Source organism: Streptomyces sp. NPDC007025, assembly GCF_042869455.1.
In the GTDB taxonomy this organism is placed as follows: Bacteria; Actinomycetota; Actinomycetes; order Streptomycetales; family Streptomycetaceae; genus Streptomyces.
The window spans coordinates 89,230-146,900 of record NZ_JBIAFT010000008.1 but is presented as its reverse complement, the minus strand read 5'-3'; the positions used below and the strand labels follow the sequence as shown (position 1 = coordinate 146,900).

Annotated in this window: 49 protein-coding genes and 1 pseudogene (1 of these 50 running past the window's edge); 19 read left to right on the top strand and 31 right to left on the bottom strand. The window is 70.8% G+C overall.

Annotated features, from left to right (window positions below; all coding sequences use genetic code 11):
- A protein-coding gene (gene topA / locus ACFYMO_RS17355; protein ID WP_388547207.1) for a type I DNA topoisomerase crosses the window boundary here: on the bottom strand, positions 1-1,583 show its 5' portion. The gene continues 1,363 nt to the left of window position 1, outside the view; 1,583 of the gene's 2,946 nt are visible here — the first part of the coding sequence; it begins with the start codon at positions 1,581-1,583; the stop codon falls past the left edge of the window.
- A gap of 209 nt (positions 1,584-1,792) precedes the next feature.
- Here topA and ACFYMO_RS17350 point away from each other — a divergent pair, with 209 nt between their 5' ends.
- On the top strand, positions 1,793-2,182 hold the full coding sequence (locus ACFYMO_RS17350; protein WP_366773374.1) for an NINE protein: 390 nt from the start codon (positions 1,793-1,795) through the stop codon (positions 2,180-2,182).
- A 50-nt stretch (positions 2,183-2,232) separates the two neighbouring features.
- Entirely contained in the window at positions 2,233-2,658 is a 426-nt protein-coding gene (locus ACFYMO_RS17345) for a DUF2752 domain-containing protein (protein WP_388547204.1), read from the top strand.
- A 121-nt stretch (positions 2,659-2,779) separates the two neighbouring features.
- Here ACFYMO_RS17345 and ACFYMO_RS17340 read toward each other — a convergent pair whose 3' ends face one another.
- The 5 genes from ACFYMO_RS17340 to bldG form a co-directional block, all read right to left on the bottom strand.
- Positions 2,780-4,375, bottom strand: coding sequence for a class I SAM-dependent methyltransferase (locus ACFYMO_RS17340; protein WP_366773372.1), 1,596 nt, complete (start codon positions 4,373-4,375; stop codon positions 2,780-2,782).
- A 52-nt stretch (positions 4,376-4,427) separates the two neighbouring features.
- Entirely contained in the window at positions 4,428-5,000 is a 573-nt protein-coding gene (locus tag ACFYMO_RS17335) for a small secreted protein (RefSeq protein WP_366773371.1), read from the bottom strand.
- Positions 5,001-5,392: 392 nt separating this feature from the next.
- On the bottom strand, positions 5,393-7,828 hold the full coding sequence (locus ACFYMO_RS17330; protein ID WP_366773370.1) for a sodium-translocating pyrophosphatase: 2,436 nt from the start codon (positions 7,826-7,828) through the stop codon (positions 5,393-5,395).
- Positions 7,829-8,651: 823 nt separating this feature from the next.
- Entirely contained in the window at positions 8,652-9,221 is a 570-nt protein-coding gene (locus ACFYMO_RS17325) for an ATP-binding protein (RefSeq protein WP_366773369.1), read from the bottom strand.
- Positions 9,222-9,358: 137 nt separating this feature from the next.
- Positions 9,359-9,700, bottom strand: coding sequence for an anti-sigma factor antagonist BldG (gene bldG / locus ACFYMO_RS17320; RefSeq protein ID WP_016473000.1), 342 nt, complete (start codon positions 9,698-9,700; stop codon positions 9,359-9,361).
- 390 nt (positions 9,701-10,090) lie between these two features.
- Here bldG and ACFYMO_RS17315 point away from each other — a divergent pair, with 390 nt between their 5' ends.
- Positions 10,091-12,391 carry a DEAD/DEAH box helicase gene (locus ACFYMO_RS17315; RefSeq protein ID WP_366773368.1) on the top strand — a complete coding sequence of 767 codons (2,301 nt, stop codon included), beginning with the start codon at positions 10,091-10,093 and terminating at the stop codon, positions 12,389-12,391.
- 176 nt (positions 12,392-12,567) lie between these two features.
- Here ACFYMO_RS17315 and ACFYMO_RS17310 read toward each other — a convergent pair.
- The 7 genes and pseudogenes from ACFYMO_RS17310 to ssd all read right to left on the bottom strand — a co-directional run.
- A pseudogene (locus tag ACFYMO_RS17310) lies at positions 12,568-12,777 on the bottom strand (Rv3654c family TadE-like protein); the annotation flags it as partial.
- 43 nt (positions 12,778-12,820) lie between these two features.
- Positions 12,821-13,156, bottom strand: coding sequence for a TadE family type IV pilus minor pilin (locus ACFYMO_RS17305; protein WP_366773367.1), 336 nt, complete (start codon positions 13,154-13,156; stop codon positions 12,821-12,823).
- A 121-nt stretch (positions 13,157-13,277) separates the two neighbouring features.
- Positions 13,278-13,487: a DUF4244 domain-containing protein gene (locus tag ACFYMO_RS17300; RefSeq protein WP_366773366.1), complete on the bottom strand. Its 210-nt coding sequence runs from the start codon at positions 13,485-13,487 to the stop codon at positions 13,278-13,280.
- 95 nt (positions 13,488-13,582) lie between these two features.
- On the bottom strand, positions 13,583-14,302 hold the full coding sequence (locus ACFYMO_RS17295) for a type II secretion system F family protein (protein WP_388547196.1): 720 nt from the start codon (positions 14,300-14,302) through the stop codon (positions 13,583-13,585).
- A gap of 119 nt (positions 14,303-14,421) precedes the next feature.
- Complete coding sequence (locus ACFYMO_RS17290) at positions 14,422-15,420, bottom strand: type II secretion system F family protein (RefSeq protein WP_388547193.1); 999 nt, start codon at positions 15,418-15,420, stop codon at positions 14,422-14,424.
- On the bottom strand, positions 15,417-16,835 hold the full coding sequence (locus ACFYMO_RS17285; RefSeq protein ID WP_366773363.1) for a TadA family conjugal transfer-associated ATPase: 1,419 nt from the start codon (positions 16,833-16,835) through the stop codon (positions 15,417-15,419). The genes ACFYMO_RS17290 and ACFYMO_RS17285 overlap by 4 nt, the downstream gene beginning before the upstream one ends.
- Positions 16,832-17,983 (bottom strand): septum site-determining protein Ssd, encoded by a 1,152-nt coding sequence (ssd, locus tag ACFYMO_RS17280; RefSeq protein ID WP_388547188.1) that lies wholly within the window; start codon positions 17,981-17,983, stop codon positions 16,832-16,834. Before ssd ends, ACFYMO_RS17285 begins: the two co-directional genes overlap by 4 nt.
- Before the next feature lie 453 nt (positions 17,984-18,436).
- Between ssd and ACFYMO_RS17275 the strand changes: the two genes are divergently transcribed.
- Positions 18,437-19,282 (top strand): HAD family hydrolase, encoded by an 846-nt coding sequence (locus tag ACFYMO_RS17275; RefSeq protein WP_366773361.1) that lies wholly within the window; start codon positions 18,437-18,439, stop codon positions 19,280-19,282.
- Between the two features lie 583 nt (positions 19,283-19,865).
- Here ACFYMO_RS17275 and ACFYMO_RS17270 read toward each other — a convergent pair.
- On the bottom strand, positions 19,866-20,750 hold the full coding sequence (locus tag ACFYMO_RS17270; protein WP_366773360.1) for an oxidoreductase: 885 nt from the start codon (positions 20,748-20,750) through the stop codon (positions 19,866-19,868).
- Positions 20,751-20,856: 106 nt separating this feature from the next.
- On the opposite strand from ACFYMO_RS17270, the gene ACFYMO_RS17265 reads away from it, so the two are divergent.
- Positions 20,857-21,852 (top strand): ATP-binding protein, encoded by a 996-nt coding sequence (locus ACFYMO_RS17265; protein WP_366773359.1) that lies wholly within the window; start codon positions 20,857-20,859, stop codon positions 21,850-21,852.
- Between the two features lie 80 nt (positions 21,853-21,932).
- On the opposite strand, the gene ACFYMO_RS17260 is transcribed toward ACFYMO_RS17265, so the two are convergent.
- Positions 21,933-23,174 (bottom strand): hypothetical protein, encoded by a 1,242-nt coding sequence (locus ACFYMO_RS17260; RefSeq protein WP_366773358.1) that lies wholly within the window; start codon positions 23,172-23,174, stop codon positions 21,933-21,935.
- A gap of 261 nt (positions 23,175-23,435) precedes the next feature.
- Between ACFYMO_RS17260 and ACFYMO_RS17255 the strand changes: the two genes are divergently transcribed.
- The 6 genes from ACFYMO_RS17255 to ACFYMO_RS17230 all read left to right on the top strand — a co-directional run bounded on the left by ACFYMO_RS17255 (position 23,436) and on the right by ACFYMO_RS17230 (position 31,949).
- Complete coding sequence (locus tag ACFYMO_RS17255; protein WP_388547183.1) at positions 23,436-26,000, top strand: SulP family inorganic anion transporter; 2,565 nt, start codon at positions 23,436-23,438, stop codon at positions 25,998-26,000.
- Positions 26,001-26,410: 410 nt separating this feature from the next.
- Positions 26,411-28,378: an acetate--CoA ligase gene (acs, locus tag ACFYMO_RS17250; RefSeq protein ID WP_366773356.1), complete on the top strand. Its 1,968-nt coding sequence runs from the start codon at positions 26,411-26,413 to the stop codon at positions 28,376-28,378.
- A 209-nt stretch (positions 28,379-28,587) separates the two neighbouring features.
- Entirely contained in the window at positions 28,588-30,123 is a 1,536-nt protein-coding gene (gene nhaA / locus ACFYMO_RS17245) for a Na+/H+ antiporter NhaA (RefSeq protein WP_366773355.1), read from the top strand.
- A 99-nt stretch (positions 30,124-30,222) separates the two neighbouring features.
- The gene (locus ACFYMO_RS17240; RefSeq protein WP_019355556.1) at positions 30,223-30,693 is read left to right on the top strand and encodes a phage holin family protein; all 471 of its coding nucleotides are present in this window, start codon (positions 30,223-30,225) and stop codon (positions 30,691-30,693) included.
- On the top strand, positions 30,690-31,634 hold the full coding sequence (locus ACFYMO_RS17235) for an alpha/beta hydrolase (protein ID WP_366773354.1): 945 nt from the start codon (positions 30,690-30,692) through the stop codon (positions 31,632-31,634). Before ACFYMO_RS17240 ends, ACFYMO_RS17235 begins: the two co-directional genes overlap by 4 nt.
- Before the next feature lie 129 nt (positions 31,635-31,763).
- A complete protein-coding gene (locus ACFYMO_RS17230; protein WP_366773353.1) occupies positions 31,764-31,949 on the top strand; it encodes a hypothetical protein in 186 nt (61 codons plus the stop codon).
- A 141-nt stretch (positions 31,950-32,090) separates the two neighbouring features.
- Here ACFYMO_RS17230 and ACFYMO_RS17225 read toward each other — a convergent pair whose 3' ends face one another.
- The 3 genes from ACFYMO_RS17225 to nth form a co-directional block, all read right to left on the bottom strand.
- Entirely contained in the window at positions 32,091-33,290 is a 1,200-nt protein-coding gene (locus ACFYMO_RS17225; RefSeq protein WP_366773352.1) for a MarP family serine protease, read from the bottom strand.
- Positions 33,291-33,501: 211 nt separating this feature from the next.
- Positions 33,502-34,194 (bottom strand): CoA pyrophosphatase, encoded by a 693-nt coding sequence (locus ACFYMO_RS17220; RefSeq protein WP_366773351.1) that lies wholly within the window; start codon positions 34,192-34,194, stop codon positions 33,502-33,504.
- Positions 34,195-34,235: 41 nt separating this feature from the next.
- The gene (gene nth, locus ACFYMO_RS17215) at positions 34,236-35,378 is read right to left on the bottom strand and encodes an endonuclease III (protein ID WP_388547176.1); all 1,143 of its coding nucleotides are present in this window, start codon (positions 35,376-35,378) and stop codon (positions 34,236-34,238) included.
- 265 nt (positions 35,379-35,643) lie between these two features.
- Here nth and ACFYMO_RS17210 point away from each other — a divergent pair, with 265 nt between their 5' ends.
- Positions 35,644-36,318 (top strand): Crp/Fnr family transcriptional regulator, encoded by a 675-nt coding sequence (locus ACFYMO_RS17210; RefSeq protein ID WP_019355551.1) that lies wholly within the window; start codon positions 35,644-35,646, stop codon positions 36,316-36,318.
- A 256-nt stretch (positions 36,319-36,574) separates the two neighbouring features.
- Here ACFYMO_RS17210 and ACFYMO_RS17205 read toward each other — a convergent pair whose 3' ends face one another.
- The 4 genes from ACFYMO_RS17205 to ACFYMO_RS17190 form a co-directional block, all read right to left on the bottom strand.
- The gene (locus ACFYMO_RS17205; protein WP_388547173.1) at positions 36,575-37,405 is read right to left on the bottom strand and encodes an MBL fold metallo-hydrolase; all 831 of its coding nucleotides are present in this window, start codon (positions 37,403-37,405) and stop codon (positions 36,575-36,577) included.
- Positions 37,402-38,286: an NUDIX hydrolase gene (locus ACFYMO_RS17200; RefSeq protein ID WP_366773348.1), complete on the bottom strand. Its 885-nt coding sequence runs from the start codon at positions 38,284-38,286 to the stop codon at positions 37,402-37,404. Before ACFYMO_RS17200 ends, ACFYMO_RS17205 begins: the two co-directional genes overlap by 4 nt.
- A 337-nt stretch (positions 38,287-38,623) precedes the next feature.
- Positions 38,624-39,088: a RidA family protein gene (locus ACFYMO_RS17195; protein ID WP_019355548.1), complete on the bottom strand. Its 465-nt coding sequence runs from the start codon at positions 39,086-39,088 to the stop codon at positions 38,624-38,626.
- Positions 39,085-39,252, bottom strand: coding sequence for a DUF4177 domain-containing protein (locus tag ACFYMO_RS17190; RefSeq protein ID WP_388547408.1), 168 nt, complete (start codon positions 39,250-39,252; stop codon positions 39,085-39,087). Before ACFYMO_RS17190 ends, ACFYMO_RS17195 begins: the two co-directional genes overlap by 4 nt.
- A 10-nt stretch (positions 39,253-39,262) precedes the next feature.
- Here ACFYMO_RS17190 and ACFYMO_RS17185 point away from each other — a divergent pair, with 10 nt between their 5' ends.
- Positions 39,263-41,005 carry a recombinase family protein gene (locus tag ACFYMO_RS17185; RefSeq protein ID WP_388547170.1) on the top strand — a complete coding sequence of 581 codons (1,743 nt, stop codon included), beginning with the start codon at positions 39,263-39,265 and terminating at the stop codon, positions 41,003-41,005.
- Between the two features lie 71 nt (positions 41,006-41,076).
- On the opposite strand, the gene ACFYMO_RS17180 is transcribed toward ACFYMO_RS17185, so the two are convergent.
- The 6 genes from ACFYMO_RS17180 to ACFYMO_RS17155 form a co-directional block, all read right to left on the bottom strand.
- Positions 41,077-41,694 (bottom strand): hypothetical protein, encoded by a 618-nt coding sequence (locus ACFYMO_RS17180; protein WP_388547167.1) that lies wholly within the window; start codon positions 41,692-41,694, stop codon positions 41,077-41,079.
- Positions 41,684-43,114: a replication initiator gene (locus ACFYMO_RS17175; protein ID WP_388547164.1), complete on the bottom strand. Its 1,431-nt coding sequence runs from the start codon at positions 43,112-43,114 to the stop codon at positions 41,684-41,686. Before ACFYMO_RS17175 ends, ACFYMO_RS17180 begins: the two co-directional genes overlap by 11 nt.
- Before the next feature lie 130 nt (positions 43,115-43,244).
- Positions 43,245-43,424, bottom strand: a complete 180-nt coding sequence (locus tag ACFYMO_RS17170; RefSeq protein WP_388547161.1) for a hypothetical protein — start codon at positions 43,422-43,424, stop codon at positions 43,245-43,247.
- Complete coding sequence (locus tag ACFYMO_RS17165; protein WP_388547158.1) at positions 43,421-44,782, bottom strand: FtsK/SpoIIIE domain-containing protein; 1,362 nt, start codon at positions 44,780-44,782, stop codon at positions 43,421-43,423. Before ACFYMO_RS17165 ends, ACFYMO_RS17170 begins: the two co-directional genes overlap by 4 nt.
- Positions 44,779-45,246, bottom strand: coding sequence for a hypothetical protein (locus tag ACFYMO_RS17160; protein ID WP_388547155.1), 468 nt, complete (start codon positions 45,244-45,246; stop codon positions 44,779-44,781). The genes ACFYMO_RS17165 and ACFYMO_RS17160 overlap by 4 nt, the downstream gene beginning before the upstream one ends.
- A complete protein-coding gene (locus ACFYMO_RS17155) occupies positions 45,246-45,683 on the bottom strand; it encodes a hypothetical protein (RefSeq protein ID WP_388547152.1) in 438 nt (145 codons plus the stop codon). The genes ACFYMO_RS17160 and ACFYMO_RS17155 overlap by 1 nt, the downstream gene beginning before the upstream one ends.
- Positions 45,684-45,847: 164 nt before the next feature.
- Here ACFYMO_RS17155 and ACFYMO_RS17150 point away from each other — a divergent pair, with 164 nt between their 5' ends.
- On the top strand, positions 45,848-46,645 hold the full coding sequence (locus ACFYMO_RS17150) for a GntR family transcriptional regulator (protein ID WP_019355285.1): 798 nt from the start codon (positions 45,848-45,850) through the stop codon (positions 46,643-46,645).
- Between the two features lie 1,155 nt (positions 46,646-47,800).
- Here the strand turns inward: ACFYMO_RS17150 and ACFYMO_RS17145 are convergent.
- Complete coding sequence (locus ACFYMO_RS17145) at positions 47,801-48,187, bottom strand: hypothetical protein (RefSeq protein WP_388547149.1); 387 nt, start codon at positions 48,185-48,187, stop codon at positions 47,801-47,803.
- Positions 48,188-48,218: 31 nt separating this feature from the next.
- Positions 48,219-48,497: an SH3 domain-containing protein gene (locus ACFYMO_RS17140; RefSeq protein ID WP_388547405.1), complete on the bottom strand. Its 279-nt coding sequence runs from the start codon at positions 48,495-48,497 to the stop codon at positions 48,219-48,221.
- A gap of 1,659 nt (positions 48,498-50,156) precedes the next feature.
- On the opposite strand from ACFYMO_RS17140, the gene ACFYMO_RS17135 reads away from it, so the two are divergent.
- The 4 genes from ACFYMO_RS17135 to ACFYMO_RS17120 all read left to right on the top strand — a co-directional run bounded on the left by ACFYMO_RS17135 (position 50,157) and on the right by ACFYMO_RS17120 (position 54,195).
- Positions 50,157-51,002, top strand: a complete 846-nt coding sequence (locus ACFYMO_RS17135) for a helix-turn-helix domain-containing protein (RefSeq protein ID WP_388547146.1) — start codon at positions 50,157-50,159, stop codon at positions 51,000-51,002.
- Complete coding sequence (locus ACFYMO_RS17130) at positions 50,999-51,211, top strand: DUF397 domain-containing protein (RefSeq protein ID WP_388547143.1); 213 nt, start codon at positions 50,999-51,001, stop codon at positions 51,209-51,211. The genes ACFYMO_RS17135 and ACFYMO_RS17130 overlap by 4 nt, the downstream gene beginning before the upstream one ends.
- Positions 51,212-51,547: 336 nt before the next feature.
- Positions 51,548-52,564, top strand: a complete 1,017-nt coding sequence (locus tag ACFYMO_RS17125) for an ArsA-related P-loop ATPase (RefSeq protein WP_366773347.1) — start codon at positions 51,548-51,550, stop codon at positions 52,562-52,564.
- Between the two features lie 71 nt (positions 52,565-52,635).
- Positions 52,636-54,195, top strand: coding sequence for an ArsA-related P-loop ATPase (locus tag ACFYMO_RS17120; RefSeq protein ID WP_366773346.1), 1,560 nt, complete (start codon positions 52,636-52,638; stop codon positions 54,193-54,195).
- A gap of 192 nt (positions 54,196-54,387) precedes the next feature.
- Here ACFYMO_RS17120 and ACFYMO_RS17115 read toward each other — a convergent pair whose 3' ends face one another.
- A complete protein-coding gene (locus tag ACFYMO_RS17115; protein ID WP_019355544.1) occupies positions 54,388-54,738 on the bottom strand; it encodes a WhiB family transcriptional regulator in 351 nt (116 codons plus the stop codon).
- Between the two features lie 439 nt (positions 54,739-55,177).
- Between ACFYMO_RS17115 and ACFYMO_RS17110 the strand changes: the two genes are divergently transcribed.
- Positions 55,178-57,541: a transglycosylase domain-containing protein gene (locus ACFYMO_RS17110; protein WP_366773345.1), complete on the top strand. Its 2,364-nt coding sequence runs from the start codon at positions 55,178-55,180 to the stop codon at positions 57,539-57,541.
- Positions 57,542-57,671: the final 130 nt, after the last annotated feature.

Sequence of the window (57,671 nt, the reverse complement as noted above, 5' to 3'; positions counted from 1 at the left end):
TTGACCAGCGTCGCCTCGGTGTAGCGGGCCGGGGGCTTGGTCGCGTGGCCGTCGACGGACATCTCCTCGGAGCGCAGCGGGTCGCCCTCGGCGACCTGCGGCAGCCGCCGCTCCCGGTCGTCCAGTTCCGCGTTGGGATCGTCGGCGCCCTCCACATACGCCTTGAGGAAGCCGTGGAAGGTGATGACCTTGCCGGTGGCGCTGAACTCGGCGTCCCGGCCGTCCGCCGACCGGCCGCCGACCTTCACCGTCACCGACTGCCCGACGGCGTCCTTCATCTGGGAGGCGACGGTCCGCTTCCAGATCAGCTCGTAGAGCTTGAACTGGTCCCCGGTCAGGCCCGTTTCCGCAGGCGTGCGGAACCGGTCGCCCGAGGGGCGGATCGCCTCGTGGGCCTCCTGCGCGTTCTTGACCTTGCCCGCGTAGGTGCGCGGCTTCTCCGGCAGGTAGTCGGCCCCGTAGAGCTGGGTGACCTGGGAGCGGGCGGCCGAGACGGCCGTGTCGGAGAGCGTGGTGGAGTCCGTACGCATGTAGGTGATGAAGCCGTTCTCGTACAGCTTCTGCGCCACCTGCATGGTCGACTTGGCGCCGAACCCGAGCTTCCGGCTCGCCTCCTGCTGAAGAGTCGTCGTACGGAAGGGAGCGTAGGGCGAGCGGCGGTAGGGCTTGGACTCGACGGACCGGACGGCGAACTCGGTGTTCTCCAGTGCCGCCGCCAGCGAGCGGGCGCCCTCCTCGTCCAGATGGAGGACGGCGGACTGGTCCTTGAGCCGGCCGTCCGCACCGAAGTCCCGGCCCTGGGCGACACGGCGCCCGTCGACCGTGGTCAGCCGCGCCCCGAAGGTCGCCGGGTCACCGGAGGCACCCGTGCCGGAACCCGCACCCGAGCCCGCCGGCGCCGAGGCATCCCCCGCCTGCCCCGTCGCGAACGTGCCGGTCAGGTCCCAGTACTCGGCGGAGCGGAACGCCATGCGCTCCCGCTCCCGCTCCACGACCAGCCGGGTGGCCACGGACTGGACCCGGCCCGCCGACAGCCGCGGCATGACCTTCTTCCACAGCACGGGCGAGACCTCGTACCCGTACAGCCGGTCCAGGATGCGGCGGGTCTCCTGCGCGTCGACCAGCCGCTGGTTGAGGTCGCGGGGATTGCGGACGGCATTCTGGATGGCGTCCTTGGTGATCTCGTGGAAGACCATCCGCTTGACCGGGACCTTGGGCTTGAGCACCTGCTGCAGATGCCAGGCGATGGCCTCGCCCTCGCGGTCCTCGTCAGTGGCGAGCAGCAGTTCGTCGGACTCGGCCAGCAGCTCCTTGAGCTTTTTGACCTGGTCCTTCTTGTCGCTGTTGACGACGTACAGCGGCTCGAAATCATGATCGACGTTGACGCCGAGGCGGGCCCAGGGCTCACCCTTGTACTTCGCGGGAACCTCGGCCGCACCGCCGGGAAGGTCGCGGATGTGCCCGACACTGGCCTCGACAACGTAGCCAGGGCCGAGATAGCCCTTGATCGTCTTGGCCTTGGCAGGCGACTCGACGATCACAAGTCGGCGCCCACCATTTGCTGTCTCGTGGGTCGGGGACAACTTCTGCTCTTCTCTCCGGTCGGTTTCGAGGAATCACTCCGCAGCGCTATCGCTGCGGAGTGTGACGGTACCTCCCGCCCCCATGTCAAACGGGAAAAGTCGGCAACGCCACTCGAACGGTAACCCGACAACCAGCCGTCCCGCCGCTCGGCGGCTCTGGCAACATGTCCGGGGCACATCACCAGGTACCGCTCGACCTCGGAGGTCTTGTGTCCGACCCGAATCAGCCCGGCTACGGCTATCCCCAGCAGCCGGGACAGAACCCTTACAACCAGCCGCCCGGTCAGCCGGCGTACGGCTACCCGCAGCAGCAGCCGATGGGCGCCATGCCCGGCCAGTACACCGGGGACCCGAACGCTCCGTACGGTTACGACCCGTACGGACGTCCGCTCTCCGACAAGTCCAAGATCGTCGCGGGGGTGCTCCAGCTCTTCATCGGCGGCCTGGGAATCGGCCGGTTCTACACCGGCCACGTGGGCATGGGCATAGCCCAGCTCTTCACCTGCGGAGGCCTGGGCATTTGGTCGCTGGTCGACGGCATCATCTTCCTGACCAGCGACAGCCGCACCGACAGCGACGGCCGCATCCTGCGTGGCTGAGGCTGCCGAACGCCCCGGGGGAGGGCGCCGCGACACGAGGGGAGGCACCCATGGCGATCATCGACGTCCCTGCTGCCGTGGGCCGACTCCGCGCCGCCCTCTCCCACCCGGCCGCCCCGCCGCTCGCCACGGCGGCGGCCGGCCTGGCAGGCGCCTGCTATCTGTGGGGCACCGACCCGCACACCTCGGGCAACCTGCTGCCCCGCTGCCCCTTCAACTGGGCCACCGGACTGCTCTGCCCCGGCTGCGGCGGCACGCGGATGGCCTACGACCTGATGCACGGCGATGTCACCGCCGCACTGCACGACAACGCCGCGCTGCTCACCGTCGGCCTGCCCGTCGCCGTCTACCTCTCCGGCCGCTGGCTCTCCGAGGGGCTGCGCGGCCGGCGCTGGGCCCCGCGCATGAGCACCCGCGGCAAGGTGGCCGTACTGAGCGCCGCCGTCGCCTGGACCGTGGCCCGGAACCTGCTCTGACCCCGGCGGGCCGCTTCGGTGGACTTCGGTGGACCGGGATCGGCTCCGGCGAGCCCGGCTCCTGATTTCTGACTCCCGGCCATCCGGCTCCCGGCGGTCCGACCGCCGTCCCTCGGGAGTGTCAGTCCAGCACCGGTGTCAGGAACCCCTGTTCGACCAGGAGTCTGATCGACTCCGGTGTGCGCGCCCGCAGCTCGGCCGGATCCTCACCCAGGAGCTGGCCGATGGCGTCCAGGATGCGGCCCGCGGTCAGCGTCCCGTCGCACACCCCGGCGAACCCGGCGCCGACCGTGTCCACCGTCGTCGCCCGCCGCATCCCCCGGTTCTGCCGCAGCACCACGTACTCCGGATCCTCCGCACCGGGTGCCCCGACCTGCTCCTGGACCACCTCGTCCGCGAGGAGGAAGCGGTACTCCAGCAGCTCCGCGTCACCGGTCCGGCGCAGGAAGTCCTGACGCTCGAAATGCGTCCGGATCACCTCACCCAGCGGCTGCTCGACCGGGTGCGGCCACTCCTCGGCACGCACAGAGGGGGACTCGGCGTCCGTGCGCCGCAGCGTGACCCAGCCGAACCCGACCGCCTTGGTACCGCGTGCCGCGAACTCGTCCAGCCAGGCGTCATAGCGCTCCGCGTACGCGGCGGCGCCGTCCCGGTGGTCGCCCGCGTCGCGCAGCCACAGTTCCGCGTACTGGGTGACGTCCTGCACCTCCCGCTGCACGATCCAGGCGTCGCACCCCGGCGGCACCCAGGAGCGGACGCGGTCCCGCCAGTCCGCACCCTCCTGGTGCTCCCAGTTGGCCAGCAGCTGGCAGTAGCCGCCCGGAGCCAGATGGCGGGCCGCCTGCTGGACGAGGTGGCGGCACATGTCGTCGCCCGCCATGCCGCCGTCGCGGTAGGTCAGCCGGGCCCCCGGGGAGATCACGAACGGCGGGTTGGAGACGATCAGATCGTACGGCTCCTCGCCGGCCACCGGCTCGAACAGCGAGCCCTCGCGCAGCTCCGGCTCGGCGGCACCGGACAGCGCGAGAGTCAGCCGGGCGAAGCGCAGCGCCCGCGGATTGAGGTCGGTGGCGGTGACCTGCGTGGCGAACCGGCCGGCGTGCAGCGCCTGGATCCCGGACCCGGTGCCGAGATCCAGCGCGCGGTCGGCCGGGGTGGGCACCATGATCCCGGCCAGCGTGGTGGAGGCGCCGCCGACGCCGAGCACCACGTCCTCCCCCGGGCGGGCGGCGCCGGCCCCGCCCGCACCGCCGGGCTCGCCCGACTCGCGTGGGCCGCCCACGCCGCCCGCACCGCCCACGGCGCAGCCGCTGTCGCTGACGACCCACCAGTCCTGGCCCTCCGGGCCGCTGTAGGGGCGCACGTCGACAGTGGCGCGTACGGCTTCCGCGGGGCCCTCCGCCGCGGCCGGGTCCGGCACCCGCTCCAGCCAGCGGTCGGCCAGTACCGCGTCGACGGGCAGCACGGCACGCGCGCTCCGGTACGGCACGGCCTGCTGCAGCAGGAAGAGGCGGGTCAGCATCGCGAGCGGACCCCCGTCCCGGGTGGCGCGCAGCGCCGGGACGGTCTCGCCGCGGGCGAGGGCCGCGTAGGCGGGGGCACCGAGGAGGTCCAGAAGGCCGTCGGCGGTGAATCCCGCGGCGGTCAATGCCTCGCGCACCCTGCGGGTGCTCTCGGTCGTGGGCTCGGGAAGTGCGTCAGTGCTCACCCGCGCCATTCTCCTTCGCTCCCGGGCCGCCACGCCGCCGGGGGCGCGGGTCGCCGTGTCCTCAGGAGCCGCCCTTGGTCACACCCGTCTTCTTGCAGCTCTCCTGCTTGCCCATCGCCTTGCCGACCTCGCCCTTCTGCAACTCCTGGAGGGCCTTGTCACCACTCTGCCCCAGGGACTTGAGCTTGGCGGCCACGGAGTCGAGCCCCTCGTCGAACTTGTCGTCGGTGGGGAGCTTGTCGGTGGCGACCTTGAGGTCGTGGTATTGGTCCGCGATGTGGTCCAGTTCCTTGACCGCGTCCTTCTGCAGCGTCTCGCCGTCGTCCACGGGAGGCGCCCCCGCCTTCTTCACCGCAGAGGCCATGGCCTGGTACGCGTCGGAGACCTTCTGGAACCCGGCGGAGTCGGCCTTCTTGACCTCTTCGGGGGACTTGGTCGCCTGGGACGCGTCGGCGATCGAGGCGTTGGCCTGATCGATCTTGTTGAGCTGAGGCTGGAGGTCGTCGCAGACCTGCTTGGCCCAGTCGTCGGTCTTGCCACTGTCGTCACTGCAACCAGTCAGCGCGAGTACGAGCGCCGCACCGCCGGACAGCGCCGCCGCGAGCTTCTTGTTCACCGGATCGGTCCCTTCCATGGCTGTTCGGCCCGGAACATACACGCCAGAGCGGGAGTGACGACGAGCCGGAAGAACCTTATGCCTACTATTGCAGCCATTTGCACCAACAGTTGGGCGCGACATCCCACACGCTCCCGCGCCGCCCGTCCTGCCGTGCTCCCGTGCTCCCGTGCTCCCGTGCTCCCGTGCTCCCGTGCTCCCGTGCTCCCGTGCTCCCGGCGGACGGGACGCGGGCGGGCATACCGGAAGTGGCCCGGGGAGACGCGGCGAGCGGGCGGGACGCCAACGCGTCCCGCCCGCTCGCCGGTTGACGGCCACCGCTCGCGGCCGTCGTACGGCCCTGGCCCGGCCCTGCGGCGGTACCGCCGCGAACCGGTGCCGGCCGCCCGCTCCGGCCCGGTGCCCAGGGGCTACGAGGCAGCCACCGGGTCCACCGGATCCGCGGGATCGACCGGCGGGTCGGAGGGCTCGGCGCGCCGCTCGGCGGTGTTCTCGTCCGTCACGGCGACACCGCGCCGCTTGGACAGGTACACGGCGCCCACGACGACCGCCACGGCGACCAACGAGACCACCACCCGCACGCCGACGCTCTTGTCCTCGCCGTAGCTGAACTGCACCACGGCCGGTGCGATCAGCAGCGCCACCAGATTCATCACCTTCAGCAGCGGGTTGATCGCCGGGCCCGCGGTGTCCTTGAACGGGTCGCCGACCGTGTCGCCGATGATGGTGGCCTCATGGGCCTCGCTGCCCTTTCCGCCGTGGTGGCCGTCCTCCACCAGCTTCTTCGCGTTGTCCCAGGCGCCGCCCGAGTTGGCGAGGAAGACGGCCATCAGGGTGCCGGCGCCGATCGCCCCGGCGAGGAACGCCGCCAGCGCACCGACCCCGAAGGTGAAGCCGACCAGGATCGGCGCCATCACGGCCAGCAGCCCCGGAGTCGTGAGCTCCCGCAGCGCGTCCTTGGTGCAGATGTCCACCACCCGGCCGTACTCGGGCTGCTCGGTGTGGTCCATGATCCCCGGACGCTCCCGGAACTGCCGCCGCACCTCGAAGACGACCGAACCCGCGGAGCGGGACACGGCGTTGATGGCGAGCCCGGAGAACAGGAACACCACCGCGGCCCCGAACATCAGCCCGACCAGCGTGCTGGGCTGGGCGATGTCCACGAGTTCCAGCATCTTGCCCGCGCTCTGGTCCGCGTCGGTGAGCGCCTGGGCCAGTTCGGTGCGGTACGAACCGAAGAGCGCGGCGGCGGCGAGCACCGCCGTGGCGATGGCGATGCCCTTGGTGATCGCCTTGGTGGTGTTGCCCACCGCGTCCAGGTCGGTGAGGACCTGGGCGCCCGCGCCCTCGACGTCGCCGGACATCTCCGCGATGCCCTGCGCGTTGTCCGAGACGGGCCCGAAGGTGTCCATGGCGACGATCACGCCGACGGTGGTCAGCAGCCCGGTCCCGGCCAGCGCGACGGCGAACAGCGCCAGCATCACGGTGCCGCCGCCCAGCAGGAACGCGCCGTAGACGCTCAGCCCGATCAGCAGCGCCGTGTAGACGGCCGACTCCAGGCCGATGGAGACGCCCGAGAGCACGACCGTCGCCGGCCCCGTGAGGGAGGTCCGGCCGATGTCCCGCACCGGCTTGCGGGTGGTCTCGGTGAAGTAGCCGGTCAGCTGCTGGATGACGGCGGCGAGCACGATGCCGATCGCGACCGCCACGACGGCCAGCATGCGCGGGTCGCCGCTGTGCCCGAGGATCTCCTGCGCGTCGTCTCCCGAGACGCCCTTGAGGTCCGCGTAGCTGGAGGGCAGGTAGGTGAAGGCGGCGATCGCCACCAGCGCGAGCGAGATCACGGCCGAGATGAAGAAGCCCCGGTTGATCGCGGTCATCCCGCTGCGGTCGGCGCGGCGCGGCGCCACGGCGAACACGCCGATCATGGCGGTGATCACCCCGATGGCGGGCACGAGGAGCGGGAAGACCAGCCCGTCGTTGCCGAACACGGCGGTGCCGAGGATGAGCGCGGCCACCAGCGTCACGGCGTACGACTCGAACAGGTCGGCCGCCATTCCGGCGCAGTCGCCGACGTTGTCCCCGACGTTGTCCGCGATGGTGGCCGCGTTGCGCGGGTCGTCCTCCGGAATGCCCTGCTCGACCTTGCCGACCAGGTCGGCACCCACGTCGGCGGCCTTGGTGAAGATTCCGCCGCCGACCCGCATGAACATCGCGATCAGCGCGGCGCCGAGGCCGAAGCCCTCCAGCACCTTCGGCGCGTCGGCCGCGTAGACGAGCACCACGCAGGCGGCACCGAAGAGCCCGAGCCCAACGGTGAACATTCCGACGACCCCACCGGTGCGAAATGCGATCTTCATCGCCCGGTGGGAAACCGCGGTGAGATCGCCGGACGCTTCCTCGGCGCCCGGCGCCGGGGTCGCCTCACGGGCCGCGGCGGCCACGCGCACATTACTGCGCACCGCGAGCCACATGCCGATATAGCCGGTCGCCGCCGAGAATCCGGCACCGACCAGGAAGAACAACGACCGGCCGATCCGCTGCTGCATATCGTCGGCCGGCAACAACATGAGCAGGAAGAAGACCACCACCGCGAATACCCCGAGGGTACGCAGCTGCCGCGCCAGGTAGGCGTTCGCGCCCTCCTGCACGGCGGCGGCGATCTTCTTCATGCTGTCGGTGCCCTCGCCCGCGGCGAGCACTTGTCGTACCAGCACCATGGCGACGCCGAGCGCTGCGAGCGCGACAACCGCGATCACGATCGCGAGTCCCCGGTTGCCACTGGTCAGCTCTGCGGCGTCCGCGAGGTACTGGGGTTGGTGGAGTGGGCTGAGATGCCCCGCCATTCGTCCTCCTTGACGTTTGGCACATGGGCGCGCGCAAGCACGCTCAGGCGTCCTGCTGCAAAGATGTGGACGGATTGTAGGGAGCGCCACCAGATCAAAACAGAGCGCAGCAGCGAGAATTCGCCGGGATCGGCGAAGATCAGCCGCACAGGAAGCGGATAATTCGCTCGCACGAGGGAATCCGCAAATTCAACTGACCCCAGGAAAACGATCTATCGGGTGAACGAAGAGGGTCGGAGCGACCGGTTTAATGGCTGGTCAGAAATATCGAAACGGATCTTCAAAGATCAGAAATGAAGATCACAAAACCCGGCACGGGCGAGTGAACCGAAGATCGAAAATCTTCTCGGGATGTGGCGGGCTATGACGGGGGAGGATGTGGAGGTCCGGAAAGTTTTCCGGGGAGGACGGGTCCCGGGAGCCGGAGACAGCTCCGGGTCGGCGGTCGACGCACCGACAGCGTCCCGGGGCCCGGCCCCCGGTCCTGGCGGCTCGATGCCGGCTTCTCGGTGCCGGCTTCTCGGCCCCGGCGGCTCAGTCCCGGCGGCTCAGTCCCAGCTTCTCGGCCCTCGGCATGGCGGCCGGTCCCCGCCCCGGCACGCAACCTCAGGAGGCGTCCAGAGACGTCCAGAGACGATCAGGAGACGTCACGAGAGTCCGGGTTCCAGGAGCAGCCGGCCCAGGCGTACGACTCCGCCCCGGGCCCCGGCAGCCCGGGACGGACCAAGGGCCGACTCCGCAGGGACGGGTCCGGATCCCGGACAGAGGAGCAGGAACCGGGCCGAGGCCAGGCACCGGACCGAGGACAGGCCCGGTGCAGGTTTCAGGGGAGGACGGGCTCCGTCGTGGGCCAGCTCATACGGATCACGCCGCCGTTCTCGTCGGTCGTCACCTCGACGTCGTCCACCAGCCCGCTGATCACCGCGAGCCCCATCTCCCCGTCGCCCTCGTCCTCCTCGGGGACCGGTTCGGGGATCTCGTCGCGGGCTCCGGGCATCAGCGCCCCCTCGGCCTCCACGAGCCCACCGGCCGCTCCGCCCGTGGGGCCGCTGCCGTTTCCGGCAGCCTTGGCCGCGGCACCGTTCTTCGGTGCTGCCGAGGCTCCGGCCCCGAGCGTGCCGCCGGGCAGCGAGAAACGCCGGTGCGGCGCCTCGTCCCCGACCTCGATCGAGAACTTCTTCTCGTCCTCGATGAGCGACACCCGCACCGGGCTGCTGAGGCCGTGACTCATGTGCAGTCCGACGGCGCGGGTGCACGCCTCGCCGACGGCCAGCCGCACCTCGTCGAGCACGGCTTCGTCGACACCGGCCCGCCGCGCCACGGCGGCAGCCACCAGCCGCGCCGTACGGACGTGCTCCGGCAGCGCGCTGAAGAGCAGCTCAACGGTGGCCATGCCATCCCCCTCGGTCTTCCCTGAAAGTCTGCGATGTCCGTCCGAGGACTCGGAGAGCCGGGCCCCGGCGCCCATGCGCCAGTCAGCCGATGAGCCGCCGGTCCGCCCCACTGGGGACGGACCGGCGGTCCGGCATGTCAGTCAGTGGCCGCTACGGCCTCGTCGACCGAGGAGTGGATCGGGAACACCTTCGTGAGACCGGTGATCCGGAAGATCTTGAGAATGCGCTCCTGGTTGCAGACCAGGCGCAGCGAGCCCTCGTGGGCACGCACCCGCTTGAGCCCACCCACGAGCACGCCGAGCCCGGTGGAGTCGAGGAAGTCGACGCCCTCCATGTCCACGACGAGGTGGTAGCTGCCGTCGTTTACGAGCTCGACCAACTGCTCACGCAGCTTGGGCGCGGTGTATACATCAATCTCGCCACCGACCTCGACGATCGTACGATCGCCTACGGTTCGGGTCGACAGGGACAGGTCCACGGATCCTCCAGCACCTTGCTATCGAGCGGTCAGCCCCCTCGGTTCTCCCTCCCCCTGCCCTGACGGAGGGAGGTACCCCCAAAGGCAGGGGACGGATCGGCAGCCGCAGAGGCATTCAATCACTTACCAGCAGGAGGGGACGACGCCTTGCGGTCATTGTCCGCCTCGCCAGTGACACACTCGGTACCGATGGCCAACGAACAGCACACCCGGTCCGCGAGCGTACGCCCGCGAGCCGAGCCGCAGCGCTCGGCCCCCCGCGGCGACCCTCGCGACGTGCTCGCTCGTCTCACCAAGGGGCCGGACCGCGCCGGGCGTGTCACCCATACGGAGCACTTGCCCCCGCGAAACGGTCGCCATGCAGAATGGCCCGACCGGATCCGGCCGGAAGTGATCGATGCCGTGCAGCAGACGGGCATCGACCGCCCCTGGGAGCACCAGGCCCGCGCCGCCGCCCATGCCCTCGACGGCGACTCCGTGATCATCGCCACAGGTACCGCCTCCGGAAAATCCCTCTCCTATCTCGTCCCCGTGCTCAGCACCCTGCTGGACGGTTCCGAGGCCCCGAACGGACGCGGCGCCACCGCGCTGTACCTCTCGCCCACCAAGGCACTCGCGGCGGACCAGCGGCGCGCCGTGACGAATCTGGCCTCCCCGCTGGGCACCGGAGTGCGGGCGGCCGTCTTCGACGGGGACACTCCGGTGGAAGAGCGCGAATGGGTGCGGCTGTACGCCAATTACGTGCTGACCAACCCGGACATGCTCCACCGCGGCCTGCTACCGGGCCACAGCCGGTGGTCCTCCTTCCTGCGGGCCCTGCGCTACGTGGTCGTCGACGAGTGCCACACCTACCGCGGCGTCTTCGGCTCCCACGTCGCCCAAGTGCTGCGGCGGCTACGCCGGGTGTGCGCGCGCTACGGCTCCGAACCGGTCTTCCTGCTGGCCTCCGCCACCGCGGCGGCGCCCGGCGAGGGAGCGGCCCGGCTCACCGGTGTGCGCCCGGTCGAGATCACCGAGGACACCTCCCCGCGAGGAGAGACCGTCTTCGCCCTGTGGGAGCCGCCATTGACCGAACTGGAGGGCGAACGCGGCGCCCCGGTCCGCCGCACCGCCACCGCCGAGGCCGCCGAGCTGCTCACCGATCTGGCGGCCCAGGAGGTACGTACTGTCGCCTTCGTACGCTCCCGCCGCGGCGCCGAGCTGATCTCCCTCATCGCCCAGGACCGCCTCGCCGCTCTCCCCGCGCCCCGCCGCCCCGGTATCGCCGGGAGCCCGGCACCGGAAGCGGCGCACGACACCGCCACGACGCCCGGCAGCCGCGGCGCCGGGGACCCGGTACCGGGCGCGGAGCGGCCTGCCGGGCTGTCCGCGCGGATCGCGGCCTACCGGGGCGGCTATCTGCCCGAGGAACGGCGCGCCCTGGAGCGGGCACTGCACACCGGCGAGCTGCTGGGACTCGCCGCCACGAACGCGCTGGAACTCGGCATCGACATCTCCGGTCTGGACGCCGTCCTCATCACCGGCTACCCCGGCACCCGCGCGTCACTCTGGCAGCAGGCCGGGCGGGCCGGCCGGGCCGGTCAGGGCGCGCTGGCCATCATGATCGCCCGGGACGAACCGCTGGACACCTATCTCGTCCACCACCCCGAGTCCGTCTTCCACACCCCGGTCGAGTCCACCGTCCTGGATCCGCACAACCCCTATGTCCTGGCGCCCCACCTGTGCGCAGCCGCAGCCGAGCTCCCGCTCACCGAATCAGACTTCGCCCTCTTCGGACCGGAGACGCCGGAACTGCTGGGCAAGCTCGAAGAGCGCAAGCTGCTGCGGCGCCGCAGCTCCGGCTGGCACTGGACCCGCAAGGAGCGGGCCGCCGACCTGACCGACATCCGCGGCAGCGGCGGGAAGCCGGTGCAGGTGGTGGAGGACGGCACGGGGCGGCTGCTGGGCACCGTCGACGCCGGTGCCGCGCACACCACCGTCCACGAGGGCGCGGTCCATCTGCACCAGGGCCGCACCTATGTGGTGCGCCGGCTCGATCTGGAGGACTCCGCCGCGCTCGTCGAGGAGGCGTCGCCTCCGTGGACCACGATGGCGCGTGACACCACCTCTCTCGCCGTGCTGAAGACCGAGGCCGAGCACCCCTGGGGCGACGCCCGGCTGTGCTTCGGATCCGTCGAGGTCACCAATCAGGTCGTCTCCTATCTGCGCCGCCGCCTGCTGACCGGCGAGGTCCTCGGCGAGACCAAGCTCGACCTGCCACCCCGCACCCTGCGCACCCGCGCGGTGTGGTGGACCGTCACCGAGGATCAGCTCGACGCCGCCCGGATCGGCCCGGAGATCCTGGCCGGATCGCTGCACGCCGCCGAGCACGCGGCCATCGGCATGCTGCCGCTGTTCGCCACCTGCGACCGTTGGGACATCGGCGGTGTCTCCATCGCCCTGCACCCGGACACCCTCCTTCCCACCGTCTTCGTCTACGACGGCCAGCCCGGCGGGGCCGGCTTCGCCGAGCGGGCTTTCCACACCGCGCGCGGCTGGCTGACCGCCACCCGCGACGCCATCGCCTCCTGCGAGTGCGAGGCGGGCTGCCCCTCGTGCATCCAGTCGCCCAAGTGCGGAAACGCCAACGACCCGCTCCACAAGCGCGGTGCCGTCCGGCTCCTCACCGAACTCCTCCGCTCCGCCACCTGAACCGCCGCCGGGCCCGCTTCCCCGGCGCCTCCTTCCTCCGGTTCCGGTGCCGACGGCATCGGTGGGCGGTCTGCGTCCGCCGCATCGGTGGACACGTCCGCGGTCGGGAGGTCGGCCGGGCCGGCACGGGCACGCGCTCGCGCCGTGTAAGGCCCCCACCGCAGTCGTGTCTCCAGATCCGCGACCTCGCCCCGGACCGTGCAGCGGGCCACCCGCGTGTGCTGGGCCCGGGCCACCCGGCGCGCCGTCGCACAGGCCCGGGCCGGGCCGGCCGGCGCGCGGTCGGCCGCAGCGAGCGCCGCCAGATCGGCGGCGGCGCCCGCCCGGTGCCGTACCCAGACCGCCTGGCCGAAGCCCAGCACTCCCGCGAACGCGCCGCACAGCACCACGACGCTCAGTGCCGCCCACACCGAGGCCGACCCTCCGTCCTCACGGAATCCGGCTGCCACCCGCCCTCCTCTCGTCCAGCGCGACCGCCTCCGCGCGCAGCTCCACGGTCAGCGGGCCCGGGCCGGCCGTTCGAGCCCGCACCGCGACCCGCACCAGCTCGCCCTTCCGTACCGTCTTCACCCGAGCGCCGGGCGGGGCAGCCGCCCGCGCGGCCTGCCGGACGCCGTCCTCGGGCTCGCCGCGGGCAGCCGCCCGTGCTCCGGCGCGCGCCGCGTCCACACACTGGATCCGGGCCACCGCGGCCATCAGCCCCCACAGGAGTCCGGCCACCAGGAGCACCAGGGCCGGGATCACCACGGCGGCCTCCGCTGTCACATATCCGGCACTCCGATCCGCCTTCCGCAGCCGCCCTCCACCGCTTGCGCCGAGATCCCGGCCCCACTGTCCACGGCCGGGCCGCCCGCTATCGGGCCTCCGGCCCCGGCCCGGCGCCCGGTCAGAACGGCGCATCGAGCGCCCGTTCGACGAGACTTTGCAGCTGGGCGCTCACCGCGCCGCTGGTGACGACCTTGTAGAGCACTGCGGCCAACGCGACCGCTGCGAGGGTGCCCATGGCGTACTCGGCCGTACTCATCCCGCTGTCCCCGCCGGGACACCGCAGCTTCGCGCACTCCCACAGCCGACGCAGCCTCGCGAGGCCTGTCATCCGCTCGTCCTCCATCAACCGATGTCCTCTCTCGATGTCCGCACAGAGCGAGCCGCTCACTGCCCGCGACCGGCCCGTGTGCCGTCTGCTGCCGCTCACCACAGCGACCGGGCGAGCCCCAGCAGCACGGGTACGACTCCGACCACCAGGAACGCGGGCAGGAAGCACAGCCCCAGAGGCCCGGTGACCAGTACCGCCGCCCGTCTCGCCTTGCTGCCCGCGGCCCGGGCCCGGCCGCCTCGCAGTTCGGCGGCCAGCCGGGCGACGGAGTCGACCGCGGGCACTCCGGCCGTCCCGGCACGCTCCATGCACCGGGCGAACTCCACACCCCAGGGCCGCTCGGCGAACCGCCCCCACACCAGTGCGGGTTCGGCACCCAGGCGCAGCTCCACGGCGGCTCGCGCCAGCCGGGTCCCCAACGGGCCGCCGACCGAGCTCCCGACGGCCTCGGCGGCGCGGCCGGGACCGGCCCCGGCCGCCAGGCAGGCCGCGATCAGCTCGACGACCAGGGGGAGCTGTTCCTCTTCGGTCCGCTCCATGCTGCTCCGGGGATCCTGTGCGGCGGCCCGCCGCAGCAGCCGCCACGTCCCCCAGGCGGCCGCGCCACCCACCAGCCATCCGGCCGCGCCGCCGATCAGCAGCAGTCCCAGCACACCGGCGCCCGTCGAAGCGGCGCCCTCGCGTACCCGCCTTGTGCGCAGGCCGACGGTGAACCGCTTCCCGGTGCCCGTCCGCCGGCCCGTCGGTCCGGGGCCGGCTCCGCCGGGTCCCCGCTCCGCCGGGACCCCGCACACGAGGTGCGCGCGACGCCGCACGGATCCCTCCGTCCTGAGTGCCCCCAGTGCCTGCGCCAGGCTCCACGCCACCGCCAGCGTCCCCGTGGCAGCCGGGGCCCATGTCCACACCCTGGGGACAACGTCGAACCATCCGGCGCTCACTTCGACCAGCCCCTGCCGGGCTGTGCGCCCCGCTCCGCCCCGGGTGCGGGAGCCGTGACACCGGCGGGTTCCGCTGCGCCCTCGGCGGCGCGCACGATGCGGGCGACCCACAGCAGCCCGGCCCACTCCAGCAGCGCTCCGACGACGAGGCAGCCGAATCCGGTCGGAGTGTGCAGCAGGATCCAGAGCGGATCGGCGTCCATGGCGGTGCCCAGGGCCAGTCCGAAGACCGGCAGCAGCGCCAGCACCAAGGCGGTGGAGCGGGGCCCGGCCAGTTGTGCCCGCAGTTCCGCACGCTGCTCGCCGTGTGCGCGCACCGCCCCCGCCACCCGTTCCAACCCCTCGGCCAGCCCTGCTCCGCCTTCGACGGCCACCTGCCAGCAGGCAGCCGCCCCGGCCAGCCCCTCCGCTCCGGGCAGCAGCGCGGCCTCGCGCAGCGCCGCCGGTACATCGCCACCGAACCGGGCCGCGGCGCGTACAGCTGCCCCCGCGTCCCCCAGGCATCGCAGCGGCGCACGGTCGACGGCCAGCAGCGCGCTGTCCGGCTGCTTCCCGGCCCGCAGTTCGCCCGCGACCGCCCCGCACAGTCGGGCCACGGCGGTCTCGCGCTCCTGTGCCAGCCGCCCCGCGGCACGCCGCCGCAGCCACCGCCGGGCCAGAGGAACGGCGGCGAGCCCGGCCGGCGCCGGAATCCAGGACCGGCCCAGCAGCGCCACCAGCACTCCCGCGAGCAGGCACCACCACTCGTGCCCGGCCCGTCCGGCGAAGCGTGCACGGGCCGCGGCGGTGGCTTCCCGCCAGCGGTCCGGCAGGGCGACCGCTGGGCGCCGCGCCGATGTCTCCGCTCCGCCCGCGAGCAGCAGTCTGGCCCGCCGGGCTCCTTCATGGCGCCCGGTCAGCAGCCAGGCCGCCGCACCCGCGCACATCGCCGCGGCGTACGCCGCGTGGGTCACCGGGGGCTCGATCCCCGCCGCGAGGGCTGCGGTACAGCTCATCGGGGGCTCCTCTGCATGGGCCATGGCCCGTTCGGTGGCACCGGAGCCGTCACGGCACCGGCCGCGGCCGGAAGCGGCCCTCGGGCGCGTCCCGCTACGGAAGCGACACTTCCGGGGAGGCCCGTGCTCTCGGCGGGCAGGCCCTCGCCCTCCGCTCCGTCGGCGTGTCGCCGCAGGAGCAACTCCTCCAGCCGTGGCCAGCCGCGCGCCCGGACGAACCCGGTTGCGGGGTCACGAGGGCCGCCCGCTCCCGGACCGCTCCACACGGCGGCCGGCACCGTCGTCACCAGACCGGCCGCGTCCCGCTCCAGCACGTGGATCTGTGCGATCCGCCGCCTGCCGTCGCGCCCCCGGACCACGTGCACGATCAGGTCCAGCGCCGCCGCCAACTGGCTGTGCAGCGCGGCCCGGTCGAGGCCCGCCGTGCCGGCCAGGGCTTCCAGCCGGGCCGGGACGTCTGCGGCGGCGTTGGCGTGCACGGTCCCGCACCCGCCCTCGTGACCGGTGTTCAGGGCGGCCAGCAGATCGGTGACCTCGGGACCCCGGACCTCGCCCACGACCAGGCGGTCGGGCCGCATGCGCAGCGCCTGCCGCACCAGATCGCGCAGTTCCACCCGGCCCACACCTTCCTGGTTGGCCGGGCGGGCCTCCAGTCGTACGACATGGGGGTGGTCGGGGCGCAGTTCGGCCGAGTCCTCGGCGAGGACGATGCGTTCGTCGGGGCCGGCCAGCCCCAGCAGGGTGGACAGGAGTGTCGTCTTGCCGCATCCGGTGCCACCGCTGACGACGAAGGAGAGGCGGGCGTCCAGTACGGCTCGCAGCAGCCGTTCCCCGCCCGGCGGCACCGTCCCGGCGGTCACGAGCTCCGCCAGGCCGAAGGCACGGGGGCGCATCACCCGCAGGGAGAGGCAGGTGCAGCCCACGGCGACCGGGGGCAGTACCGCGTGCAGTCTGGTGCCGTCCGGGAGCCGGGCGTCGACCCAGGGCCGGGCGTCGTCGAGGCGGCGCCCCGCCGAGGTTGCCAGCCGCTGCGCGAGCCTGCGCACGGCGGCGGCGTCGGGGAAGCGCACCCGGGTAGGCTCCAGGCCCCGGCCGCGGTCCACCCAGACCTGGTCGGGGGCGGTGACCAGCACGTCGGTGGCCTCGGGGTCGGCCAGCAGAGGTTCGAGCGGGCCGACCCCGACGAGTTCGGAGCGGAGGGCCTCCACGACCCCCAGCACCGCGCTGTCGCCCATCAGCCGTCCCTGGGCCCGCAGCGCGGCGGCCACCCCGGCGGGTGTCGGCTCGGCGCCCGCTTCGGCGAGGCTGCGCCGCACCGAGTCCAGCAGCGAGGTGCCTGCGCCGGTCGCGCCCGTGCGGCGTGCGGCGCCCGTCGTCGGCGCGGCCGCTCGGGCGCCGTCGTCCCGCGCGGTCATGCCGCCACTCCCGTGCCGCTGAGCACCTGCTCCCAGAACCGGCCGCAGAAGCGGGCCAGGGCGCCGTTCTTCGCCGAGCCGGGCGGCCTGCCGCGGTCGACGTCCGCGAGCAGCCCGCGTTCCCAGGGGAGCTCACCGGCCAGCGGCAGTCCCAGCAGCCGGGCGACCTCCGTGTCGTCGAGTCCGGCGTCGGGCGGGTTGCGGCGCTGCGGGCCGTCCGGCGGCCGCACCACCGCCCGCAGGTCGCGGACCGCCGATCGGGTGCGGGCGGCGACCCGGTGGGCCGCGGCGACGGCGCGCAGTTCCGCGGGGACGACCGCAAGTCCGAGGTCGAGCTGCACCAGCGCTTCCGCGACCGTCGCGTCGACCTGCCGGGGCAGGTCGACGACGACCACTCCGCCGCGCCGCCGGGCAGCGGAGAGCACCGCCTTCATGGCGTCGGCGGGTACCGGCGCCCGCTCGCCCCGGTCCCAGCTGAGCACGCTCAGGCCGTGCGGCCGGGGCAGGGAGTCCGCGAGGGCGGCACCGCCGACCCGGCCGCGTGACTCGGCGAAGTCGGGCCATCGCAGCCCCTGCGTCCGTTCCGCGCCGAGCAGGATGTCCAGGCCGCCGCCGAGCGGGTCGGCGTCGACGAGTGTCGTCCGCTCGCCGGCGGCGGCCGCGGTGACCGCCAGGGCGCACGCCAGGGTGGAGGCCCCGGCTCCGCCCCTGCCGCCGATGACTCCCACGGTCAGGGCCGCATCGCCGACCCCTTCCAAAGCGTCGGCGATGCGGCCGGTCAGCCAGCTCTCCGCATCGGGCAGCAGGGCCACGCTCTCCGCACCGACGCGTACTCCGCGCTGCCAGACGCCCGGATCGTCCCAGTCCCGCCCGATCAGCAGTACCCCGGGCCGCCGCGGGACCGGCCCGTCCGCGCCGGGCGTGCCGTCGTCGGCGGCGCCGAATCCGGAGGCACCGGCGCAGTCGTCGCCGACGAGCACCAGGGGCGCCCGCTCCCAGGAGGCGGCGCCGCTCCAGGAGGCCCACCCCGCGCCGCCCGACGGGCCGCCGTGAGCGACCTGGGGCTCCGTCCCGGCGGCTGCGCACAGTCGCAGTAGGTCATCGAGGAGTTCCTCGTCCTCGGTGACAATCAGAATGTTTTCGGCCACGCTCCGGGCCCTCCCCGTCAGTTGGGCACTCGCGTCCGCAAACGCCTGCGGACACCGACGGGATTCACGGTGCAGCGAACCGGAAAAACTTGTGGATCATGGTCGAAAACTGTGGACAACCCAGAGACTGTGAATAACTCACTCACCCAAACCAGTGACCATCGGAGAGCAGTCTTTCGATTACCCTGCGTCACTTCGAGGGGGAATCCGGGAGTCCGCTCCCGAAAGATCGAAAAGGCCCCGCCCCCTGCGGGCCGAGGCCGAGAAATGCCCCCGGACATGCGACGACCCCCGCCGGGGGGGAGAGCGGGGGTCGTCCCCACGGCCGACTCGGGGGGGGAGGAGTCGGGCCGGGTTAGCACGGTCGCGAACGATCCGTGACTTCCATGGTGTACCCGAGAGCCTTCTCAGGCAAACCCACGCGCCCCAGCTTACGCCGAATGGTGGGCGCCTATGCTCGGTGCCGTGAAAAATCTCGCGATGCCCCGGACAGCCGCCTTCTTCGATCTGGACAAGACGGTCATTGCGAAGTCGAGCACGCTCACCTTCGGCAAGTCCTTCTACCAGGGTGGCCTGATCAATCGCCGCGCAGTGCTCCGGACTGCCTACGCGCAGTTCGTATATCTCCTCGGAGGCGCCGATCACGACCAGATGGAACGGATGCGGGAGTACCTCTCCGGACTCGCCCGCGGCTGGGACGTCGAGCAGGTCAGAGAGATCGTCGCGGAGACGATCCACGGCCTGATCGACCCGATCATCTACGACGAGGCCGCCTCCCTCATCGAGAAGCACCACCTGGCGGGACGCGACGTGGTCATCGTCTCGTCCTCCGGCGCCGAGGTGGTCGAACCGATCGGGCGGATGATCGGCGCCGACCGGGTGGTGGCCACCCGCATGGTCGTCGAGGAGGGCCGCTTCACCGGAGAGATCGAGTACTACGCCTACGGCCCGACCAAGGCAGAGGCCGTCCGGGAACTGGCGGAGTCCGAGGGGTACGACCTCGCGCGGTGCTACGCCTACAGCGACTCGGTCACGGACCTGCCGATGCTGGAGGCGGTCGGCAATCCGCACGCCGTCAACCCGGACCGGGCCCTGCGCAAGGAGGCACTCGCGCGCGAGTGGCCGGTGCTGACGTTCTCCCGGCCCGTACGGCTCAGGCAGCGCATCCCGGCGCTGTCCATGCCTTCGCGGCCCGCGCTGGCGCTGACAGCGGTGGCGGTGGGCGCCGCCGCGGCGACAGCGGGCTTCGTGTGGCTCAGCAACCGGAACCGGCCGACTCCGCTGTTCCGCCACTCCTGACACATGGGCCCCGCAGGACACTTCCTGCCGCAGACAGGCACGCACACATTACCGTCAGAACACCACAGAACGGGCAGAGTAAAGATCTGACGGCGGGGCTTCCGCTCGCCCCCGGCGGGGAGTACAAAGGAATCGACGGCCCGCGAGACCGACGGCATCCGAGAGGATCCCGTTTCACGCAGATGGCCCCACGGACCGCACGCATGAATACCGGGCACCCACGCGACGCAGAGCCCGCGATCGGGCAGGTCCCCTCAGGAACGGGCAAAGATTCCGCCCTGACGTTCGGACATCATCACGCACGCACTGGTAACCCGGTGGACATGCCAGCGACGGCCCCGCCCCGACGGCGGGGCCGCTCGCATTCCCGATCCGGTCGACCGCCACGTCCGACCGGTTCGCGGCGTCATGCGCCGGATTGGCTCACCCCCGCAGCGGCGTCCGACGGGTCCCCGCCCGGCGTCCGGCCGGTCCGCGGCCTCCCGCCACCCGCACCGGCTCACTCCGCCGCGGTGTTCGGGCCGTGGCGGTGCCACGGCACTCGGCACCGCCCGAAGAGCCGAACGTGCTGCCCGGCCCCCGGTCAGGCCGCTCCCCGCTGCATCGCCTCGCACACCGCGGTGCTCTCGCGGACACCGAGTTCGACCGCGCGTCCGCAGTGCGCGATCCACTGGGTCACTCCTTCGGGTGTTCCTGAGGCGTAGCCGCGCAGGGCCGTCAGATACGCCTCCCGGCCCAGCTCCGCATGGCCCACCTCGGCCGGGCAGACGGCCTTGGGGTCGAGACCGCTGCCCACCAGCACGACGCGCTCGGCGGCACGTGCGACCTGCCCGTTGTACGAACCGAACGGGCGCAGCACCTGGAGTTCGCCGTGCACGACGGCGGAGGTCACCAGCGCGGGGGCCGCGGTGCCGCCGGTGACGAGCTGTGCCAGCCCGTCCAGCCGGGCCGCGACCTCGTCGGCCCCGGGCAGCTCCAGGCCGAGCTCCGGGCCGTCGACCGGCTCTCCCGGACGGCGCGGCCGGCCCACGGTGCCCTCGGGGGCCACTCCCCCGGCGGCGACCAGGTGCAACCGGGCCAGTACGCGCAGCGGGGACTGCTGCCAGATGTCGAGCAGCTGCCCGGCCTCGGCCGTCACCCGCAGACCCGCGCCGACCGTGCGGGCGTCGGGTTCCACACCGAAGTCGCTGCGGCGGCGCACCTCTTCGAGCGCCCAGTCGACGCCTTCCGAAGCGGCGGTGGCACGGGCTCCGCGCAAGGCGGCCTCCGCGCTGACCTCGCTGCTGCGGCGGCGCATGACCCGGTGCCCGTAGACCCGGTCGACGGAGCCGCGCACGGACTCGACGGCCTCCGGCACGCCCGGCAGCGCGGCGAGGGAGGCCAGCGGATCGGCCGCGGCGGGCCCGTGGGCCGAGGAGCCCGAGGAGTTCGAGGTGCCGCCGTCGTCGGGGCGAGCGGTGCTACTCATGCGTACGACCCTACGCACCCGGCCGGGCGGCCCAACCCCACGATCGAGTGGTCTTCTTCACTCACGTCCGCCGGTGCGGTGCTCCCGACCGCTTACGCTGTTGAACATGAAGATCGCTTTCGTAGGGAAGGGCGGCAGCGGGAAGACCACGCTGTCCTCGCTGTTCGTGCGCCATCTCGCCGCCCGGAGCGCCCCCGTCGTCGCCGTCGACGCCGACATCAACCAGCATCTGGGTGCCGCGCTGGGGCTGGACGACTCCGAGGCCGCGGCACTGCCGGCGCTGGGCGCCCACCTGCCGCTCATCAAGGAGTACCTGCGGGGCAGCAACCCGCGGATCGCCTCCGCCGAGAAGATGATCAAGACGACACCGCCCGGCGAGGGCTCCCGGCTGCTCCGGCTGCAGGAGGACAACCCGGTCTACGACGCCTGCGCACGCGCTCTCGCACTGGACGGCGGGGATGTCCGGCTGCTGGCCACCGGCCCGTTCACCGAGTCCGACCTGGGCGTGGCCTGCTACCACTCCAAGACGGGAGCGGTGGAGCTGCTGCTGAACCACTTGGTGGACGACCGCGAGGAGTACCTGGTCGTCGACATGACGGCGGGCAGCGACTCCTTCGCCTCCGGAATGTTCACCCGCTTCGACATGACGTTCCTGGTGGCCGAACCCACCCGCAAGGGTGTGTCGGTCTACCGGCAGTACAAGGAGTACGCACGGGACTTCGGGGTCGCCCTGCGCGTGGTGGGCAACAAGGTGCAGAGCGCGGACGACGTCGACTTCCTGCGCCAGGAGGTGGGCGAGGACCTGCTGGTGACCTTCGGCCACTCGGACTGGGTGCGAGCCATGGAGAAGGGCCGCCCGCGCCCCTTCGCCGAGCTGGAGGACGACAATGCCCGCTCCCTGGCCGCGTTGTACGAGACGGCCGACGCCGCGTACGGGCTGCGGGACTGGGAGCGGTACACGCGGCAGATGGTGCACTTCCATCTGCGCAACGCGGAGAGCTGGGGCAACGAGAAGACCGGCGCGGACCTCGCGGCGCAGGTGGATCCGTCGTTCGCACTGGGCGAAGGGGCGCGGGCTGCGGCGACGCCGCAGCCGGCCTGACCGCTCCGGACGCGTCCGACCGCACGGCTGCGCGGTGAGCTCCCGTTCCGGGCGACCGGGGCCCGGAACGGGAGCGCCGCTCAGCTCGCCTCGGCCGCGGTGGTGTCCTCGGCGAGGAACCTGCGCCAGCCGCCCGCGGGCTTCTCGCCGACCTGCAGGGTGCGCAGCTTGGCGAGCATGCCCGGGTCCTGTGCGTCGAGCCAGTCGGTCAGCTGGCGGAACGAGACGCAGCGGACGCCGTCCTTGCGGCAGACCGTCTTCATGACGTCCTCGACGGCGTCCATGTAGATGCCGCCGTTCCAGTCCTCGAAATGGTTGCCGATGATCATCGGCGCGCGGTTGCCCGTATAGGCGCGTCGGAACCCCTGGAGCAGGCCGTCGCGCATCTGGCGCTTCCAGTGCGGCCGCTTCTCCACCGCTCCGTCGACGCTGCCGGACTGGTTGGCGAGGAAGTTGTAGTCCATCGAGAGCGTCTCGAACGCCCGTCCGGGTACGGGGACCTGTTGCAGCGGCAGGTCCCAGAGGCCTTGCCGCTTGTCCGGCCACACCTGGGTGCCGTTGCCGCTGGAGTCGTAGCGGAAGCCCATCTGCGCGGCCGCCTTCAGCAGGTTGTCCTGCCCCTCCAGGCAGGGTGTGCGCCCTCCGACGAGTTCCCGCTTGTAGTCGAACGGGAGTGCTTCGGCCTTCTTCCACCCGGTGGTCGTCTTCCAGTTCTGGACGAACCAGCGGGCCTGCTCGATCTCGCTCTTCCACTGCTCGACCGACCACGCGCCCACGCCCTGCGGGCCGCAGAAGTGGCCGTTGAAGTGGGTGCCGATCTCGCTGCCGTCCAGCCACGCCTTGCGTACCTGGCGGAGCGTGGCGCGCACGTGCTTGTCGTTGAGGTAGCCGATGTCGGCGGCGCCCGGGGCGTGACCCGGCGGGGAGTAACGTTTCGCCTCATCCTCCGGCAGCGTGTAGATGCCGCTGAGGAAGTAGGTCTGCGCCGCCCCGTACTTCTTGCCGAGCTTGCGGAAGTGGGAGAAGAGCCCCTTGTCGTCCTCTCCGGCTCCGTCCCAGGAGAAGACGACGAACTGCGGCGGTTTCTTCCCCGGCTTCAGCTTGTGCGGCGTGGGCTGGAACGGCTGGCGGCCCGTCAGCGAGGTCGAACCGTCCCCCAGGAGCCGGGGCTTGGTCTGGGGACGGGCCCCGGGCGCCCCGCCGGGCGACTCCTCGACCCGCTGCGCGCTCCCGCCCCCGGAGCAGCCCGCCGCGGCCAGGGACAGTGCCAGCACTGTCGGGACCACGGTGGTGAGAGCGGGTCTTCTTCGCGTGGCTGCCATCGGCTCACCTCGTCCTGTCGCCTTGTCTCGTCGGTCACCGGGCGGGACCGGCGTTGCCACGCTCACAAAAGTGACATGAGACGTTAATAAGACAAATAGGACAAGCGGCTTTTTTGGCACTGTTCACTCGATGGGTGGAACCGTGACCACCAGGCCCCACTCCGCACTTCGCCAAGCCTTTACTTGGCATTACTGTTCTTTTACTCCCGACGGGGAGTGACGAGAGCGTCGCGCACAGTGCCGACCTCGGGAGGAGTCGCGATGTCCCACCGCCCCCCGGTGCTCAGCGGTCCCAGGGCCGCCCCGGACCACCCGACCCCGCGCCAGCGCTGGTCGGCTGACCTCTCCGCGTCCGTCACCGTCTTTCTCATCGCCCTCCCGCTCTCTCTCGGCATCGCCCTGGCCGCCGGAGCACCGCTCCAGTCCGGGCTGGTGGCCGCGGCGGTGGGCGGAGTGGTCTGCGGACGGCTCGGAGGCGCCCCGCTGCAGGTCACAGGACCCGCAGCCGGACTGACGGTGATCACCGCGGAACTGATCCAGCGGTACGGCTGGCAGACCACCTGTGCGATCACCGTCCTGGCGGGGGGCGCCCAGGTCGGCCTCGGCTTCCTGCGCGTGGCCCGCTCCGCGCTGGCGGTGAGCCCCGCGGTCGTGCACGGCATGCTGGCCGGGATCGGGTGCACCATCACACTGGCCCAGCTCCACGTGATGCTCGGCGGCGATCCCGACAGCTCGCCGCTCACCAACGCGCTGGAACTGCCCGGCCGGATCACCGCGGTGCAGCCCGCCGCGCTCTCCGTCAGCAGCCTGACCGTGGTCGTGCTGCTCGCCTGGCCCCGGCTGAAGCAGTACGGGGGCGCGATCGGCGCGGCCGCGGCGCGCGTGCCCGCCGCGCTGGCCGCGGTCTGTCTGGCCACCCTTGCCGCGGTGCTGGCCGGCGCCGGGCTGCCCCGCGTCGACCTGCCCTCCTGGCGTTCGCACGCACTTCCCGAACTGCCGGAGGGCCCGGTGCTCGGACTGGGCACGGCGGTCCTGACGCTCACTCTGGTGGCCAGCGTGCAGGCACTGCTGGCGGCGGTCGCGGCCGACAAGCTCACGGCCGCGCGCGAGGCCGGGAGCCGGGTGCCGCGCAGCGACCTGGACCGGGAGCTGCGCGCGCACGGCGTCGCGAACGCGGTGTCGGGCGCGCTGGGCGGACTGCCGGTCACCGGAGTCGCGGTCCGCAGCACGGCGAACATCGCCGCCGGCGCCGTCAGCCGGAACTCGGCCCTGCTGCAGGGCGTATGGGTGCTGCTGGCAGCCGGGCTGCTGGTCGGAGTGCTGGAGCTGATCCCGCTGGCGGCGCTGGGGGCGCTGGTGATGGTCGTGGGCGTGCGGATGATCAACCTCGGCCACATCAGAAAAGTGGCACGGCACCGCGAGGCGGTGGTCTTCGGTGCCACATCGGTCTCGGTGGTGCTGCTGGGTGTGCTGGAGGGGGTCGGTGTGGGCATCGCGGTGGCCGTGGTGCTGGCACTGCACCGGCTGGCCCGGGCCCGGATCGACGTGGCGCACGACGCGGTCGGCGGGCCCGGGTCCGCGGCACGGCCCCGGGACGGCTACCGGGTCGTGGTGCGGGGGCAGTTGACGTTTCTCGCGGTGCCGCGGCTGAGCCGGGCGCTGGCCCAGGTGCCCGAGGGGGCGAAGGCAGTCGTGGAACTGGAGGGATCGTTCATGGACCATGCGGCGTACGAGGCGCTGGAGGACTGGCGGGCCACGCATACGGCCGCAGGGGGCGAGGTCGAGGTCAGCGGGCACGGCGGGGCGGACATCGGGGAACCCGCCACCGCGCATGTGTGCACGCCGTGGACGCCGTGGCGCAACCACCAGTGCACCCGTCCGGCCCCGTCCGGGCCGGAGAACTCCTCCGACGCTCCCGGCCGCGGCGGCCCCTCTCCCGGCCCTCTCGGCACGGCTCCCGGCAGCCGCTTGGAATCCGGCGGCTGCGGCGGCACGGCGCGCGACGGGCAGGACGCGCCCCGGACGGCGGGGGCGGGCGGAGCCGCGGGCCCGTCCGACGCGAGCGGCACCGGGAGCACGCCGGGGGCCGGCCCCGCCCGGGTGGGGCGCGGGGAGGACGACGCGCTCCTCTCCCACCGCGGGCAGCTGCTGGGCGGGGTGCGGAACTTCCAGCGCAGCACGGCGCCACTGGTGCGGGACGAGCTGGCGAGACTGGCGCGCGAGGGGCAGCGGCCCTCGCAGCTGTTCCTCACCTGTGCCGACTCGCGCGTCGTCACCAGCATGATCACCTCAAGCGGTCCTGGCGATCTGTTCACCGTCCGGAACGTGGGGAACCTGGTTCCGCCGCCCGGCGGGGAGCGCGGCGACCAGTCGGTGGCGGCGGCGATCGAGTACGCCGTGGACGTGCTGCGGGTCGCCTCGGTGACGGTGTGCGGGCACTCCGGCTGCGGTGCCATGCAGGCGCTGCACACCGCCCCGGCGGACGCCGCGGAGACCGCCGGGACGCCGCTCGGCCGCTGGCTGCAGCACGGCCGCCCGTCCCTGGAGCGGTTCCGCACGGCGGCCGGGGGCGCCCCGCGCCTCGCGGACCGGGAGACGGCCGACCCGCTCGAGGCGCTCTGCCTGACCAACGTCGTCCAGCAGTTGGAGCACCTGGCGGCGCACGCGTGCGTGGCCCGGCGGCTCGGTGAGGGCACCCTCGAACTGCACGGCATGTACTTCCACGTCGGCGAGGCACAGGCGTATGTGCTGGACGCGCCGGCCGGGGACGCCCTCGCGCCGGAGCCGGTGTTCGCCGCCGTCCGGCCCGACCCCGTCGTCCTGTGAGCCGCCGATGACATCAGCCGCCGCGCCCGGGGCCGCCGGCCGCGCCGCGGGGTTGTGGAGAGGGGGCGGTGGGCTTCCGGCCAGGGGCCGGGGCAGTCGGCGCCGGGCGGCTCCACGGGCCGCCGGAGCCGCCTGAGAACTGCCGGTCCGCTGTGGGTGAGCTGCCGACGGGACAGCGCGCAACAGGGGGCGCCGCCGGGCGATTTCGTCGCGCGGAGGCGCCCCGCGGCGTGCGGGAACGCGGCACACTCCGATGTGGCGCGGGACGACACGCAACCACTCCCGGAATGCCGCTGTACCCAGCAGGGTCCGAGGTGCCAGGATCACCCGGGGGTTGACCGGGCTCCCGCGATCACTAAGCATGCCAGTTATCAGGTATTGGTCTACACCACTTGCCGACGGGAGCCGACATGAACGAGAGTCCTTCCCTCTCCAACCTGCTCAAGGAGGAGCGCCGGTTCGCGCCGCCCGCCGAGCTGGCCGCGAACGCCAACGTGACCGCTGCGGCGTACGAGCAGGCCGAGGCCGACCGGCTGGGCTTCTGGGCCGCACAGGCACGGCGGCTGTCCTGGGGCACCGAGCCGACCGAGACGCTGGACTGGTCGAACCCGCCCTTCGCCAAGTGGTTCAAGGACGGCAAGCTCAACGTCGCCTACAACTGCGTGGACCGCCATGTGGAGGCCGGTCACGGCGACCGGGTCGCCATCAACTTCGAGGGCGAGCCGGGCGACACCCGCACCCTCACCTACGCCGACCTGCAGCGCGAGGTCTCACAGGCCGCCAACGCGCTGACCGAACTCGGCGTGCAGGCGGGCGACCGGGTCGCCGTGTACATGCCGATGATCCCGGAGACGGTCGTCGCGATGCTGGCGTGCGCCCGGATCGGAGCGCCGCACTCGGTCGTCTTCGGCGGCTTCTCCGCCGACGCGCTGGCCACCCGGATCGAGGACGCGGACGCCCGGGTCGTCATCACCGCAGACGGCGGCTACCGCAAGGGCGCCGCGTCCGCACTCAAGCCCGCGGTCGACGAGGCGCTCACCCGGCCGGGCACCGAGAAGGTCCGCAACGTCCTGGTCGTCAAGCGGACCGGCCAGGAGGACATCGCGTGGCACGAGGAACGCGACCTGTGGTGGCACGAGGTGGTCGGCCGCCAGTCCGAGCAGCACACGCCGCAGGACTTCGACGCCGAGCACCCGCTGTTCATCCTGTACACCTCGGGCACCACGGGCAAGCCGAAGGGCATCCTGCACACCACCGGCGGCTACCTCACCCAGGTCGCCTACACCTCGCACGCCGTCTTCGACCTCAAGCCGGAGACCGACGTGTTCTGGTGCACGGCCGACGTCGGCTGGGTGACGGGCCACTCCTACATCGTCTACGGCCCGCTCGCCAACGGTGCGACGGAGGTGCTGTACGAGGGCACTCCCGACTCGCCGCACAAGGGCCGCTGGTGGGAGATCGTGCAGAAGTACGGCGTCACCGTGCTCTACACCGCGCCGACGGCGATCCGCGCGAGCATGAAGTGGGGCGACGACATCCCCGCGAAGTTCGACCTGTCGTCGCTGCGCATCCTGGGTTCGGTGGGTGAGCCGATCAACCCCGAGGCGTGGGTGTGGTATCGGCACCACATCGGCGGGGACCGCACACCGGTGGTGGACACCTGGTGGCAGACGGAGACCGGCGGCATGATGATCAGCCCGCTGCCGGGCGTCACCGAGGCCAAGCCGGGCTCGGCGCAGGTACCGCTGCCCGGCATCTCGGCGACCGTCGTGGACGACGAGGCCAACGAGGTGGCCGACGGCGCCGGCGGCTACCTGGTGCTGACCGAGCCGTGGCCGTCGATGCTGCGCACCATCTGGGGCGACGACCAGCGCTTCCTCGACACCTACTGGTCGCGCTTCGAGAACAAGTACTTCGCGGGCGACGGCGCCAAGAAGGACGACGACGGCGATGTGTGGCTGCTGGGCCGGGTGGACGATGTGATGCTCGTCTCCGGGCACAACATCTCCACCACGGAGGTCGAGTCCGCCCTGGTCTCCCACCCCAAGGTGGCCGAAGCCGCGGTCGTGGGCGCGACCGATCCGCAGACGACGCAGGCCATCTGCGCGTTCGTCATCCTGCGCGGCGGCACGGCCGAGGACGGGGAACTGGTCGAGGACCTGCGCGCGCATGTCGCCAAGCAGCTCGGCCCGATCGCCAAGCCGAAGCGCATCCTGCCGGTCGCGGAGCTGCCCAAGACCCGCTCCGGAAAGATCATGCGCCGGCTGCTGCGCGACGTGGCGGAGAACCGGACGCTGGGTGACACCCAGACCCTCACCGACTCGTCTGTGATGGACCTCATCCAGTCCAAGCTGCCGAGCGCCGCCAGCGAGGACTGACGCCGCCGGCGCGGGCCACGCACCACCCGCACGGGGCCGTGCGGGCCCCATGGCGGGAGGGGCATCCGGACAACCGACCGGGTGCCCCTCACCCGTTTGGTTAGGCTGGCTGTGTCGCCTCCGCGAGGCGACAGGTCCGTGGGCGAGCCGGGAAGTCTGGTCGGCACACACCACAGGTGTGTCCGCGCCACCTTCCGGAGGCCCCCGCCATGACGCCGCCGCACCGCCCTGACCAGGGCACCGACCCCCAGCAGCCGGGACAGTCCCCCCGACAGGACGCGCAGCTCACCGCGCGGTCCGAGCACTCCGACGGGCGGGACGGAGAGACCGCCGACCGGCCCGAGACGTCCGCCGGGCGGGACGGCGGCCACCGTTCGGTCTTCCTCGGCAGGCTCCCACTCCGCGAACGTACGTTCCTGGCGGACGCACTCCGCACCGAGACGGTCGGCGGCACCCTGCTGCTGGCCGCCGCGGTCGTCGCCCTGCTGCTCGCCAACACCGGAGCCGGCGGCTTCTACCAGGACGTCAAGGACTTCCACTTCGGCCCCGAGGCACTCCATCTGAACCTCTCGGTCGCCGACTGGGCCAAGGACGGCCTGCTCACCCTGTTCTTCTTCGTCGCCGGGATCGAGCTCAAGCGGGAGCTGGTCGCGGGCGAACTGCGCGATCCGCGGGCCGCCGCCCTGCCGATCGTCTCGGCCGTGTGCGGTATGGCCGTCCCCGCGCTGGTCTATCTGGCCTTCGCCGCCGGGGGCGGGGACCTGCGCGGCTGGGCGATCCCGATGGCGACCGACATCGCCTTCGCGCTGGGGGTGCTGGCCGTGCTCGGCACCGGGCTGCCCTCCGCGCTGCGTGCCTTCCTGCTGACCCTGGCCGTCGTCGACGACCTGGGCGCCATCGTCATCATCGCGATCTTCTACTCGGCGGGCATCAGCTTCGGGGCGCTGGCGGGCGCCGTGGCCGGGCTGGCCCTCTTCTGGTTCCTGCACCACCGGGGGGTGCGCGGCTGGTACGTGTACGTCCCGCTCGCCCTCGTCGTGTGGGGGCTGATGCACGCCAGCGGGGTGCACGCCACGGTCGCCGGTGTCGCGATGGGCCTGATGCTGCGCTGCTCCCTGCGCCCCGGCGAGGAGACCTCACCGGCCGCCCGCATCGAACACCAGGTCAGGCCGCTCTCGTCCGGACTGGCCGTGCCCGTCTTCGCCCTCTTCGCGGCCGGCGTGACGGTCTCGGGCGGCGCGCTGGGCGACGTGTTCAGCAAGCCGGAGACGCTGGGCGTGGTGTTCGGTCTGCTCGCGGGCAAGACGCTGGGGGTGTTCGGCGGCGCGTGGGCCGCGGTGCGCTTCACCAAGGCCGAACTGAACCGCGAGCTGGGCTGGGCCGACGTACTGGCCATCGCCGCGCTGTCCGGCATCGGCTTCACCGTCTCGCTGCTGATCAGCGAACTGGCCTTCACCGACGATCCCGTGCTCGCCGACGAGGCCAAGGCCGCCGTGCTGATCGGTTCCCTGCTGGCCGCGGTGTTCGCCGGAATCATGCTCAAGATCCGGGCCCGCAGGCACCGTTCGCTGGTGGACGCCGAGAACCGGGACGAGGACGGCGACGGCGTCCCCGACGTGTACGAGGAGCACAACCCCGACTTCCATCTGCGGATGGCGACGCTCTACGAGGCGAAGGCGGCGGAGCACCGCAGGCTCGCCGAGGTGGCCACACGCCACGACGTGACGGACGATGGTCCGGCATGATCGGAGCCTGACCGGCCACCGCGAGGGAACCCCGCACGCAAGCCAGGGAACTCCGGGCCCGCACCGCGGCGGGCCCTCACTACCGCAAGGGAGACAGCGATGAGCGCAGCCGACGACGGCCGCAGCCTCGGCCAGTTGGTCGCAGCGGCGACCGCGGAGATGTCCGCACTGGTGCACGACGAGATCGCGCTGGCCAAGGCCGAGCTGCGACAGGACGTCAAGCGCGGCGTGCTGGGCAGCGGCGCCGCCCTGATCGCGGGGGTCTTCCTGCTCTTCGCGCTCCCCGTGCTGAGCTTCGCCGCCGCCTACGGCATCCACAACCTGGGGCTCGGCCTCGCCTGGTCGTTCCTGATCGTGGGCGGCGCCTTCATCGCCCTCGCGCTGCTCCTGCTGCTGCTGGCGCTGGCCAAGTTCAAGAAGGTCTCCAAGAGCAAGAGCCCGCAGAAGTCGGTGGCCTCCGCGAAGCAGACCGCCGCGGTCCTCTCGCACGCCAAGCCGCACCCGCGCGCGGCCGGGGACGGCGGCGAGGAGCACCCGCAGCTCCAGGGTGTGACACGCTCGTCCGTATGACGCTCGCAGACAGCCCGGCGGCGGTGATCCGTCCCGAGGGCCCCTGGACGCACCGGGACGTGGCAGCCAACGGAGCGCTGTTCCACATCGCCGAGATGGGTGAGGGCCCGCTGGTACTGCTGGTGCACGGTTTCCCGCAGTACTGGTGGGCGTGGCGGCACCAGCTCCCCGCGCTGGCCGACGCGGGCTACCGGGCCGTGGCGATGGACCTGCGCGGAGTGGGCGGCAGCGACCGTACGCCGCGCGGCTACGACCCGGCCAACCTCGCGCTCGATGTGACCGGTGTGATCCGCTCACTGGGCGAGCCCGACGCGGCACTGGTCGGGCACGACCTGGGCGGCTACCTGGCGTGGACGGCAGCGGTGATGCGGCCGAAGCTGATCCGCCGCCTCGTCGTCGCCTCGATGCCGCACCCGCGCCGCTGGCGGGCCGCCATGCTGGGGGACGTCCGGCAGACGGCGGCCGGCTCCTACATCTGGGGGTTCCAGCGCCCTTGGCTGCCCGAACGCCGGCTCGTGGCGGACGACGGCGCCCTGGTGGAGCGGCTGATCCGGGACTGGGCCGGCCCCCGGCCGCCCGGCCCGACCGGGGACGCGGGCGTCCTGGCGGTGGAGAACTACCGGCGGGCGATGTGCGTACCCTCCACGGCGCACTGCTCGGTGGAGCCGTACCGGTGGCTGGTGCGGTCGCTGGCGCGTCCGGACGGGATGCAGTTCTACCGCCGGATGAAGCGCCCGGTACGGGTGCCGACACTGCATCTGCACGGTTCACTCGATCCGGTGATGCGGACCCGGAGCGCGGCGGGGTCGGGCGAGTACGTCGAGGCCCCGTACCGCTGGCGTCTGTTCGACGGGCTGGGGCACTATCCGCACGAGGAGGACCCGGAAGGCTTCACCGGTGAGCTGGTGCACTGGCTGAGCGATCCGGAACCGGACCGCTGAGCCGGCGGCCGGAAGCCGGCTGTGCCCCCGTCCCCGGCGCCGGACAGCCGCACACATGTGCCCGGCGCATAGGCCGATTGCCGGATCCCGGGGCGATTACTGACCTTGGGGCGGGGGCAGGGACCCGGTATGGGGTTGACGCACGACTTCCGTGACGTGGCACGTAACCGCAGCCATCTGAGGTACCCGCGCGGCCGGGCTCTCCCGCGCGCCGCGACCCGGCTGCATCCCACCGACGCAGAGCTGGGCATTCCCCGCATCCTGCGTCGCCGCGCACGCTGGGTCAGCGCGAGACTGCGGCACAACCGCTCCTGATCCACCCCTGCCCTCACCGCCGTCGCCGCTGGCGTCTCGCCGTCGTCGCTGCCGTTGTCGGCGCGCGAGCCGCAGAGCTGTCCGGCCGGCCGGCTGGTCTGCCGGCGCCCCGGTGTGGTGCGGCAGGGCCGGGCTCGGCCGTCAGATGGCGCAGCCCTGGGTGTCCGCCTGCCGCTGGTCCGTGCGCCCGCGGGTGATGTCCGCACGGATCTCGTCGACACTGAGGGCGTAGCCGGTGCGGTCGTCGTCCAGGGACTTGGCGAAGATCACGCCGTAGACGCGGCCGTCCGGGGTGAGCAGGGGGCCGCCGGAGTTGCCCGGCCGGATCGCGGTGTAGAGCGAGTAGATGTCCCGGCTGACCGTGCCCCGGTGGTAGATGTCGGGGCCCTCCGCCTGCAGCCGCCCGCGCACCCGGGCGGAGCGGACGTCGTAGCCGCCGTTCTCCGGGAAGCCGGCCACGATCGCGTCGTCGCCGCTGTGCGGATCCCGCTTCGCGAAGCGCAGTGCGGGCGCGTTCAGCTCGGGAACGTCCAGCACCGCGATGTCCCGCTTCCAGTCGTAGCGCACGACACGGGCGCTGTAGCGCCGCCCCTCGCCGCCGATCTGCACGGTCGGCTGCTGTACGCCGCCCACGACATGCGCGTTCGTCATCACCCTGCCCTTCGAGAAGACGAACCCGGTGCCCTCCACCTCCTTCCCGCAACTCTGCGCCGTGCCGACGACCTTGACGATGCTGCGCTTGGCCCGCTCCGCGACGGGGCTGTGCGCCAGTTCGGGACTCGGCGGCGGGACGTCCTGGATCGGCTCCCTGGCGAAGGGTGAGAAGACCTGCGGGTAGCCGTTCTTGGCCAGCACGGAGGAGAAATCGTCGAACCAGGCGTTGGCCTGCTGCGGCATCACATGCGAGACGCCGAGCAGCACCCTGGAATTGCGCACCTCCTTGCCGAGCGTCGGCAGGGACGTACCGGCCAGCGCGGAGCCGATCAGCCAGGCGACGATCAGCATCGCGACGACGTTGACGAACGCGCCGCCCGTCGCGTCCAGGGCCCGGGCCGGGGTCCAGGTGATGTACTGCCGCAGCCTGTTGCCCAGATGGGTGGTGAGGGCCTGGCCGACGGAGGCACAGACGATGACGATGATCACCGCGGCTATCGCCCACCCCGTCCCCGGCCGGTCGCCGGAGGTGAACTGGTCCCAGAGCAGGGGCAGGACGAGCAGCGCGATCAGACCGCCCCCGAGGAACCCCAGGACGGACAGGACGCCGACGACGAAGCCCTGACGGTAGCCGACGAGCGCGAACCACACCGCAGCCACGATCAGCAGTACGTCCAGCACGTTCACCGAATCAGCCTCGCCTCGGGTCCATCCCGGCAGTCCATTCCCCCCGCTCCGGCAGCACTCGACACGCGGGCCGGACCGGTCCGAGCGCCGCCCCTGCGCCAGGGCCGGGGGCCGGGCGGCCGGCGTACGGCGACGGCACCCGGAGAGCGGAAGAGACACCGTCTCATGCGGGCGCGGGTGCGAGGGGCACGCGGGTCGTCGCTCGCGGGCGTCACGCCTTCCAGTCGAGCGGGATCCGGCGGTCGCGGTCCCAGGGGCGCTCCCACCCGGCGTAGTGCAGGATGCGGTCGATGAGACCGGCCGTGAACCCCCACACCAGCGCGGAGCCCACCAGGAAGGCGGGTCCTACGTGTCCGGCCGGGTGCACGGCCATCGCGCGGTTGCCGGGGTCGGTGAGGTCCGAGACCGGGACGGTGAAGACCCGGGCCGTCTCCGCCGGGTCCACCGGCGCCACCGGAGTGCGGCGGTGCCACCAGCCGAGCACCGGCGTGACGACGAATCCGCTCACCGGGATGTAGAGGCTGGGCAGTATCCCGAACACCTGTACGCCCGAGGGGTCGAGTCCGGTCTCCTCCTCGGCCTCGCGAAGCGCGGCACGCAGCCTGCCGTCCCCTTCCGGATCGCCGTCCTCCGGGTCCAGCGCCCCGCCCGGGAAGGAGGGCTGCCCGGCGTGCGAGCGCAGGCTGGAGGCACGCTCGATCAGCAGCAGTTCGGGGCCGCGCGGACCGTCGCCGAACAGCACGAGCACGGCGGACGGCCGACCACCGCCATCGCGCGGCGGCAGGAAGCGGCTGAGCTGGCTCGCCTCGACCCCCGCCGCCGCGTCGCTCACCGGAACGAGCCACTCCGGCAGTCCCTTGCCGCTGACCTCGATCGGCACCGCGGGCGCGGGACCGCCCGCCACCGGGCACTCCGCCGCATGGTCCGAGGACCGGCCGGGACCCGTCACCGAGCCGCCCCGGTCACGGAATCCGCGTCGGGGGTGGAATCCGAACCGGTGGCCGGTGCCCGCGAGGGCAGCGGTGGCGCGGGACGCCCCGGGTAGTCGGCCGGCGGCTTGAGCCGCTGGCCCGGCTGACCGCCCATCTCGTACTTGAGCAGCTTCTTCGCCTTCTCGGGGTCCGTCTCGCCCTCCCCGTAGGACGGGCACAGCTCGGCGATGGGGCAGGCACCGCAGGCGGGCTTGCGAGAGTGGCACACCCGGCGGCCGTGGAAGATCGTGCGGTGCGAGAACATCGTCCACTCGCTCTCCGGCAGCAGGTCGTCGATCTCCTGCTCGACCTTGACCGCGTCCGTCTGCTCGGTGAGCTTCCAGCGGCGCACCAACCGGCCGAAGTGGGTGTCGACGGTCAGCCCCGGGACGCCGAAGGCGTTGCCGAGCACCACGAACGCCGTCTTGCGGCCGACGCCGGGCAGCTTCACCAGTTCGTCCACCGAGCCGGGGACCTCGCCCCCGTGGTCGTCCCGCAGTGCCGCGGAGAGGCCGAGCAGGGACTTGGCCTTGGAGCGGAAGAAGCCGGTGGGACGGATCAGCTCCTCCAGCGCCTCCGGATCGGCCGCCGCCATGTCCTCCGGGGTGGGGTACGCGGCGAAGAGCGCGGGAGTCGTCTGGTTGACGCGCAGATCCGTGGTCTGCGCCGAGAGCACCGTGGCCACCAGAAGCCCGAACGGATTCTCGAAATCCAGCTCGGGGTGCGCGTAGTAGTAGACCTCGGCCAGTGCGCTGTTGATCCGCGCGGCCCGCTTCGCCCGGGCCGCCTGCGACTCCGGCTTGCTCCCGGACGCCTTCGCGGCGGCGGCCTTCTTGCTGGCCGCCTTCGCGGGGGCCTTCGCGGGGGCCTTGACGGGGGCCGCCTTCTTGGCGGAGGTCTTCTTGGCGGAGGCCGCCTTCGCCTCGGTCGCCTTCTTCGCCGGGGTCGCCTTCTTCGCGGGAGCCTTGCCGGTCGGGGCCTTCTTCGCGGCGGTCGCCCGCTTCGCCGCCGGGGCCTTCCCGGCCGCCTTGACAGCCTTGGCGGTGCCGGTTCCCCCGGCGGCCTTCCCGGCAGCAGCCTTCCGTGCCGGGGCCGCGGCCGCCTCCTGTTCGCTCACAGCGGAATCCTCCGTCGCCGTCACCCGCCCAGCCCCCTCTCTGTCCGTGCGCTTCCCGGGGTATTGGACACTCGGCCAGCGTAAAGGGGCTCACCGACATTCGTGGCACAGGCGGCGGATCCGGGACCCTAGCGCGCCCCGCGTTGGGGGCGACAGCATGCGTGCGTCAAACTTATGGCTGATTGCTGTGACTGATCGCATGGTTTCACCGTCCGGCATCATGGGTTCCACGGATCCCATGGGCAGGTCGACAAGGAGAGAACTCGTGGACGACGTTCTGCGGCGCGCCCCGCTCTTCGCGGCGCTCGATGAGGAGCAGGCCGCCGAGCTGCGCGCCTCCATGACGGAGACGACGCTCGCTCGCGGCGAGGCCCTCTTCCACGAGGGTGACCCGGGTGACCGCCTCTACGTGGTGACCGAAGGCAAGGTGAAGCTGCACCGCACCTCCCCCGACGGCCGGGAGAACATGCTGGCGGTGCTGGGCCCCGGGGAGCTGATCGGAGAGCTCTCCCTGTTCGACCCGGGTCCGCGGACGGCCACCGCCTCGGCGCTGACCGAGGTCAGGCTGCTGGGCCTGGGTCACGGCGACCTCCAGCCCTGGCTGAACGCCCGGCCCGAGGTGGCCTCGGCACTGCTGCGGGCCATCGCCCGGCGGCTGCGGCGCACCAACGACTCCATGTCCGACCTGGTCTTCTCCGACGTGCCCGGCCGGGTGGCCAAGCAGCTCCTGGACCTCTCCCGCCGCTTCGGCGTGCAGTCCGAGGAGGGCATCCACGTCGTCCACGACCTGACCCAGGAGGAGCTGGCCCAGTTGGTGGGCGCCTCCCGGGAGACCGTCAACAAGGCACTGGCCGACTTCGCCGGGCGCGGCTGGCTGCGGCTGGAGGCTCGTGCGGTGATCCTGCTGGACATCGAGCGGCTGGCGAAGCGCTCGCGCTGACCGCCGGAGACGCCGACCCGCCGGACCAGTGGGCCGGCGGTCCGGCGGCTTCGCCGGCCCGGGACCGACCGGCCGAACCGCTCGCGGATCCGTACGGCGTGACGCCGCCCGGGTGGCAAGTCAGGGGCGCTCTCCTTCGGAGGGCGCCCCTGACAGCGTGCGGAGTGGGGCGCCTGTCTCCCACGGCGTGCGGACGCGGCTCATGCCGCACGCGGCGCCGCACGGTCCCGTATCCGGTCAGCGGCGCCCCGGCACCTCACACCAGCCCGTGCTCGAACAGATAGTCGAGCTGGGCCCGCACCGACAGCTCCGCAGCCGGCCACAGTGATCTGTCCACGTCCGCATAGACGTGGGCCACCACCTCGGCAGCTGTCCGATGCCCCTGCTCGACGGCTGTCTCCACCTGTGCGAGCCGCTTGGCCCGGTGCGCGAGATAGAAGTCGATCGCACCCTGCGCGTCGTCGAGCACCGGCCCGTGACCGGGCAGGACGCGGCCCACACCGTCATCCACCGTCAGGGAGCGCAAGGCACGCAGCGAGTCGAGATAGTCGCCGAGCCTGCCGTCCGGATGTGCGACGACCGTGGTGCCCCGCCCGAGCACCGTGTCGCCGGTGAGCACCGCCGCGTCGGCCGGGAGGTGGAAGGAGAGCGAGTCGGCGGTGTGCCCCGGTGTGGGCACCACACGCAGTTCCAGTCCGCCCGTGGCCACGACGTCCCCCGCGCCGAGCCCCTCGTCGCCCAGACGCAGCGCCGGGTCGAGCGCACGGACCGGTGAGCCGGTCAGTTCGGCGAACCGCGCCGCTCCCTCGGCGTGGTCCGGGTGACCGTGGGTGAGCAGGGTCAGCGCGACCCGCTTGCCCAGCCGCTCGGCCGCCCCCACGACCCGGCGCAGGTGCGCGTCGTCCAGCGGGCCCGGGTCGATGACGACGGCGAGCGGGGAGTCGGGCTCGGCGACGATCCAGGTGTTGGTGCCGTCCAGCGTCATGGGCGACGGGTTGGGGGCCAGGACGCAGTGGGCACGGCTGCTGACCTGACCGCCCGGGGCGCCGCCGCGCGGCTGGCCGGGGAGTGCTGCCGCGTCGGTCATGAAGGATCGATCCTCTTGGTGAACTCGTCGTGTCCGGGCCAGCTCAGCACGATCTGGCCGCCCTCCAGGCCGGCGCGGGCGAGCACGGGTGCCAGGTCGCACCCTCCGGCCGCGGCCAGGGCCTCGGCCGCCGTCGGATGCGGAGCCAGTTGGCGCAGAGTGGCGATGGTGGGCGGCATCATCAGCAGTTCCCCCCGGTCGTAGCCCGCGGCGGCGTCCTGGGGGCGGACCCAGACCGTCCGGTCGGCCTCGGTCGAGGCGTTGCGGGTGCGCTGGCCCTCGGGGAGCGCGGCGACGAAGAAGTAGGTGTCGTAGCGGCGGGCCTCGAACTCCGGTGTGATCCAGCGGGCCCAGGCACCCAGCAGGTCGTCCCGCAGGACGAGCCCTCTGCGGTCCAGGAAATCGGCGAAGGACAGCTCGTGGGCGACGAGCGCCGCACGGTCCGCCTCCCAGTCCTCCCCCGTGGTGTCGGCGACGACGCTGTGCGGGTCGGGCCCGGCCAGCAGGACCCCCGACTCCTCGAAGGTCTCCCGGACAGCCGCACACACGATCGCCCGCGCCGTGGCCTCGTCCGTCCCCAGCCGCTCGGCCCACGAGGCGGCCGACGGCCCCGCCGCGTCCGCGCCGCGCGCGTCCCGCGGGTCGACGGAACCGCCCGGATACGCGTACGCGCCGCCCGCGAACGCCATCGAGGCGCGGCGCCGCAGCATATGGACGGCGGGGCCGTCCGGAGTGTCCCGCAGGAGCATCACGGTCGCGGCTCTGCGCGGGGTCACCGGGGTCAGCTCGCCCGCGGCCAGGGCGCGGATGCGCTCCGGCCACTCGGGCGGATACCACTGGCCGTTCCGGCCGGGCGGAGTGGACGACGACGAGGAGGACATGGCCGGATGCTACGGCCCGCCGCCCCGATGTTCGAGAGGCAGCGGGGTCACCTGCGACGGCGTACCGGGCACGGACGATGGCGGCGAGTACCGGCAGGCGCCGAGGGCCGACCGGCGGCGAGTACCGGCAGGCGCCGGGGGCGGGTCCGAACAACCCGCCCCGCCCCGGAGGCATGACTCGACCGAGCGGTCCCGAAGGCCGCGTCCAACCGGTCCGGCGCGCCGGCCGCACGTCAGCTCTCGCGCGGCAGTCCGGCGCGCCGGTGCCGTCCATACGGTCCGGCGCGCTCACGTGGTCCGTGCGGTCCGGCGCGCCCGGGTGCTCCGTGCGGTCGGTTCAGTCCGCCAGCTCGACCTGCATCTCGACCTCGACAGGCGCGTCCAGCGGCAGGACCGCCACTCCGACGGCGCTGCGCGCGTGGACGCCCTTGTCGCCCAGCACCTCGCCCAGCAGCTCGCTGGCGCCGTTGATGACACCGGGCTGCCCGGTGAAGTCCGGCGCCGAGGCGACGAACCCGGTGACCTTGACGACACGGGCGATCCGGTCGAGGTCCCCGGCCACGGACTTGACGGCGGCCAGCGCGTTCAGCGCCGCCGTGCGCGCCAGGTCCTTCGCCTCCTCGGGGGTGACCTCGGCGCCGACCTTCCCGGTCATCGGCAGGGTGCCCGACACCAACGGAACCTGGCCGGCGGTGTGGATGTACCGGCCGCTCTGCACCGCCGGGACGTAGGCACCGGCGGGGGTGGCGGTCTCGGGCAGCGCGAGCCCGAGCTGCGCGAGCCTGTCCTCGGCCGCGCTCACGCCTGCTTCTCCCGCTTCAGGTAGGCCACGAGCTGCTCGGGGTTGTTCGGCCCGGGCACGACCTGGACCAGTTCCCAGCCGTCTTCGCCCCAGGTGTCGAGGATCTGCTTGGTCGCGTGCACGAGGAGCGGCACGGTCGCGTACTCATACTTTACGGGTGACATCATGAACCCCATGTCTCAGAAGGCAGTGAGCGGCATGACCATTCATGCAGCTAGCTACACACGCCAATCGGCCGCTCGTGACAACAGGAGCGAGGCTAGCCCGGCATCGCAGCGCGCTGCCAACAGGGCCCGGTTCGATCAGCTTCCGGGTGACACGGTGTGGTGCGGACACTACGAAGACATTGGCATATCTGCCTTCAACGGCGCCGCACGCCCCGAATTCGAAAAGCTTCTCAAAGACTGCCGCGCCGGTCACGTAAACATGGTGATCGTCTACTACGTTTCGCGACTTTCGAGAATGGAACCCCTAGATGCAATTCCGATTGTTACGGAATTGCTAAACCTGGGCGTCGTGATCGTCAGCGTCACCGAAGGGGAATTCCGCAAAGGAAACCTACTCGACCTAATCCACCTGATCATGCGCCTTGACGCAGCCTACCAAGAGAGCAAAAACAAAAGCGTTGCAGTAAAAGGTGCGGCGAAAGAAGCACGCAACTTGGGCGGATATGTTGGCGGAAAGGCACCGTACGGCCGGAAGCTCAGGCAGGATATTCGCTCAAACTCAGAGGGTCGCCCAGTTGCTGTGCAACTACTCGACACAGACGAAGACGAGGCACGAGTGATCCGGACTGTCTGGTCGATCATCAAGCGACACAACCATGTGCCCAGCGAAGCAGTAAAAGGCCGATCAGCTCCAGGCAGCGTCGGGAACATCGTTGCTCAGCTAAACCGTGAAGACGTCCCAACCCAAGGCGCATCCCGCCAAAAGCGCACCAAAAATGGTCAATGGCATATCGCTACTCTCGTCAGGATTCTTCGACACCCGCACATTGCAGGATTCCAAACGGAGCCGATTTATCAGCCTCAAAAGAAAAACCCAGAAAAGCTCAGGGTCGTCGGGAACAGGATTGTAAGAGATGAGAATGGATATCCAGTTAAGGCGTGGGAGCCTATCCTGGAACCCGCCGACTGGTTCGAACTTCAAGCGTGGCTGGACAAACGCCCCCAGAGGAAATGGGAAAATCGGTCCACAACTCTTTTGAGTGCCCAAGAAATTCTCTACTGCGAGTGTGGCCGCCCCATGGGAGGAGGCGCCGCAAAAAGACCGCGTGGAGGTACATATTCTTGCTCGCGTCAGCGAGGAGTGCAGCCCAAGAACGGCGAGCACACCGGAGGAGTATCAATCTCGCAGGAGTCACTAGACGAGTACATTGTCCGGCGCATCTTTGCAGTAATCCAGACCGCAGAAGCCGACCCGGAATCGCTCCAAATCATCAGGGCAGCAACCGCACTATACGGCGCGACGCAGGAATCACCCGAGCGAGCGCAAGAACGTACCACGCTAGTTGCGGAACGAGCCGACGCCGTTAGGGCTCTCGAAACGCTCTACGACATGCAAGCGTCGTACATGGGCAACGAAGTGGGCCGACGACGTTTCGCCGATGAGGTGGCCGCGCAGGAAGCCAGGATGGCAAGTGCAGAAGATCGCATCAGCGAACTCGCCTCCCTCGATTCTCCCGTCTTGCCAATCGGGGAATGGCTCAATTTGGAAGACCCCCAAGCAGACCCGATAGGCGTTGGCTCCTGGTGGCACGGAGCCAACCTTGCCGAGCGCAGGAGTCTGGTGTCTTGCTTCATTAAACGAGTCGTCGTCCGCAAGGCCCTTCCTCACGAGAAATCACGCGGGAAGAATGCACGATCGGAAGTTCGGGCGCGAACGGAAATCCACTGGGCCAGTGGAGCAGGCGAATAGCTTAAAATACAGGAGGACATAACACGAGAACTCCGAGAGCGACACACGTTCTCGGAGTTCTCGGGATACTGTCAATTGCCCAGCACTTCTATAACGGGTCGGGAGTAGGCAAGAGAAATACCTTCCCCTGATTCCAGCTCAACAATACCGATGGAGAGCCGACACAGAACATCCTTCCATCCCTCAGCGAGTGCCTCATCAAAAATTTTCGCTGATTCGAAAAATTCCCAGGAGTTCGAGCGAAACAGGAATATTCCGAGGTCCGGACGTTTTGCGAGCCGGAATTCAATCTCCGCACTCGGTTGCGGACCCTCCCCGCATTTTGCTTTCTCTTTCCGTTTCTCAATTTCGAGAGGGCACCCGCAGGCGCCACCACGACCTTGCGTCCGCCCCAAGAACACCGATCCGTCGCAATGGTGAATCACGCCGGAGGGGCCCCATTGCACCATTTCCAACCGGACGGAATTCGCATCATCTAGCGATACCAAGATCTCGGTGCATTGTGTCTCCACCCCCAATCCGTGAGAGGCCGTGGAGTTTGATCTTTCTGGTACGCCGCCTAGAATCTCACCAACCTTTCTCCCGATCTCCGCATCTCTCGCCGCTAGGTGCCATTTGGTCAGGGGTTCAGGGCGATTATTCCCCCGCCGCCCGGAGAGGAACAGTCCCGCATACTCTCTATGTGGCACGATTCCCCCCCTCAGCGCCGAGGTACTTACTCGAATCGCGTAGAGCAGATAGGTCCGCCGCAATACCGCGAGTGATTTCCGCTTCGCCGGGGGTGTGTCCGGAGCCGACGTATCGCCAGGCCGCTTCGGTATCGGTCCCGGTGTCGTCGGTCGTGCCGGTTTGGTGTGTGGTGCGTGCGGCTCGGAGGGTCCCGTATGTGGTGCTGTAGTGCCGGGATTTGGTGAGTGCGTGGCCCCGGTAGCCGAGGGTATGCGCCCACGCCCGCAGACGAAGGTGCGTCAGTTCTGCGAGGGTGCCCAGTCGCCAGCAGGTGACCATGAGTGCCCGGATGTGGGGAGTCACCGCAGCGAGGCGGATTTCTTCGTACTCCCGTACCCGGTGGTCGAGGCCGCCAGCGTCGCCTACCGATTTCGTGATGTATTTCGCCACGTACGCCGCAACGGCTGAATCGGTCACGGTGGCATCGGTGAATGCATCGCTTTGGATGCTGTGCACGTCGATCTCACGGCCCCACCTGATTACGTAGTCCCCGGTGGCGGGGGAATGCGCCGAGAACACGGCCACAGCGGCAGCAGCCGACCTCACAGCCTCGGTGAGAATTTCGATTTTTGCCCATGCCGGCCGAGGGGATTCCGGGCCGTGCGGGCCGTCCAGGCGCACGACCGCATGGAAGTGCACGGCGCCCCGCCGCTGGTATTCAGCAACTTTGGCGAAGGAGACGACCAGGTGTTCCCGCAGGCGCGTTTGTGCGATGCCCCCGGCCGAGGCCAGGTGGCGCCGCACGGTGTGCACCCATCGGTTCCACAGCCGTCCCGCGTGCGCGTGCCAGAGCACATGGCCGATGTAGTCGTAACAGGCCCGGCACAGCGGCTGTCCGGCTGCCGCATCCTGCGGTCCGTGCTGCTGGCGGCAGTCGAGCCGGTACCCGTGCTCACAGGCGATGCCGTCGCGTCGGGGGCGGCAGAGAACGCCGTCTTCGGTCACCCGGTGAACCGGGCCGAAGCTGGGGGCCGTCAGGGTCACGAACACCCGCGGGGAGAGGCGCACGTGCTCCGGGACGCCCTTGCCGCCGGAGAGGCCCGCTCGCACCAGGTGGAAGGTGTCGCCCGCGTGGAGGCGTGAGCACGGCTCGCAGCGCGAAGCCCGGCGGTTGCGGCAGCGGACCGGCATCCGGCCGCCGGGTTCGTTCTGTGTCGAGTAGTGCCGCAGGATTTCACCGCTGGAACTGTCCCGGGTGGTGCTGTGGCCCGCCAGGTAAACGGGGTGTTCGCACCCGCCCGTGGTGCGGATCTGTTCCAGCCAGCGGGGAAATCCCGGCTCATGTGCGAGCCGGATAATGTCGCGTTCGGTCGGTGTAAGACGACGCAGGCGCTCAGCCCCTTCCAGGACTGAGCGCCGCGTTTCATCGGTCGGGTACATGCGGCGGTCCCCTTTCGCGAGGTTCCGGGATCAGGTGGCTCATTTCGATGTCTCCGAATTCAGTGAGAGCGGCAGAAGCGCCTATACGAGGCAAGAGAGTGGGATGAAAGGTCAGAATCCTTGGGGTCTGTCAGGGAATGAACATCTTGAGGATGTAGTGCACCGGCCAGCCGAGTTGCGTGTATGCCAGCAGGAATCCCGCAAGGGAGATGAGCACCACTTGGTAGGACTTGATTTCCCGTGACCGGGCCATCATGACCGCGAAAAGCCACAGGAATGCATCGGCTACCCAAATGCTGTGTTCGCTCATGCGTTTCCCTCCTTTCGTTCGGTTGCTTCCGCCAGGGCGGAAATCTCAGGGGTGACGGGCGCGTGAATGCGCATCCGGGATTCGATCTGGTCGGCGGAGAGGAGCGTCGAGCGGGCGCGGGTCCACCGGCCGCCGGTCGAGATCACCGCGACGCCCTGTTCGTGGTCACCGATGGTTTGGGTGACCGTGACCGCGTCCGGGCTGACATCCCCCAGCGTCATCTCGGCGGTAGCGGCATCGTGGGCCCGGTGCGCGACCCGGCCGCCGAGCTGCGAGCGCAGTGCCGTTACCCGGGGGCCGAGGTCGGAGCCGACGCGTTGTCCGGCTGCCACCAGGTGCACGCCCAGCGCCGCCCCGAGCTGCGCCAGCCGGAGTAGCAGCGTGCCGCACTCTTCGGCTTCGTCGCGCCCCTGCCGTGAGCCGTCCGTGAGGTACAGCTCTGCCAGCTCATCCACCAGGACGACCACAGGCACCGGCCGGGCGCATTCGGGCAGGTCCCACACCGACCGCGTGCCCGCTTCACGGCACAGGGCCATGCGGTCGCGGATCTCCCGCAGGAGCCGACCCAGCAGCCGGACAGCATCCGGCCGGGTGGTGGCCAGCGCCGTCAACCGGGGCCCGAGCAGGCCCAGTTCCACACCGCCTTTGAGGTCGATGCCGACCAGGGCCACCGGTTGGGGTGCCAGCCCGTAGGCCAGCGCCGCCAGCAGCGAGGACTTCCCCGATTGGGTGGCTCCCGTGACCAGCCAGTGCGGCGTACGCCGGAAGTTGATCACCCAGGGGTCGCCGTCTTCCCTCGCGCCGACAGGCACGGCCAGCAGGCGCGAGGTGCGGGGAGCCGAGGCCGACAGCGCGCCGGTCAGCGGGTCCTGTGCGCTGACGGTCAGCAGCACGCGCCCCCGCTCGGGAGAGGTGACCCGGACCGAGTGCACCCGCCAGGCGTGTTCCATGGCTTGTGTCGCGGTCAGGAACGGTGTCGGGGTCTGCCCGGGGTGCAGGATCACCCGCACCCGCACCCCGGTCGCGGTCGGCAGGGGCAGACTCAGCCGAGGAGGACGAGGCCGCAGCGCCGTCCCCTGCACCACCGACCGCCCCAGCACTTGCTGGTGTGATCCCCAGCTCACGGCGAGCCCGTTGAGCGAGCAGACGCGCCGCCAGGACCACATGATCCGCACCGCGAGTACCGGATAGCCCAGCAGGAACCAGCGCCAGGGCCACCGCTCCGGGCGCACCCGTTTCATGGCGTCCGGCAGACGAGCAGCCACCCGAGGCGCACGCGCCTCCCACCAGCGCTGAGTCAGAAGGGCCACGATGAGCCCGGCCGAGATCAGCCACACCGCCAGGGTGATACCCGTCATGTGTCACCCTCCCCCGGTTCTGTCCGGCTCTCGGGTGCTGTCTGGTCGAGCACCCGCAAGGCGCGGTCAGCCGCAGCCCAGGAATGACGAACCGTCAGACGCAGCAGGTCGCGGATGCCGGCCACGTCGTCGGTCACCGTCAGAAGCGCCTCAGCACCGCCCAGCGCCCGCAGATCCCGCAGCAGCCGCCAGTACTCGGCACCAGCGCCGCCGATCACATCCCGCGCCGTCTCCTCCCCGCTCTCCGTCTCCTCCCGCAGCGCCGAGGCGATGTTGACGGTCGCGGTGTCGTTCACCGCCCGCACGCAATGCCCCTCGCAGGCGAAGACCTGGCTCCCGTTCTGCGAGCGGCCCACGGGCACCGAGGCCGCTTCCCCCGCCACGAATTCGGACCCGCAGACCACACATGCGAGGCCGTCAGCCTGTACGGCCGTCAACGGCCACATCGGGATGTCCTCCGGCATCAGGACTCACCCCCCTTGCGGGCACCCGCCGAGCCGGACGAGGACGAAGCCGAAGCCGTCGAGGAGGACGAGGCGGACGCCACCGACGAGGACGAGGAGGGGGCCGCCGCCTGCCCGGAGCCACCGGCCGACGCCGGAGCGATGGCAGCGGCACGGAAGGACACTCCCGACCGGCCGTCCACCGCCCAGTCGTTCGCCCACAGGTCCGTGACCGTGACCGCCTCTCCCTCCAGGACCCCCAGCGGCTCAGTCGAGGTCACGACGTGGATCACGTCCGCCCGACGAGCTTCGACCTGACGCACCATCAGCCCGGTGGTCCACTGCGGATTGCCCTCACGGTCCCGCCTCACTTCCCCGTCCGGGGTCGTGCGCGGCTCGGGGGCGATGGCGCACCGCACCGTGCCCAGGCGCGCGAGATCGATCGGTTTCTGCTGCATACGTACTCACCTCTCTTGGTCGCCACTCATGCACTTATCCGAATGAGTGGGACGATGAGCATAAGCCGCCTACACCGAGGGCGGTCAACCACTTATCCTGATGAGCACAACCCGCTTCCCGCGTGGCGGGAGAAGACCAGGCGTCATCCCAGGAGGAGAGAGCCATGCCAGCGCAGCAGCGCATCCAGCGCCCGGCACCGATGTATATGCAGGTGGCGCGCGAGGTGGCGCGCGAGATCGAGTCCGGCACCTACAAGCCGGGGGACGTGCTCCCGTCCGAAGCTCAGATGGTGGATGCGTTCGGAGTCGGCAAAGCGACCGTGCGGCAGGCTGTCGCGGAGCTGCGCGCCATGGGCTTGGTCGATGTGCGGCAGGGGAAAGGCAGCATCGTGCGCGGCCCCGCCCTCCAGGGCCATCCGATGGACCGAGGGATCTACCGCAGGAGCGCCCGCTCCGGCCCCAGGTGGGAGGTGCCCCAGCCCCCGGAGGTCGAGGAGCCCAGCATTTCCCGGGTGGTGCTGGACGGGACCACCGCCGCACTCTTGGACCAGGCCGACCAGGACGCCCTGAGTGTCGAGCGGCTGCTACGGGACCCGGATACGGACGTGCGCACCGCGCACCGCACCCTCATCCCTCTGTCCGTCGCCGCCGAGGTCCCCGCACTGGCCGACGCACCCGACGCGCCCACCGCCGCACTCTTCGAGCATCTGGCCGCCGCAGGCCACACGCTCACGTGGGCCGAGCACGTCAGCGCCCGCATCCCGCTACCCGACGAACGCGCCACCCTGCGACTCCCCGACGCCTCCCCGCTTCTGATCACCCACCGCGTCACCTACGGCGACCAGCGCCGCCCCCTGCTGTGCGAGGAGCTGCGCGCCCCGGCCGCCGGGGTCCGACTCGTCTTCCCGGTCCAGGCTGCCAAGGCCCCGGCCAACAAGCCCGCTCGCGCGAAATCGGCGTAACTCTTCTCTACTTGCTCAAGGGGCGCGCCTACGGCGCGCCCGGGGGCGCCCAGCCGCCCCGGTCGGGCATGCGGCCTTCGGCCGGTCCCGACCGGTCGGCAGACGCCCCCGGACTGCCGAACCGCTCCCCAACGCACGAAGAAGCCCCGCGGATTTCGCGGGGCTTCCTGGCGTCCGGCACCAGGACCAAAATTTCCCGGACGCGCCGGCCGACGCCGACCACCCCCGCACGCAGCAGGCCACGGCCGCCAGCGGACGCGACGCGACCAGCGCGCCACCGTCAGGGATCTACTTGCCCAGCGTGGTACCAGGGGCGCTACAGCGCGCCCCTGGACCCCGCCCGCGCGGCAAGTCCTCAAGCGCGAATGCGGGCATCATCGGGGCTTGGACCCGTGCGCGCTTGAGAACATGCCGCCTCTGCTCATCTGCCGCTGTACGAGTGGCCAGGCCGACCCCGCCCCACCGTCACCGCCCGCACGTCCGGGCATGCCGCTCCGCCTCAGCCTCCGGGATGCCCAGGCCGGTGATCGGATAGTGACGACGACAGCCATCACACCAAACCCGCTCCCCACGCCGATCCCGAGTCATCCAGACCCGGGACCCCTCCCGCGTACGCCACGCATCACGCATGCTCTCTCCCCTCCCGTTCATCTGCCTCAGCTTGCCCGGTCTCCGAGGTCATCGAGCAGACACGCCAGGCGGCGGACGCAATCCGGCCGCAGCCACACCACAGCCTCTCCCCGAGGCCCCGTGTGCGGCACAGCACCTACGGCCGCACCCGCCGCCGACGCCGAGGCATTCAGCGCTTCGGCCGCATCGTGCGCCGCCTGCCAGGCCCCCACGTAATCCACGTCCGGCAGCCACGTGCAGTCCTCAACATCGCTACTGCCTCTGCTGAATGAGTCCCCCGAAATCACTTCGCTATCCCCTCCCATCGCTCCCGTGGCAGTCCCCCCGTACCGGTCCGGACCAACCGCGAAGGTCATCATCTGATCACGCATAGCGACGAAAGGCATATGCCTAACCGAACGAACTTCCGCAACAGACATCACATCTGTACCGGAGCGTGACCCCGATGTGATCTTGCACGTGCAGGGGTAAGTACACGCCAAGCGGCCCCCTCCCGCGCACGGCAGGAGGGGGCCGCACCGCATCTCAGCAGCCCGGAGGCATATCCACGGTGATCTCAGGCACCGGCCACGGCAGCGCGTAGCGCGAGAACACCCACCCCTGAGTGCCCGCAGGCAGACCGCCCGCACTTCCCTCGCTCAACTCGACATGCGCCCAACGGCCGTGACACTCCGTCACCACCAAGCCGTCAGCCAAATAGAGCTGTCCCGTGGCATCTTGCCCGGATTCCGGTCCGCGCCGCAGCCGCACCCCGTCACCGAGCACCGCCGATTCCAGCGTCGTCGGAACCGGCTCCACCACCGGAGAGGAAGGCTCCACCAGCGGGTAGGAGGGGACGCCGGTCGCCGGGGAATCGGCAGCCGCCGCCGAGGAGGCCCCCAGTTCCACAGCCGCGAAGGCGACCACCGCCACGACGCCCAGCCGACGCACACCGGGGGCCCGATCAGTAGTTCCGCACGACATAGGCGTCACTCACCCACCCCTGCGTTCCGTGCGGCAGCCAGCCCGCCGCATCACTGGTCACCTGCACCTGGTTCCACGTCTGACCCCCCACGGTGGCGGTAGTCAGGATCACCACCTCTTGCCCCCGGTAGAGCATCCCCCGCGCCGGATGGCTCGTTCCCGGACCGGACCGCACCCGCAGCCCATCCACCCGGGAAGTCACCGTCCCCGGGTGGTACCAGGAGTCACCCGCACCCCCCGATCCGTCCGGAAGCGGCATAGCCGACGCCGACACCGCCCCCACCGTTCCCAGACCCAGCACCGCCGCAGCCGAGACCACCACAGCCCGCAGACCCGTACGCATATCCATCTCACTGCCTCTCAGCTAGAACTCGACAAGCGCCACCGCCCACGCGATGACCACTCATCCGAATGAGTACAGCCTCAGCCCACCCGGCGGCACAGGTCAACCACTTATCCGAATGAGTGGTCCGACGAGGAACGCCAGGACCAGGACGCCGACGAGCACCAGGACCACGGACACGAAACGGCCCCGCCCACCCTCAGAGGTGGACAGGGCCGTAACCCGCGCCTACCGGGTTCCCCAGCGCGCCCAGTCCCAGCTATGCGGCTCCCGATGCCCGAGGAAGAGATAGCAAATGTCTTCCCCGTTCGCGGATTTCTCCCCGCAGTCACGCATAACTTGAAGGCGCGCCAAATTCCGGCGCCACTTCATCCAGACCGCATACCCTTCCCCCAACTCCCGCACCATCGTGTAATGCGAACCACGGTGACCGCCGAGGAGATTACAGGCCCCTTGGTCCTGCACTTCCCGGTCAGCGTCCCAGCCACCTTCCACCTCCAGGGCCACCGCAATCATGTCCGTACCGAGACGCGCAGGCTCCATGCACGAATTCCGCACCCGCCCGGTAGCTATCTGATACTCAAGCACCGCCACACTGAAAAGCGGGTCCTCCAGCACGCGCCGCAGCGCAGACCCAGGATCTACCGCAGCCCGGTACAGCTCCTCATCCGAATACGGGTTCCCCCACCCGTCGAGACTGCCGCTCACCCCACGCGCCCCGGAGCCAGCCCCAGGACGAAGCCGCAGGCCACACTCACCGTCACCAGCATGATCGGCCCCGCATACGCCGACACCGAATGTAAAAGCCGCCTCATTGCAATTCACCTCTCTCTTACTCGACTTGGCTATTCGTCCACGTCGGGGTGCGCTCTTTCGGAATGCGACTGCCACTGACGCGCCGCCCAGAAAAGCAGCTCATCCCGCCGCCTCCCTGGCAGCATCCGCGAATACCCCGCATACGTAGTCGCCGCGTGCTCACAACCCACGCACCCGACTACGACCGGAGGCCGAACAAAGCCCCCATCGAAATCCGACTCACGCATCACTATCCCGCAATCGAGGCGTAGATCAGGCTCCCGCACCCGACGCAGAAAGCACCATCCGGCCGCCGATTCAATCGAGGGTGATCACACACCAGTTCCACCTCGGACAGCGGGTGGCACCGCTCAATCCCGCCGCCCAGAGGGCGAACAAAAGCCGTCTCCTGGGGACCGTCTGACGCCAGCACGTCCTGTGTAGCCATGAGCGTTAAGAGTTGGTCCGCTGTCACCCCCGCAACCCGGACGGTGACCCCAACCTGTAGTTCCTGCACCCGTACTCCCTGATCACGGTGAGCACTGTCACGCACCCGCACCCGGGCAGGGCAATCCCCCAACAGGCAGGGGAAGACTGCCGTTTGCTAGCTACGTCTTGCCAGCATCAGCATGAAGGTTGACGGTTCCGTGTGGCAAGTAGTCGACACGTACTGGCGAATTTGCCAACTCAGCGCTGAGGGGTGATCCGCTGTGACAGCATGTAGCGGTCGGCGGTGCGCCGGCCGATCACCCGCAGGAGCAGAGGGGAACGAGGCGAGCAGTGGCCATACCAACCGTCAGGCGTCGACGACTTGGGGTCGAACTCCGGCAGCTCCGTGAAGCGTCAGATCTGACGCTCGAACAGGTCGAGGAGCAAACGGGGCTCAGCGTGTCGAAGCTCTCCCGCATTGAGTCAGCCACCAGAGGGGCGCGCCCTGCGGATGTCGACAGCCTGATGAACCTCTACGGAGTGCAAGACGACTCTCTGCGCTCTTTTCTTGCGCTGCTGGCCCGCGATGGCGCCAAACGCGGCTGGTGGCAGACGTACGACTTGGAACCGGTATACGCGGACTTCATCAGCTTGGAGTCGGACGCCGTCTCGGTGAGCGCGTATGAGTCGCTGCTCATCCCCGGGCTCCTACAGACCGCCGCGTACGCGCGAGCGGCAGTCAGCGCACTCGGCATGACCACCACCACAGACCATGTGAACGCCCTGGTCGAAGTCCGCATTGCGCGCCAAGCCGTTCTGACGCGCCCGAGCCCGTTGAAGTTCCGAGCCATCATTCATGAGGCCGCCCTCATGTCGTCAGCGTCAGGCACATCTGTGATGCGTGATCAGCTCCAACGACTCTTGGACGTTGCCGAGTATCCGCACGTGACGATTCAGGTACTCCCGTGCGCTGCACAGCTCAACCCCGGCGCCGCAGGCGCGTTTACCGTCCTGGGGTTCGGACAGCCGAATATGAACGTTGCCCTACTCGAACAGCTCGACAGCAGCTTGTACGTAGAGGAACCTTCCGAGGTGGGACGATACGTAGAGGCGTTCGAGCGGATCACGGCCGCAGCCTTGCCGTTCGATCAGTCACTATCTGTGATCTCTAAACATAAGGAAGCAGCAACGCCGTGAGTGCCATCCATGATGTCTCTGTGATCACTGCGCTTCAGTGGCGCAAGTCCAGCTACAGCGGAGCGAACAGCAACTGTGTCGAGGTTGCCGACTGCTCTCCCCATGCCATCCCCGTCCGTGACAGCAAGAACCCCGGCGGCCCCGCACTAGTCATTGGGCCGGAGGCTTACACCGTGTTCATCAGCGCTGTTCGAGCCGGACGGCTGTAGGCGATTGACCAGCTAGCCAGTCCGCGCCCCCGTGGGTCCCTGTTGCCGTCTCAGGCACAGGGACCCACGCACGTACGACCTCAACCAGTGGTGCCGCCCCGGGGACCAACGCTGTACTATGGCCCGGTAAGTAACAACACCGTCGAGTATTCCCACTTCGTCATGGGGAGACCCTAACGAACGCCGGCGCCGGGGAAACCGCCGCGAGCACCCTGTTCCGGGACGCGCTGCCGCGCGGTCCCCGGGCCGGGCCACGACCGGCACCGGCGCCCGGTTCCCGGGGTCGCCGGCGACCGGTCTCGCCGGAGCCGCAGGCAACGAATTAGGCTCCCAGCCGTGAGCAGGCTCCACGTAGTGACCGGCAAGGGCGGGACCGGCAAGACGACGGTCGCCGCCGCGCTCGCGCTGGCGCTGGCGCAGGACGGGCGGCGCACGCTGCTCGTCGAGGTGGAAGGGCGCCAGGGCATCGCGCAGCTCTTCGAGACGGAACCGCTGCCGTACGAGGAGCGCAAGATCGCCGTCTCGCACGGCAGCGGCGAGGTGTACGCACTGGCGATCGACGCCGAGCGGGCGCTGCTCGACTACCTCCAGATGTTCTACAAGCTCGGCAGCGCCGGGCGCGCGCTCAAGAGGCTGGGCGCCGTCGACTTCGCGACCACCATCGCGCCCGGGCTGCGCGATGTGCTGCTGACCGGGAAGGCGTGCGAGGCGGTACGCCGCACGGACCGGCAGCAGCGGCCCGTCTACGACGCCGTGGTGATGGACGCACCGCCCACCGGCCGCATCGCGCGCTTCCTCGGCGTCAACGAGGAGGTGGCCGGACTCGCCAAGGTCGGCCCCGTGCACAACCAGGCGCAGGGCGTCATGCGGCTGCTGAAGTCGCCGGACACGGCTGTGCACCTGGTCACGCTGCTGGAGGAGATGCCGGTCCAGGAAACGGTCGACGGCATCGCCGAACTCCGGTCCGCGGGACTGCCCGCCTCTTCGGTGCTGGTCAACATGGTGCGTCCCCGGCTGCCGGGCGAGGAGCAGGTGGGGACGGCGCGGGGACGCACGGACGAGCTGGCCCGCGCCTTCGCCCGCGCGGGGCTCGGGGGCGAGCCCCGACTCGGGGACGAGCACCGCACAGGGCTCGCCGAGCAGCTCGTGGCGCCGCTGCTGGAGCAGGGCAGGGAGCACGCCGAACGCGTCGAGCTGGAACGCGGGCTGCGGGCCGAGCTGTCCGCACAGGGGCTGCCGGTGCGGGAGCTGGGCCTGCTCAGTCAGGGCGTCGAGCTGGCGGGTCTGTACGGCCTCGCCCGCTCCCTGCACAGCCAGTGGCGGACCACCGGGACGGACGGCACGCACCCGTGAGCCCCGGGCACCCCGAGCCGCCGCAGCCCCCCGTGCCACCACCCGCGACCTCCGGGGAAGGAGAGGCCTCCATGGCCATGCCGCTGGACGCCGCCGCGCTGGACCTCGACCCGCTGCTGGACGATCCGACGACCAGGATCGTCGTCTGCTGCGGCTCCGGAGGAGTCGGCAAGACCACCACGGCCGCCGCCCTGGGCGTACGAGCGGCCGAGCGCGGCCGCCGGACCGTCGTCCTGACCATCGACCCCGCCCGGCGGCTCGCCCAGTCCATGGGCCTGTCCGAGCTGGACAACACCCCGCGCGAGGTGCCCGGCGTCGACCGCACGGCGGGCGGCGAACTGCACGCCATGATGCTCGACATGAAGCGCACGTTCGACGAGATCGTCGAGACGCACGCCGACCCCGACCGCGCGAAGGCCATCCTGGAAAACCCCTTCTACCAGTCGCTCTCCACCGGCTTCGCCGGGACGCAGGAGTACATGGCGATGGAGAAGCTCGGACAGCTCCGCGCGGGCGACGAATGGGACCTGATCGTCGTGGACACCCCGCCGTCCCGGTCGGCTCTGGACTTCCTGGACGCGCCCAAGCGCCTCGGATCGTTCCTGGACGGGAAGTTCATCAAGCTGATGATGGCGCCCGCACGGGTCGGTGGCCGGGCCGGGATGAAGGTCGTGAACCTCGGCATGGCCGGACTCTCGCTCTTCACGGGCGCCCTCGACAAGCTCCTGGGCGCCGGCCTGCTGCGGGACGTGCAGACCTTCGTGGCCGCCATGGACACCATGTTCGGCGGCTTCCGCACCCGCGCGGACGCCACCTACCGGCTGCTCCAGGCCCCCGGAACCGCCTTTCTCGTCGTGGCGGCGCCGGAGCGGGACGCGCTACGCGAGGCGTCGTACTTCGTGGAGCGGCTGTCCGCGGACCGGATGCCGCTGGCCGGGCTGGTGCTCAACCGGGTGCACGACAGCCGCGCGTCCTGGCTGAGCACCGAGCGGGCCCTCGCGGCTGCGGAAAATCTCGAGGACGGCGGCATTGTGGATCGCGAACGGGGGAAGGGTCTGCATCGCGGCGCTCCACCGTCCGATCCGGCGGAACCCGAGGACGGCTCCCCCGCCTCCCCGATCCCAGGCACAGCCGGATCCGTCACCGCGCTGGAGACGAACGACCGACACCGGACGGCGCGGACCGGGGCCCAGCAGACCGGCACGCGGCGGGCCGGAACCGCGGAGCGAGCGGTCCCCGACGCGCGGTCGGCCGCGGATCAGCCGTCGAGCGACGCACACCCGCACCAGAACGCGGGTCCGGAGAGCACAGGTGACGAGCACACGGGCCACGAGGTCGGGGATCGCGACGGCGCCCCGGAGGAGGACCACGCGGTGGACGACGAGCTCGCCGTGCTGGCAGCGGGACTGCTGCGGCTGCACGCCGACCGGATGCGGCTGCTGGAGCGCGAGCAGCGCACACGCGACCGCTTCACGGCGGTGCATCCGGACGTGCCGGTGGCCGAGGTGACCGCACTGCCCGGAGACGTGCACGACCTGGACGGCCTGCGCACCATCGGCACCCGTCTCGCCCACCAGCGCGAACGCGCTGACGCGGCCGGAGCCGAAGCGTCCGGCGCCGCAGCGGACTGACGCGACGGACCGGCGGAACGTATCCGCCGGCCGACATGAGCCGACCGGCACGGACAGCCCCGCCGCGGCCGGACCCGGACGGACGAGCCGACCGAGGCCGACGCCCCGAGCCGGGCGTCCGAAGCCGGACCGTCCGAAGCCGACCCGGGCGGATCGCCCGGGTGCGCGGCGCAGGACCGTTCCTCCTGGTGGTCAGCCCACCGCTGCGTACCGTTCGTGCTCCTCCGCCTCGAGCTCCACGTCGACCGGCAGCAGCACGCCGGTGCTGCGCTCGTACTCGGAGCGCGCCGTCTCCAGCAGGCGCCGCCAGGAGGTGACCGTGGGGCGTCGGCGCAGCAGAGCTCTGCGCTCGCGCTCGGTCATTCCTCCCCAGACGCCGAATTCCACGCGGTTGTCCAAAGCGTCGGCAAGACATTCCGTGCGAACCGGACACCCTGTGCACACGGCCTTCGCGCGGTTCTGCGCGGCGCCCTGCACGAACAGTTCGTCCGGATCCGTAGAGCGACAGGCGGCCTGCGCGCTCCAGTCTGTTACCCAGCTCATTGCCGGTGCCGTCCTCTCCCGAATCGAGGCTCCCCCACGGCGGCGAACGGCATATTCACCGTTGCCAGTTGAGGACGTTACGGAAGAGCACACAGCACGCAACACCCCCTTCGGGCCCAATCTTGGATGGCCCGAACGGACTATGCGTGCGCAGGACATCACCCAACGGAGTGACCTGGGGCACTGCGGCGGACACACGAGCGAAGAGCAGGTCCGGGACGCCGCCCGACGCGCTGCGCCGCAGGGGCGCAGAAGGGACGTACGCGAAGGGAAGGGAGAGGGGGATGGGTGAGGAACGAGGGAAAGCAGAGGGACGTGAGGTGACGCGAGGTGTCAGAGTGACAGCGATCCCAGCGTAGGTGCCCCGCACGGCCCTGTCCGGCGTTTGCCACGCTTCCCCACCGGTGCCGCGCCGCCGACGCGTCGTACGCTTCTACCCATGGCTAAGAAGCGCGCGGGCAGCGGAGTCAGCAAGCCCCAGCAGATCGCCAAGTTCGTCGGGGTGAGTGTGCTGGCGGGGATGGTGATGGCCGGGCTCGCGCTGCCCGCCGTCGGAACACTCGGACTGGCCACGAAGGGCACCGTGGAGGGCTTCGACGAGCTTCCGGTGAACCTCAAGCGCCCGCCGCTCAGCCAGCGCACCACGATCCTCGACAACGAGGGCGGCGAGATCGCCAAGGTCTACTCCCGCGACCGCACGGTCGTCGACCTGAAGGACATCTCGCCGTACCTGCGCAAGGCGATCGTCGACATCGAGGACGCGCGCTTCTACCAGCACGGCGCCGTCGACCTCAAAGGCGTCCTGCGGGCACTGAACCGCAACGCGCAGTCCGGCCAGGTCTCCCAGGGTGCCTCCACGCTCACCCAGCAGTACGTCAAGAACGTCTTCGTCGAGGAGGCCGGGAACGACGCACAGAAAGTCGCCCAGGCCACCAAGCAGACGATCGGGCGCAAGATCAAAGAGCTGAAGTACGCGATCCAGGTCGAGGAGGAGCTCGGCAAGAAGAAGATCCTGGAGAACTACCTCAACATCACCTTCTTCGGCCAGCAGGCATACGGCGTCGAGGCGGCGGCGCAACGATACTTCTCGCTGTCCGCCAAGGAGCTGAACCTCGAGCAGTCGGCGCTGCTGGCGGGCATCGTCCAGTCGCCGTCCCGGTACGACCCGATCGTCAACGAGGACGAGGCGCTCAAGCGGCGCAACACCGTGCTCGACAAGATGGCCGTGCACCACGACATCACCCGCGAGCAGGCCGAGACCGCCAAGGAGAAGCCCCTCGGGCTGGACGTCAGCAGCCCCAAGAACGGCTGCATCACCGCCACCATGGGCGCGGGCTTCTTCTGCGACTACGTGCGCCAGGTCTTCCTGACCGACGAATCGTTCGGCAAGACCCGCAAGGAGCGCGCCAAGCGCTGGAACCGCGGCGGCCTCACGATCAGGACCACGCTCGACCCGAAGGCCCAGAAGTCGGTCCAGAAGTCGATCAAGTCCCATGTGAACCAGTCGGACAAGGTCGCTACCGCGGCGACGATAGTGCAGCCCGGCACCGGCAAGATCCTGGGCATGGGACAGTCCCGCCCCTACGGCTTCAAGCCCAAGGAGAACGAGACCCAGATAAACCTCTCGGTCGACAGCTCCATGGGCGGCGGCGCCGGATACCAGCCGGGATCCACGTTCAAGCCCGTGATCGCCGCCGCCGCGCTGGACGGGGGCATCAGCCCCTACAAGTCCTACCCCTCGCCCTACCGCATGCAGTACCCCTCCCCGGTCGACACCTGCAACGGCAAATGGCGCGGCAAGGCACCGGTCGAGAACGAGAACAGCACCGAGGTCGGCCCCTACCGGATGAAGGAGGCGACCGCGAAGTCGGTCAACACCTACTTCGTCTCCCTGATAGAGGAGACCGGGATCTGCCCGGTGACGAAGATGGCGAAGAAGATGGGCATCGAACGGGCCGACGGCAAGAAGATCGACCAGGTCCCGTCGATCTCGCTCGGCACCCAGGAGATGTCGCCGCTGACCATGGCCGAGGGCTACGCCACCTTCGCCAACCGCGGCGTGCACTGCACCCCGGTCGCCATCGAGTCGATCACCGACGCGCAGGGCGAGAAGCTGGACGTGCCCAAGACCTCGTGCAAGCGTGCGATGAAGACGAAGACCGCCGACACCGTCAACTCGCTGCTGCGCGGCGTGGTCGAGGACGGCACCGGCAAGAAGGCCGGACTGGACGGCCGCGACAGCGCCGGCAAGACCGGCACCACCGACCAGCGGTACGCCGCCTGGTTCGTCGGCTACACCCCGAACATGTCCGGCGCCGTCTGGGTCGGCGACCCGGCCCACCGCACGCGGATGGTCGACATCACCATCGGCGGTGTCCCGCACGCCAAGGTCTTCGGCGGCGAGGTCCCCGGACCCATCTGGCGGGACGCGATGGCCGGTGCGCTGGCCGGCGAGTCCGCACCCGACTTCCACCACGTACCGATCCGGGACGGCGGCAAGAAGCACCGCACCCCCAAGCCGCCCTCCCCACCGCAGCCGGACGACAACGGCAGCGACAACAAGCCCCGGAACCCGTGGCCGGACATCACCGTCCCGCCGAACCTGATCGGCGGCGGTGACGCCAACGGCGGCGGCAACGGAGGCAACGGCGGCGGCATCGGCGGGCCCGGCGGCGACACCGGCGACGTCGGAGGCGGCGGCCTCCCGGGCGGCAACGGCAACGGAGGCGGCGGCGCTGACGGCGGCGGTGGAGCCGCCGACGGAGGCGGCGGCTGGGACGCGGGAGCGGGCGGCTTCCCGTAGCCGCGGGGTTCCGGTACGGGACGCGGGTCCGCGGGGTTCCGGTACGGGACGCGGGTCCGCGGGGTTCCGGTACGGGACGCGGGTCCGCGGGGTTCCGGTACGGGACGCGGGTCCGCGGGGTTCCGGTACG

Coding starts and splice junctions, on each gene's coding strand:
- ACFYMO_RS17240 (WP_019355556.1), top strand. CDS start 30,223: ATGAGCGCAGCCGACGACGGCCGCAGCCTCGGCCAGTTGGTCGCAGCG.
- ACFYMO_RS17110 (WP_366773345.1), top strand. CDS start 55,178: ATGGCTAAGAAGCGCGCGGGCAGCGGAGTCAGCAAGCCCCAGCAGATC.
- ACFYMO_RS17290 (WP_388547193.1), bottom strand. CDS start 15,420: ATGAGCTGTACCGCAGCCCTCGCGGCGGGGATCGAGCCCCCGGTGACC.
- ACFYMO_RS17185 (WP_388547170.1), top strand. CDS start 39,263: ATGTCTCAGAAGGCAGTGAGCGGCATGACCATTCATGCAGCTAGCTAC.
- ACFYMO_RS17345 (WP_388547204.1), top strand. CDS start 2,233: ATGGCGATCATCGACGTCCCTGCTGCCGTGGGCCGACTCCGCGCCGCC.
- ACFYMO_RS17230 (WP_366773353.1), top strand. CDS start 31,764: ATGGGGTTGACGCACGACTTCCGTGACGTGGCACGTAACCGCAGCCAT.
- ACFYMO_RS17205 (WP_388547173.1), bottom strand. CDS start 37,405: ATGACCGACGCGGCAGCACTCCCCGGCCAGCCGCGCGGCGGCGCCCCG.
- ACFYMO_RS17170 (WP_388547161.1), bottom strand. CDS start 43,424: ATGAGCGAACACAGCATTTGGGTAGCCGATGCATTCCTGTGGCTTTTC.
- ACFYMO_RS17275 (WP_366773361.1), top strand. CDS start 18,437: ATGCTCGGTGCCGTGAAAAATCTCGCGATGCCCCGGACAGCCGCCTTC.
- acs (WP_366773356.1), top strand. CDS start 26,411: ATGAACGAGAGTCCTTCCCTCTCCAACCTGCTCAAGGAGGAGCGCCGG.
- ACFYMO_RS17285 (WP_366773363.1), bottom strand. CDS start 16,835: ATGACCGCGCGGGACGACGGCGCCCGAGCGGCCGCGCCGACGACGGGC.
- ACFYMO_RS17325 (WP_366773369.1), bottom strand. CDS start 9,221: ATGGCCACCGTTGAGCTGCTCTTCAGCGCGCTGCCGGAGCACGTCCGT.
- ACFYMO_RS17270 (WP_366773360.1), bottom strand. CDS start 20,750: ATGAGTAGCACCGCTCGCCCCGACGACGGCGGCACCTCGAACTCCTCG.
- ACFYMO_RS17300 (WP_366773366.1), bottom strand. CDS start 13,487: ATGACAGGCCTCGCGAGGCTGCGTCGGCTGTGGGAGTGCGCGAAGCTG.
- nhaA (WP_366773355.1), top strand. CDS start 28,588: ATGACGCCGCCGCACCGCCCTGACCAGGGCACCGACCCCCAGCAGCCG.
- ACFYMO_RS17165 (WP_388547158.1), bottom strand. CDS start 44,782: ATGACGGGTATCACCCTGGCGGTGTGGCTGATCTCGGCCGGGCTCATC.
- ACFYMO_RS17340 (WP_366773372.1), bottom strand. CDS start 4,375: ATGGCGCGGGTGAGCACTGACGCACTTCCCGAGCCCACGACCGAGAGC.
- ACFYMO_RS17265 (WP_366773359.1), top strand. CDS start 20,857: ATGAAGATCGCTTTCGTAGGGAAGGGCGGCAGCGGGAAGACCACGCTG.
- ACFYMO_RS17160 (WP_388547155.1), bottom strand. CDS start 45,246: ATGCCGGAGGACATCCCGATGTGGCCGTTGACGGCCGTACAGGCTGAC.
- ACFYMO_RS17335 (WP_366773371.1), bottom strand. CDS start 5,000: ATGGAAGGGACCGATCCGGTGAACAAGAAGCTCGCGGCGGCGCTGTCC.
- ACFYMO_RS17140 (WP_388547405.1), bottom strand. CDS start 48,497: ATGCCGCTTCCGGACGGATCGGGGGGTGCGGGTGACTCCTGGTACCAC.
- ACFYMO_RS17330 (WP_366773370.1), bottom strand. CDS start 7,828: ATGGCGGGGCATCTCAGCCCACTCCACCAACCCCAGTACCTCGCGGAC.
- ACFYMO_RS17155 (WP_388547152.1), bottom strand. CDS start 45,683: ATGCAGCAGAAACCGATCGATCTCGCGCGCCTGGGCACGGTGCGGTGC.
- ACFYMO_RS17190 (WP_388547408.1), bottom strand. CDS start 39,252: ATGTCACCCGTAAAGTATGAGTACGCGACCGTGCCGCTCCTCGTGCAC.
- ACFYMO_RS17235 (WP_366773354.1), top strand. CDS start 30,690: ATGACGCTCGCAGACAGCCCGGCGGCGGTGATCCGTCCCGAGGGCCCC.
- ACFYMO_RS17175 (WP_388547164.1), bottom strand. CDS start 43,114: ATGTACCCGACCGATGAAACGCGGCGCTCAGTCCTGGAAGGGGCTGAG.
- ACFYMO_RS17120 (WP_366773346.1), top strand. CDS start 52,636: ATGGCCATGCCGCTGGACGCCGCCGCGCTGGACCTCGACCCGCTGCTG.
- ACFYMO_RS17260 (WP_366773358.1), bottom strand. CDS start 23,174: ATGGCAGCCACGCGAAGAAGACCCGCTCTCACCACCGTGGTCCCGACA.
- ACFYMO_RS17115 (WP_019355544.1), bottom strand. CDS start 54,738: ATGAGCTGGGTAACAGACTGGAGCGCGCAGGCCGCCTGTCGCTCTACG.
- ACFYMO_RS17150 (WP_019355285.1), top strand. CDS start 45,848: ATGCCAGCGCAGCAGCGCATCCAGCGCCCGGCACCGATGTATATGCAG.
- ACFYMO_RS17200 (WP_366773348.1), bottom strand. CDS start 38,286: ATGTCCTCCTCGTCGTCGTCCACTCCGCCCGGCCGGAACGGCCAGTGG.
- ACFYMO_RS17255 (WP_388547183.1), top strand. CDS start 23,436: ATGTCCCACCGCCCCCCGGTGCTCAGCGGTCCCAGGGCCGCCCCGGAC.